The organism is Dietzia sp. PP-33 (assembly GCF_033790845.1).
In the GTDB taxonomy this organism is placed as follows: domain Bacteria; phylum Actinomycetota; class Actinomycetes; order Mycobacteriales; family Mycobacteriaceae; genus Dietzia.
The window spans coordinates 337,640-392,451 of sequence record NZ_JAMYEI010000002.1 but is presented as its reverse complement, the minus strand read 5'-3'; the positions used below and the strand labels follow the sequence as shown (position 1 = coordinate 392,451).

Annotated in this window: 55 protein-coding genes and 1 riboswitch (1 of these 56 cut by a window edge); of the genes, 29 read left to right on the top strand and 26 right to left on the bottom strand. The window is 71.3% G+C overall.

The window, feature by feature from the left end; all coding sequences use genetic code 11:
- The first annotated feature begins 26 nt into the window (after positions 1-26).
- Entirely contained in the window at positions 27-1,433 is a 1,407-nt protein-coding gene (locus tag NJE57_RS05975; RefSeq protein ID WP_319027486.1) for a condensation domain-containing protein, read from the top strand.
- A 75-nt stretch (positions 1,434-1,508) separates the two neighbouring features.
- On the opposite strand, the gene NJE57_RS05970 is transcribed toward NJE57_RS05975, so the two are convergent.
- Entirely contained in the window at positions 1,509-2,069 is a 561-nt protein-coding gene (locus NJE57_RS05970; protein WP_319027485.1) for a DUF2599 domain-containing protein, read from the bottom strand.
- 346 nt (positions 2,070-2,415) lie between these two features.
- A complete protein-coding gene (locus NJE57_RS05965) occupies positions 2,416-2,994 on the bottom strand; it encodes a DUF1697 domain-containing protein (RefSeq protein ID WP_319027484.1) in 579 nt (192 codons plus the stop codon).
- A gap of 48 nt (positions 2,995-3,042) precedes the next feature.
- Between NJE57_RS05965 and NJE57_RS05960 the strand changes: the two genes are divergently transcribed.
- Complete coding sequence (locus NJE57_RS05960; RefSeq protein WP_319027483.1) at positions 3,043-3,483, top strand: SRPBCC family protein; 441 nt, start codon at positions 3,043-3,045, stop codon at positions 3,481-3,483.
- Here NJE57_RS05960 and aroD read toward each other — a convergent pair.
- Positions 3,480-4,247 carry a type I 3-dehydroquinate dehydratase gene (gene aroD, locus NJE57_RS05955; protein ID WP_319027482.1) on the bottom strand — a complete coding sequence of 256 codons (768 nt, stop codon included), beginning with the start codon at positions 4,245-4,247 and terminating at the stop codon, positions 3,480-3,482. The genes NJE57_RS05960 and aroD overlap by 4 nt on opposite strands.
- Before the next feature lie 37 nt (positions 4,248-4,284).
- The gene (locus NJE57_RS05950) at positions 4,285-4,755 is read right to left on the bottom strand and encodes a DUF4262 domain-containing protein (RefSeq protein ID WP_319027481.1); all 471 of its coding nucleotides are present in this window, start codon (positions 4,753-4,755) and stop codon (positions 4,285-4,287) included.
- Positions 4,756-4,962: 207 nt separating this feature from the next.
- On the opposite strand from NJE57_RS05950, the gene NJE57_RS05945 reads away from it, so the two are divergent.
- Positions 4,963-6,126: a patatin-like phospholipase family protein gene (locus NJE57_RS05945; protein ID WP_319027480.1), complete on the top strand. Its 1,164-nt coding sequence runs from the start codon at positions 4,963-4,965 to the stop codon at positions 6,124-6,126.
- Between the two features lie 25 nt (positions 6,127-6,151).
- Here the strand turns inward: NJE57_RS05945 and NJE57_RS05940 are convergent, their stop codons facing one another.
- Entirely contained in the window at positions 6,152-6,709 is a 558-nt protein-coding gene (locus tag NJE57_RS05940; RefSeq protein WP_319027479.1) for a DUF732 domain-containing protein, read from the bottom strand.
- Positions 6,710-6,908: 199 nt separating this feature from the next.
- Between NJE57_RS05940 and NJE57_RS05935 the strand changes: the two genes are divergently transcribed.
- Both NJE57_RS05935 and NJE57_RS05930 read left to right on the top strand, forming a co-directional pair.
- The gene (locus tag NJE57_RS05935; RefSeq protein WP_319027478.1) at positions 6,909-8,399 is read left to right on the top strand and encodes an FAD-binding oxidoreductase; all 1,491 of its coding nucleotides are present in this window, start codon (positions 6,909-6,911) and stop codon (positions 8,397-8,399) included.
- On the top strand, positions 8,396-9,685 hold the full coding sequence (locus NJE57_RS05930; protein ID WP_319027477.1) for a class I SAM-dependent methyltransferase: 1,290 nt from the start codon (positions 8,396-8,398) through the stop codon (positions 9,683-9,685). Before NJE57_RS05935 ends, NJE57_RS05930 begins: the two co-directional genes overlap by 4 nt.
- Positions 9,686-9,729: 44 nt before the next feature.
- Here NJE57_RS05930 and NJE57_RS05925 read toward each other — a convergent pair whose 3' ends face one another.
- From NJE57_RS05925 to NJE57_RS05915, 3 genes are all read right to left on the bottom strand, one after another.
- Entirely contained in the window at positions 9,730-10,587 is an 858-nt protein-coding gene (locus NJE57_RS05925) for an anti-sigma factor (protein ID WP_319027476.1), read from the bottom strand.
- Positions 10,584-11,165, bottom strand: a complete 582-nt coding sequence (gene sigK, locus NJE57_RS05920; protein WP_319027475.1) for an ECF RNA polymerase sigma factor SigK — start codon at positions 11,163-11,165, stop codon at positions 10,584-10,586. The genes NJE57_RS05925 and sigK overlap by 4 nt, the downstream gene beginning before the upstream one ends.
- A 77-nt stretch (positions 11,166-11,242) precedes the next feature.
- A complete protein-coding gene (locus NJE57_RS05915; protein ID WP_319027474.1) occupies positions 11,243-12,829 on the bottom strand; it encodes a molybdopterin-dependent oxidoreductase in 1,587 nt (528 codons plus the stop codon).
- Positions 12,830-12,987: 158 nt separating this feature from the next.
- On the opposite strand from NJE57_RS05915, the gene NJE57_RS05910 reads away from it, so the two are divergent.
- From NJE57_RS05910 to NJE57_RS05900, 3 genes are all read left to right on the top strand, one after another.
- Positions 12,988-13,662 (top strand): fasciclin domain-containing protein, encoded by a 675-nt coding sequence (locus NJE57_RS05910; RefSeq protein ID WP_319027473.1) that lies wholly within the window; start codon positions 12,988-12,990, stop codon positions 13,660-13,662.
- A 163-nt stretch (positions 13,663-13,825) separates the two neighbouring features.
- Positions 13,826-14,203, top strand: a complete 378-nt coding sequence (locus tag NJE57_RS05905; RefSeq protein ID WP_319027472.1) for a metalloregulator ArsR/SmtB family transcription factor — start codon at positions 13,826-13,828, stop codon at positions 14,201-14,203.
- Positions 14,204-14,210: 7 nt separating this feature from the next.
- Positions 14,211-14,669 carry an SRPBCC domain-containing protein gene (locus NJE57_RS05900; protein WP_319027471.1) on the top strand — a complete coding sequence of 153 codons (459 nt, stop codon included), beginning with the start codon at positions 14,211-14,213 and terminating at the stop codon, positions 14,667-14,669.
- Between the two features lie 43 nt (positions 14,670-14,712).
- Here NJE57_RS05900 and NJE57_RS05895 read toward each other — a convergent pair whose 3' ends face one another.
- From NJE57_RS05895 to NJE57_RS05885, 3 genes are all read right to left on the bottom strand, one after another.
- Complete coding sequence (locus NJE57_RS05895) at positions 14,713-16,539, bottom strand: acyl-CoA dehydrogenase (protein WP_319027470.1); 1,827 nt, start codon at positions 16,537-16,539, stop codon at positions 14,713-14,715.
- A 164-nt stretch (positions 16,540-16,703) separates the two neighbouring features.
- Entirely contained in the window at positions 16,704-17,555 is an 852-nt protein-coding gene (locus tag NJE57_RS05890) for an SDR family NAD(P)-dependent oxidoreductase (RefSeq protein ID WP_319027469.1), read from the bottom strand.
- An 18-nt stretch (positions 17,556-17,573) separates the two neighbouring features.
- Complete coding sequence (locus NJE57_RS05885; RefSeq protein WP_319027468.1) at positions 17,574-19,454, bottom strand: penicillin-binding transpeptidase domain-containing protein; 1,881 nt, start codon at positions 19,452-19,454, stop codon at positions 17,574-17,576.
- Between the two features lie 184 nt (positions 19,455-19,638).
- Here NJE57_RS05885 and NJE57_RS05880 point away from each other — a divergent pair, with 184 nt between their 5' ends.
- Positions 19,639-20,181, top strand: coding sequence for a DUF4112 domain-containing protein (locus NJE57_RS05880; RefSeq protein WP_319027467.1), 543 nt, complete (start codon positions 19,639-19,641; stop codon positions 20,179-20,181).
- Between the two features lie 18 nt (positions 20,182-20,199).
- Here the strand turns inward: NJE57_RS05880 and NJE57_RS05875 are convergent, their stop codons facing one another.
- The 3 genes from NJE57_RS05875 to NJE57_RS05865 form a co-directional block, all read right to left on the bottom strand.
- Positions 20,200-21,303, bottom strand: a complete 1,104-nt coding sequence (locus NJE57_RS05875; RefSeq protein ID WP_319027466.1) for a hemolysin family protein — start codon at positions 21,301-21,303, stop codon at positions 20,200-20,202.
- Positions 21,300-22,658, bottom strand: a complete 1,359-nt coding sequence (locus NJE57_RS05870) for a hemolysin family protein (protein ID WP_319027465.1) — start codon at positions 22,656-22,658, stop codon at positions 21,300-21,302. Before NJE57_RS05870 ends, NJE57_RS05875 begins: the two co-directional genes overlap by 4 nt.
- Before the next feature lie 187 nt (positions 22,659-22,845).
- The gene (locus NJE57_RS05865) at positions 22,846-24,120 is read right to left on the bottom strand and encodes a L,D-transpeptidase (RefSeq protein WP_319027464.1); all 1,275 of its coding nucleotides are present in this window, start codon (positions 24,118-24,120) and stop codon (positions 22,846-22,848) included.
- 184 nt (positions 24,121-24,304) lie between these two features.
- On the opposite strand from NJE57_RS05865, the gene NJE57_RS05860 reads away from it, so the two are divergent.
- The 3 genes from NJE57_RS05860 to NJE57_RS05850 all read left to right on the top strand — a co-directional run bounded on the left by NJE57_RS05860 (position 24,305) and on the right by NJE57_RS05850 (position 26,530).
- Positions 24,305-24,967, top strand: a complete 663-nt coding sequence (locus NJE57_RS05860; RefSeq protein ID WP_319027463.1) for an NAD(P)H-binding protein — start codon at positions 24,305-24,307, stop codon at positions 24,965-24,967.
- A gap of 81 nt (positions 24,968-25,048) precedes the next feature.
- Positions 25,049-25,486, top strand: a complete 438-nt coding sequence (locus tag NJE57_RS05855) for a hypothetical protein (RefSeq protein WP_319027462.1) — start codon at positions 25,049-25,051, stop codon at positions 25,484-25,486.
- 78 nt (positions 25,487-25,564) lie between these two features.
- Positions 25,565-26,530, top strand: coding sequence for an NADPH:quinone oxidoreductase family protein (locus NJE57_RS05850; RefSeq protein WP_319027461.1), 966 nt, complete (start codon positions 25,565-25,567; stop codon positions 26,528-26,530).
- A gap of 180 nt (positions 26,531-26,710) precedes the next feature.
- On the opposite strand, the gene NJE57_RS05845 is transcribed toward NJE57_RS05850, so the two are convergent.
- Positions 26,711-28,537, bottom strand: a complete 1,827-nt coding sequence (locus tag NJE57_RS05845) for an acyl-CoA dehydrogenase (protein ID WP_319027460.1) — start codon at positions 28,535-28,537, stop codon at positions 26,711-26,713.
- 110 nt (positions 28,538-28,647) lie between these two features.
- Positions 28,648-29,808, bottom strand: a complete 1,161-nt coding sequence (locus tag NJE57_RS05840; RefSeq protein ID WP_319027459.1) for a pyridoxal phosphate-dependent aminotransferase — start codon at positions 29,806-29,808, stop codon at positions 28,648-28,650.
- Positions 29,809-29,853: 45 nt separating this feature from the next.
- On the opposite strand from NJE57_RS05840, the gene NJE57_RS05835 reads away from it, so the two are divergent.
- Positions 29,854-30,351: a Rieske (2Fe-2S) protein gene (locus tag NJE57_RS05835; protein WP_319027458.1), complete on the top strand. Its 498-nt coding sequence runs from the start codon at positions 29,854-29,856 to the stop codon at positions 30,349-30,351.
- Positions 30,352-30,447: 96 nt separating this feature from the next.
- Positions 30,448-30,603: riboswitch (FMN riboswitch) on the top strand.
- A 95-nt stretch (positions 30,604-30,698) separates the two neighbouring features.
- A complete protein-coding gene (locus NJE57_RS05830; RefSeq protein ID WP_319027457.1) occupies positions 30,699-31,433 on the top strand; it encodes a nicotinamide mononucleotide transporter family protein in 735 nt (244 codons plus the stop codon).
- A gap of 183 nt (positions 31,434-31,616) precedes the next feature.
- On the opposite strand, the gene NJE57_RS05825 is transcribed toward NJE57_RS05830, so the two are convergent.
- The 3 genes from NJE57_RS05825 to NJE57_RS05815 form a co-directional block, all read right to left on the bottom strand.
- A complete protein-coding gene (locus tag NJE57_RS05825) occupies positions 31,617-32,870 on the bottom strand; it encodes an MFS transporter (protein ID WP_319027532.1) in 1,254 nt (417 codons plus the stop codon).
- A 137-nt stretch (positions 32,871-33,007) separates the two neighbouring features.
- Positions 33,008-33,619, bottom strand: a complete 612-nt coding sequence (locus tag NJE57_RS05820; protein WP_319027456.1) for a class I SAM-dependent methyltransferase — start codon at positions 33,617-33,619, stop codon at positions 33,008-33,010.
- Positions 33,620-33,716: 97 nt separating this feature from the next.
- The gene (locus NJE57_RS05815) at positions 33,717-34,388 is read right to left on the bottom strand and encodes a PIG-L deacetylase family protein (protein WP_319027455.1); all 672 of its coding nucleotides are present in this window, start codon (positions 34,386-34,388) and stop codon (positions 33,717-33,719) included.
- A 77-nt stretch (positions 34,389-34,465) separates the two neighbouring features.
- On the opposite strand from NJE57_RS05815, the gene NJE57_RS05810 reads away from it, so the two are divergent.
- On the top strand, positions 34,466-35,098 hold the full coding sequence (locus NJE57_RS05810) for a class I SAM-dependent methyltransferase (protein ID WP_319027454.1): 633 nt from the start codon (positions 34,466-34,468) through the stop codon (positions 35,096-35,098).
- Here the strand turns inward: NJE57_RS05810 and NJE57_RS05805 are convergent.
- Positions 35,073-35,642, bottom strand: coding sequence for a hypothetical protein (locus NJE57_RS05805; protein ID WP_319027453.1), 570 nt, complete (start codon positions 35,640-35,642; stop codon positions 35,073-35,075). The two genes, NJE57_RS05810 and NJE57_RS05805, sit on opposite strands and share 26 nt — an antisense overlap.
- Positions 35,643-35,714: 72 nt before the next feature.
- Here NJE57_RS05805 and NJE57_RS05800 point away from each other — a divergent pair, with 72 nt between their 5' ends.
- From NJE57_RS05800 to NJE57_RS05785, 4 genes are all read left to right on the top strand, one after another.
- Positions 35,715-36,158 carry a BlaI/MecI/CopY family transcriptional regulator gene (locus NJE57_RS05800; protein WP_319027452.1) on the top strand — a complete coding sequence of 148 codons (444 nt, stop codon included), beginning with the start codon at positions 35,715-35,717 and terminating at the stop codon, positions 36,156-36,158.
- Positions 36,158-37,057 (top strand): M48 family metalloprotease, encoded by a 900-nt coding sequence (locus NJE57_RS05795; protein ID WP_319027451.1) that lies wholly within the window; start codon positions 36,158-36,160, stop codon positions 37,055-37,057. Before NJE57_RS05800 ends, NJE57_RS05795 begins: the two co-directional genes overlap by 1 nt.
- Before the next feature lie 96 nt (positions 37,058-37,153).
- Complete coding sequence (locus NJE57_RS05790; protein ID WP_319027450.1) at positions 37,154-37,894, top strand: DsbA family protein; 741 nt, start codon at positions 37,154-37,156, stop codon at positions 37,892-37,894.
- Positions 37,895-37,904: 10 nt separating this feature from the next.
- A complete protein-coding gene (locus NJE57_RS05785) occupies positions 37,905-38,804 on the top strand; it encodes a cytochrome c biogenesis CcdA family protein (RefSeq protein WP_319027449.1) in 900 nt (299 codons plus the stop codon).
- Here the strand turns inward: NJE57_RS05785 and NJE57_RS05780 are convergent.
- Entirely contained in the window at positions 38,783-39,784 is a 1,002-nt protein-coding gene (locus NJE57_RS05780; RefSeq protein ID WP_319027448.1) for a glucosyl-3-phosphoglycerate synthase, read from the bottom strand. The genes NJE57_RS05785 and NJE57_RS05780 overlap by 22 nt on opposite strands.
- An 81-nt stretch (positions 39,785-39,865) precedes the next feature.
- Here NJE57_RS05780 and NJE57_RS05775 point away from each other — a divergent pair, with 81 nt between their 5' ends.
- The 7 genes from NJE57_RS05775 (at position 39,866) to NJE57_RS05745 (ending at position 48,455) form a co-directional block, all read left to right on the top strand.
- Positions 39,866-41,161 (top strand): acyl-CoA dehydrogenase family protein, encoded by a 1,296-nt coding sequence (locus NJE57_RS05775; protein WP_319027447.1) that lies wholly within the window; start codon positions 39,866-39,868, stop codon positions 41,159-41,161.
- Positions 41,158-42,456 carry a phosphotransferase family protein gene (locus NJE57_RS05770; RefSeq protein WP_319027446.1) on the top strand — a complete coding sequence of 433 codons (1,299 nt, stop codon included), beginning with the start codon at positions 41,158-41,160 and terminating at the stop codon, positions 42,454-42,456. The genes NJE57_RS05775 and NJE57_RS05770 overlap by 4 nt, the downstream gene beginning before the upstream one ends.
- On the top strand, positions 42,456-43,166 hold the full coding sequence (locus NJE57_RS05765; protein ID WP_319027445.1) for a histidine phosphatase family protein: 711 nt from the start codon (positions 42,456-42,458) through the stop codon (positions 43,164-43,166). The genes NJE57_RS05770 and NJE57_RS05765 overlap by 1 nt, the downstream gene beginning before the upstream one ends.
- Positions 43,167-43,272: 106 nt before the next feature.
- The gene (locus NJE57_RS05760; protein ID WP_319027444.1) at positions 43,273-44,082 is read left to right on the top strand and encodes an alpha/beta fold hydrolase; all 810 of its coding nucleotides are present in this window, start codon (positions 43,273-43,275) and stop codon (positions 44,080-44,082) included.
- Between the two features lie 14 nt (positions 44,083-44,096).
- The gene (locus NJE57_RS05755; protein ID WP_319027443.1) at positions 44,097-46,355 is read left to right on the top strand and encodes an MMPL family transporter; all 2,259 of its coding nucleotides are present in this window, start codon (positions 44,097-44,099) and stop codon (positions 46,353-46,355) included.
- Positions 46,352-47,047: a lipocalin family protein gene (locus NJE57_RS05750; RefSeq protein WP_319027442.1), complete on the top strand. Its 696-nt coding sequence runs from the start codon at positions 46,352-46,354 to the stop codon at positions 47,045-47,047. The genes NJE57_RS05755 and NJE57_RS05750 overlap by 4 nt, the downstream gene beginning before the upstream one ends.
- 25 nt (positions 47,048-47,072) lie before the next feature.
- The gene (locus NJE57_RS05745) at positions 47,073-48,455 is read left to right on the top strand and encodes a TIGR01777 family oxidoreductase (RefSeq protein WP_319027441.1); all 1,383 of its coding nucleotides are present in this window, start codon (positions 47,073-47,075) and stop codon (positions 48,453-48,455) included.
- Between the two features lie 36 nt (positions 48,456-48,491).
- On the opposite strand, the gene NJE57_RS05740 is transcribed toward NJE57_RS05745, so the two are convergent.
- Genes NJE57_RS05740 through NJE57_RS05730 form a run of 3 tightly spaced genes read right to left on the bottom strand, consistent with a single transcriptional unit; the run spans position 48,492 to position 51,026 of the window.
- A complete protein-coding gene (locus tag NJE57_RS05740) occupies positions 48,492-49,136 on the bottom strand; it encodes a helix-turn-helix domain-containing protein (protein WP_319027440.1) in 645 nt (214 codons plus the stop codon).
- A gap of 54 nt (positions 49,137-49,190) precedes the next feature.
- Positions 49,191-50,531, bottom strand: coding sequence for an SPFH domain-containing protein (locus NJE57_RS05735; protein ID WP_319027439.1), 1,341 nt, complete (start codon positions 50,529-50,531; stop codon positions 49,191-49,193).
- Between the two features lie 60 nt (positions 50,532-50,591).
- Entirely contained in the window at positions 50,592-51,026 is a 435-nt protein-coding gene (locus tag NJE57_RS05730) for an NfeD family protein (RefSeq protein WP_319027438.1), read from the bottom strand.
- A 48-nt stretch (positions 51,027-51,074) separates the two neighbouring features.
- Between NJE57_RS05730 and NJE57_RS05725 the strand changes: the two genes are divergently transcribed.
- Complete coding sequence (locus tag NJE57_RS05725) at positions 51,075-51,989, top strand: cation diffusion facilitator family transporter (protein WP_319027437.1); 915 nt, start codon at positions 51,075-51,077, stop codon at positions 51,987-51,989.
- Between the two features lie 9 nt (positions 51,990-51,998).
- Here the strand turns inward: NJE57_RS05725 and NJE57_RS05720 are convergent, their stop codons facing one another.
- Positions 51,999-53,057 carry an FUSC family protein gene (locus tag NJE57_RS05720; protein ID WP_319027436.1) on the bottom strand — a complete coding sequence of 353 codons (1,059 nt, stop codon included), beginning with the start codon at positions 53,055-53,057 and terminating at the stop codon, positions 51,999-52,001.
- Between the two features lie 107 nt (positions 53,058-53,164).
- Between NJE57_RS05720 and NJE57_RS05715 the strand changes: the two genes are divergently transcribed.
- Entirely contained in the window at positions 53,165-53,635 is a 471-nt protein-coding gene (locus NJE57_RS05715; RefSeq protein ID WP_319027435.1) for a hypothetical protein, read from the top strand.
- Positions 53,636-53,670: 35 nt separating this feature from the next.
- Positions 53,671-53,976 carry a hypothetical protein gene (locus NJE57_RS05710; protein ID WP_319027434.1) on the top strand — a complete coding sequence of 102 codons (306 nt, stop codon included), beginning with the start codon at positions 53,671-53,673 and terminating at the stop codon, positions 53,974-53,976.
- A gap of 51 nt (positions 53,977-54,027) precedes the next feature.
- Here NJE57_RS05710 and NJE57_RS05705 read toward each other — a convergent pair whose 3' ends face one another.
- Positions 54,028-54,812 carry the 3' portion of an alpha/beta hydrolase gene (locus NJE57_RS05705; RefSeq protein ID WP_319027433.1) on the bottom strand. The gene runs 88 nt beyond the window's last position, so 785 of the gene's 873 nt are visible here — the last part of the coding sequence; the start codon falls outside the window, past its right edge — the gene reads right to left on this strand; its stop codon occupies positions 54,028-54,030.

The following is a 54,812-nucleotide window of genomic DNA, read 5'->3' as shown; positions in this document are numbered from 1 at the left end:
AACACGCCGCTCCTACCGTGCGGTCCATGAGGCTCACCACCGTAACGCGGATGTCGCTCCCGGCCGGCGTCGTGCACCGGTTTGCGACACACATCACCCCAGTTCAGGGCGAGGACACGCCGCCGTCCTTCGACCAGGCCCGCCACGCCTCCCTCGGCCCCCGCGCCGGTTCGTGGATGGCGGTGGCGTTCGCCCTGCCCTTCCCCGCCGACCGTGACCGGGTGGCGCGGGCGTGGCTCGCCGTCGTCGCCCGGCACGGGACCCTGCGGACGGTGCTCGAGGGGGGTGGGAAGGATGACGACGACGAGCTGAGGGTGCGCCCCGTCACCGTGCACCCGCTCGGCTGGCGGGAGGCGACAGCAGAACAGGGTGAGGACCCCCGCGCGGTGCTGCGACGGGTCTTCGACGAGGCCTGCTGCCCGTTCGCGACACCGTCCCACGCGCTCTGCCTGGTGGAGCCCGAGGACCGAGATGCACGACCGGTGGTGGTGATCGGACTGGACCACTCGCACGTGGACGCGTGGTCGTTGCTCGTCCTGCTGCGGGACTTCTGCTCGTGCCTGGACGATCTCGCCTGCGGCCTCGAACCGGGCACCTGCCTTACCCCGGTGGCGGCGTTCGCCGAACACACCCGGGAGTTGGCGCAGCGTCCACCCGCCCCGCGACGCGTGCACGACAGGTGGGCGTCGATCCTCGCGGGCGGCGGTATGCCGGTCTTCCCGCTCGACCTGGGCGACATCTCGACGCCGAGGGAGGAGGTGGTGGAGGTGCGCGAGGTGCTGGACCCGGACGGACTGGCCGCCCTCGAACGCGAGGCGGCGGCCGGCGGCGTGCGGATGATCGCGCTGGCGATGGCGGAGATGACGTCGGTGTTCCGTCGACGCGGCGGGGTGGGTCTGCGGGCGGTGCTCCCCGTGCACTCACGCCACCACGAGCGGTGGCACGACTCCGTGGGCTGGTTCATCACCAACTCCGTGATCGAGTGCACCGACCCGGACCCGATGGCCTGCGCGGTGGCGGTGCGCGACGCCGTCGAACTGGGCTCCCATTCCCTGGGCCCGATCCTCGAGCCGCACGGCGGGATGCCGCACACCCCCGGGATGTTCGCCATCTCCTGGCTCGACCACCGCCGACTGCCGATCGACGTGGACATGAGCCTGGACCCGCAGCACGTGTCCGCGGCGATCCGCACCGACGGGGTCATGGTGTGGTTCGTGGTCAACAGCTCCGGCCTGCACGTGCGCTGTCGCTACCCGGACACGGCCGGGGCCCGGCACTCGGTGGGTGGGTGGCTGGACGAGTTGTGCGCGGGCCTGGTCCGGCGGTCGGTCAACGGGACGGGGCCGCGGGAGCGGGGAGGAGGGGCGGGGCCGCGGGATCCGGACCGAGATCGGCCTGCGACCACGCCACGTCGGGCCATCGTCCGTGCGTGAACCCGATCCCGGTCGGTCGCCCCGCCCCGCCCCGCCCCGCCCCGCCTCACGGAACCGGCGCCGCGGTCCGTCCGGTCACACCTCCGGCCCTCCCGGATTACAGCCCTCGGCCAGCATCTGCTCGTCCGCCACCACCGGACGCCACGGTTCGAGGTTCCACGTGGGCTTGTCCGGTTCGAGGATCCGCGCCCACGTCCAGTGGCAGTCGAACTGCTCCCACATGCCGGGAGTGCCGGCGTCGGGGGCGAGTCGCAGCACCTCCTGCCACGCGGCGGCCGAGTCGAGGGCGCCCCCGGCCCCCCGTCCCGCCCGGGTGGGCGCGACCTTCAGCGTGACCCCGTAGTCCGAGTCCGCCCAGGTGGCCGAGGAGATGAGCGGGACCCGGGCGGCCGTGGGCGTGGGCGTGGGCGGTGGAGTGGCTGGAGTGGCTGGAGTGGAGGGTGGAGTGGCCGTCGGGCGTGCGGACGACGATGAGGCGGCAGGCGGGGGTGCCACGACGCGCGACGACGACGAGGCGGTCTCCCGCGCGGGAGTCCCCGCCGACGGATCGGGTCGCTCGTCGGAGCAGCCGGCCGCGACCGCTGCCGCGAGTAGTGCCGCGGCGGCGGCGAGCGATCGGGTGGGACCAGGGCGCATCGGTGGCAGTCTGCCACGATCACCGATCCCGGATCCGTTCCGGGACGCGCGGTGGGCGGGGTTGCGCGACCGGCGCCCCTGGCGCGATCCTGTTGTCCGGGGAATCACGGCGTTCGCGGAGAGCCCGCACGCCGCCCCCGCGCAAGGAGCCTGACTGATGCCCTTCTTCGACTTCACCCAGCTGCAGAACCTCTGGGACGGGATCTTCCCGGCGGTCTTCGCGCCCCTCGCGGCGTTCGTGGACACCCTCGGCGCCTCCGTCGAGGGTCCCTGACTCCCCACCTGCACCTGACGTGTCACCCGTGTAGGCGTCTGGCGACCACGGCCCCCGGCCGCATTCCACGCGTCACCCCGCGGCGAGGATCCTGGCCAGTGTCCTGAGGTTCCTGGTGGTGAGGTGGCGCTTGTTCTCCCGGGAGTCGAGTACCTTCGCCGCGTCGGAGGAGAGGGTCGAGCCCCTCGGGACCCGCCAGTACACACCGAGCGGACCTGTGGCCACCGCCTCCGTCCCGGCCACCGCCGTGTGCATCTCCCGTAGCACCCGGTCCGTCACCTCCGGGTCGTCGGAGAACACCACGTAGTCGTGGTGGTCCTCCAGCGTGTCGAACGGATAGGCGGTCACCGTCTCCGCCAGCGAGTCGAGGGTGACGACCTGGACCACCGCCCGGTAGTCGAAGCGCTGCGCGTACGCGGCCTCGAGAGCGGCGCGGAGATCGGTCACGGGTCTGGGGTCGGTGAGCAGGACGTTGCCGGTGGCCAGGACGGTCGTCACCGCCGTCCCGCCCGCGGCCTCGGTGCACGCCCTCAGGTCGTCCATGCTGATCCGTGGGCTCCTGCCCACGTTGATCCCGCGCAGCAGTGCGACCTTCCGGAGGCTCCCGGAGAGGGGGTCCGACGATGGGCGGCCCGACGATCCCGAACTCATGCCCTGATCCTCCTCCGGTAGCGACCTCGCGAGGGTAACTTTCCCGCCATGGCAGTCTCAGTGCAGTCGACCACCACGATCGAGGCCGGCGTCCCGGAGATCATGGAGGTGCTGGCCGACGTCGACTCCCTCGTCGACTGGTCGAGCGCTCACCGCGCGGTCGAGGTGAGGGAGGCCGACGCGGAGGGATGGCCGATCCTGGTGTGGGAGCAGGTGTCCCAGTACGGCGTCACCGACGAGATGGTGGTGCGGTACGAGTGGTACGACGGAGAGGTGAGCTGGAGCCTCGTCGAGAGCGGTTCGCAGAAGATCCAGAACGCCCGGTACGTGCTCACCGACAAGGGCGACGGCACCACCGAGGTCGTCTTCGACCTCGAGGTGGATCTGAAGATCAAACTGCCGGGCCCGGTGGTCAAGAAGGCCCAGAAGCACATCGCGGATGTGGCCACCTCGGGTCTGCGGGACGAGGTCCTGCGCAGATACGGCTAACCGTTCTTCCCACCGAGTAGGTCCAGGGCGCGCCGGACCCCCTCGGCGGGCAACTGGCCGGGTGCGGAGGCCGCGCCGACCGTGGCGAACGTGGCGGCGGAGCCGAAGACGCCACCGCCGAGCCGCGTGACGGCCCCCAGGCCGCCCATCGACATGGTGATCAACGGGATCGCGGCGACCCGGAAGCGCTGCTCGGTGGCGGTCAACAGTGTCACCACGTCGGCCGCGGACCGCGGTGTCACCGCGATCTTGGCCACGTCCGCCCCCGCGTCCTCCATGGCGGCCAGTCGCCCCGTCAGCTCCTCGGCCGACGGGGTCGAGTCGAAGTCGTGGTTGGACGCCACCACCGGGATACCGCGGCCGTGCACGGCCGCGATCGCGTCCCCGGCGAGCGGGTGCCGGTACTCCACGTCGATCGCCGCCGCCAGACCCGTCGACGCGAGCGCCTCGACCAGCGCGACGTAGGCCTCCGGCGGGATCTGCGCACCTCCGCCTTCGGCACGGGTACGGAACGTGGCCAGGATCGGCCGGCCGGGCAGCAGCTCCGATATCCTCTCGAGGGCCCCCACCGCCGGGGAGGGCTCGCCCCGGACCCCGGCGGTGAACGGCTCGAAGAGGTCGACACGCCATTCCACGACGTCGAACAGTTCGGCTGCGGCGTGCAGCGCGTCGATCTGCCCCTCGAGCTCGACGAGGTCGCGTCCCGTGAGCGGAACGATGATCGACGGCGAACTCGCATCAAGGGTGAGCCGAGGGCGGGTCATGGTTAGACCCTACGACGAGCCCGCCCGTGCAGGGTCCTCAGCAGCACGCGCCACACGGGCACGGCCGTCGTGCGGGGATCAACTCCAGGGCGGACAGGCCCCCGCTCCCGGACGTGCGGTAGTAGCGGGCCGCCCACCGCAGGGTCCTCGAGGGGCGACGGACTGCCACGAGCTCCCACGTGGGCCCGCCGGGACCCTCGCACAGCAGGTGGCCGGCCTCGAACTCCTGCCCGGCCAGGACGGAATCGCCCCAGCGGTTGAGCACCCCGGCCGTCTCCCGGGCTCCCAGGCCGCGGACCAGCAGCTCCGGGCGCCCCAGGTCGGTGAGCCCGATCGTGTACCCGAATCGCTGGTCCGGTGGCAGGGGGTCGGCCCGGCAGTCCTCGCAGCTGCAGCCCTCGCCCACGTGGACCAGGTGCAGACCGTGCCGCTCGATGGTGGTGGCGACACGCGCCATGTCGGGGTCCACGGCGGGGGTGGGACGGAACGGGATGACGGTGTGGGTCATGGGAACTCCTGGGTGGTCGCTGGTATCGAACAGGCGCTCGATACGCTCCCGAAGGTAGATCGCGACTACGACACCCGGACCGCGGTCCGGGGATGACGAGCACCGCGCGGGTGCGCCTCGGTGCACACTGGAGTCGAATTCGCTGCCGGGACGGCGCCGGTGCAGCCGCACCGGTGCGGTCACCGGACGAGGTGTGAGGAGGACCGGATGAGGGTCGCGTTGGCACTGGGCTCCGGTGGGGCGCGCGGGTACGCGCACATCGGGGTCATCCGTGAACTCGAGGCGCGCGGTCACGAGGTGGTCGGGGTGTCCGGGGCGTCGATGGGCGCGGTGGTCGGGTCGCTTCTCGCGGCCGGTCGGCTGGACGACTTCGAGAAATGGGTGCGGGGACTGGCCCAGCGGGACGTCCTGCGGTTGCTCGACGTGTCCTTCGCCGGCGGGGGAGCGATCCGCGCCAACAAGATCATGGGTGTCATCGGCGCGATGCTCGACGACGTGCGGATCGAGGATCTGGCGATCCCCTACACCGCGGTGGCGACCGATCTCCGGGCGCGCCGGGAGGTGTGGTTCACCGGGGGACCGGCGGACATCGCGGTGCGTGCGTCGTTCGCGATCCCCAGCATCGTCACGCCGGCCATCGTGGGCGGTCGACTGATGATCGACGGCGGGGTGACCAACCCGGTCCCGCTCGAACCGCTCGCCTCCGTGGACAGCGATCTGGTCCTGGCCGTGTCGCTCACGGGGCGGCGGGCGGGGATCCGCGGGTCGACGTTCCAGGAGAGCTCGGACCCGGAGGAGCCCTCGGCTGTGGCCGATCCGAAGATCTCGAAGAAGGGCGGCACGGTGACCGCGGCGACCGCGGCACGGCTCTCCGGCCGCATCCGGACCGCGGCGGCGGACGTCCGTGACGCCGATCTGGTCCGGCTCGTCGCGGCCCGTTTCGGGCAGGATTCCACCGGGGCGGACCCGGCCGGACCGGACCCGGACGACCTGGATCCGGGCCGACTCGACCCGGCCGGGAACGATCCGGCATCCGGCGACGCCTCGACCCCCACCGGGTCCCGGCAACCGTCGCCGGAGGTCGAGGAGGCGGTCGAGGAGGGCGAACGGGAGGTCCGGGCCGAGGGCCAGGGGGATGAGCGGAGCCTCGAGAGCCTCCCGGGCACCCTGCGCATCTTCGACGTGGTCTCCCAGTCGATCGAGGCGATGCAGAGCATCCTCACCGGTTACCGGATGGCCGGGAACCGCCCCGACGTGCTCGTGGAGGTGCCCTCCGACTCGTGCTCCGCGTTCGACTTCCACCGGGCCGAGGAGATGATCGAGCTCGGTCGCCGGCTCACCGCGGAGGCGCTGGACAGGGAGGGGTTGTGACACCCCGCCCCGCGCCCGGCCGGGCCTAGCCGCCCTGGTTCCCGCCCTCGTCCTGCCCGACCAGGGGGAGGTGCTGGGGGCAGAACGCCCTGACCGCGGCCGCCAGCACCACCGGTGCCTCCGTCACGGGAGCGTCGGAGTGGGCGTCGTTGTACTGGCCGATCACGTCTGTGTATCCCATGTCGCCGTCGAGCGAGGCGCACGCGTCGCGACCCCGGGTGAGGTAGTCCTGCTCGTCCGGCGCGTCCACTCCCACGGTCCTGATCTCGCTGAGGAACTGCTCGTCGGGGTTCCGGGCGTCGTCCCCGTTCCCACCCGACTCGTCGTCCTGGGCGGCCTCGTCGCCGACCGCGGAGGTGGCGTCGGCGGCCACGGACCCCACCGCGCTGGTGGCTTCGGTTGCTGCGGACCCCACCGCGCTGGTGGCGTCTCCGACGGCGTCCTCCGCCGTGCCCTCCTCGCCGCACGCCCCCAGGACCAGCGCGAGCGCGGCGAATCCGGATGCTGTGGCGACGGCGCGCCGGCGGCCGGGTCGGGTGACGTGGCCGGTGGCGCGGGTGGCTCGGTGTGGTCGTGCGGCCATGTCGGGCCCTCCTCGGGTCGGGTCTCTCGGGTCTGTGTCCGGGGTAGGCTACGTCACACGACGGCGCGGGCCGGGGCCGTTCGGCCGACCCGGCATGACGGAGTCGCAATCGAGACCCGATCGAGACCGCAATCACAGCCGGGGTGGGTCCCTCGGGGATCGACCCCGGCGGGTCCGGGGCGTCACTAGGGTGGGGCGCATGGGACAAGCCGCAAGCCGCAGCCAAGCCGCACACCGCAGCACTGCACTCGTCGTGGGTCCGGTACAGCACGCCGAGGGTGTGCGGCAGCTGGTCGAGAGCTTCCGGCGGGTCCCTGCCGGCGAGCCCGTCCGGTTGGCCAAGAAGACGTCCAACCTCTTCAGGCCGCGCGCCTCGTCGTCGTCGCCCGGTCTCGACACCACCGGCCTGACGCGCGTGGTCTCCGTGGATCCGGACGCCCGCACCGCCGACGTTCAGGGCATGTGCACGTACGAGGACCTGGTCGACGCCACCCTGCCGTACGGGCTGATGCCGTATGTGGTGCCGCAGCTCAAGACCATCACCCTCGGCGGCGCCGTCACGGGTCTCGGGATCGAGTCCAGCTCGTTCCGGCTGGGACTACCGCACGAGTCGGTGCTGGAGATGGACGTACTCACCGGTACGGGTGAGATCGTCACCGCCCGCCCGGACGGTACCGCGCGTGAGCTGGCCCTGTTTCGCGGCTTCCCCAACTCGTACGGCTCGCTGGGATATGCCGTGCGGGTGCGGATCGCCCTCGAGCCGGTGAAGCGCTACGTCGAGTTGCGGCACGTGCGGTTCGACTCGATCGCCGCGCTCACCGCGGCGCTGGAGCGGATCGGTGCGGAGGGGGGGTACGACGACGAGGAGGTCGACTTCCTGGACGGGGTCGTGTTCTCGGCGGGCGAGTCCTACCTCTGTCTGGGTCGGCGGACCGACGAGCCCGGACCCGTCTCGGACTACACCGGGGTGCGCGACAAACAGGCCGTCTTCTACCGCTCGATCCAGCACGGCCGTCCCGCTGGCTCGGTCAGGCGCGACCGGCTGACCATCCGCGACTACCTGTGGCGGTGGGACACCGACTGGTTCTGGTGTTCGCGGGCCTTCGGGGTGCAGAACCCCGGGATCCGGAAACTGTGGCCGCAACACCTGTTGAGATCGTCGGCATACTGGAAGATCATCGCCCTCGACCACCGCTACGATCTCGGCAACAAGATCGGTGCGCTCAAGGGCGAGGGGCCCCGCGAGCGGGTGGTGCAGGACGTCGAGGTGACAATCGACCACACCGCCGAGTTCCTGGAGTGGTTCCTGCGAGAGGTGCCGATCGAACCGTTGTGGGTGTGCCCGCTGCGGCTGCGGGAACGCACCCCGGCGCCGCCGCTGGGGGACGGGCCGGGTTCGGACCGGCCGTGGCCGCTGTACCCGCTGGCGCCGGACACCACCTACGTCAACATCGGGTTCTGGTCCTCCGCGCCGATCGAACCGGGCACTTCTGAGTGCGAGTGGAACCGTCGCATCGAGGAGGAGGTCTCACGACTCGGCGGGCACAAGTCGCTGTATTCGGAGGTGTTCTATTCCCGCGAGGAGTTCTCCCAGCTGTACGGAGGAGTTCACGCGGCCCTGCTCAAATCGGAGTTCGACCCCGACGGACGACTGGCGACCCTCTACGACAAGGCGGTGGGTGCACGATGACGACGCGGACCATGACGATCGGGGAGATCATCGAGGCCTTCGCGACGGGGGAACCTCCGCTGCGGATCGAGGCCTACGACGGGTCCTCCGTCGGCCCGGAGGACAGTCACCTGGTGCTACGGCTGAAGAGTGAGAAGGCGCTGCAGTACTTCGTCACCGCCCCTGGCGACCTCGGGCTGGCGAGGGCGTACCTCTCGGGCGAGCTCGAGGTCGAGGGCGTCCACCCCGGCGCCCCCCATGACGTGTTCGGTGCACTCGAGGTCTTCCGCAAGACCATGACGCGCACACCGGATGTACGGACGATGGCGCGCATCGCCCGCTCGATCGGACTGTCCAACTTCACGGTCCCTCCGGTCCCCGCGCAGGAGGTCCCCCCGCCGTGGCAGCGGGTGTTGCACGGGATGCGGAGGCACTCCAAGAAGCGCGACGCGGAGGTGGTGAGCTACCACTACGACGTGTCCAACCGCTTCTACGAGTGGATCCTCGGACCGTCCATGACCTACACCTGCGCCTGCTACCCCGAGGCACAGGTCTCCCTGGAGGAGGCGCAGGAGAACAAGTACCGGCTGGTGTTCGACAAGCTCGGGCTCAAGGCCGGTGACCGGTTGCTCGACGTGGGCTGCGGATGGGGCGGGATGGTGCGGTACGCGGCCGCCCGGGGGGTCCGGGCGATCGGTGTGACGCTGTCGCGCGAGCAGGTCGAGTGGGGACGGGCCGCGATCGAGGCCGAGGGGCTGGGTGACCTGGCCGAGGTCCGGCTGATGGACTACCGCGACGTCCCCGAGCGGGACTTCGACGCGGTCAGCTCGATAGGCATCACCGAGCACATCGGGCGCAGGAACTACCACGGCTACTTCTCGCGCCTGCACGGGTACCTCAGGCCGGGCGGGCGGCTGCTCAACCACTGCATCACCCGGCCCGACAACTCGCGGACCACCAAGGCGGGGTCGTTCATCGACCGGTACATCTTCCCGGACGGTGAGCTGGCCGGAGCCGGGACAGTGCACCTGGAGGCCGAGAACGCCGGGTTCGAGGTGGTCCACGAGGAGAACCTGCGCCAGCACTACGCGTTCACGCTCCGCGACTGGTGCGCCAACCTGGTCGAGCACTGGGACTGCGCCGTCGAGGAGGTCGGCGAGCCCATGGCCAAGTTGTGGGGGCTCTACATGGGCTCGTGCCAGTACGGCTTCGAGCACAACAAGATCCAGCTCCACCAGATCCTCGCCGTCCGCCTGGACGACGCCATGACCTGGGACGTGCCGCTACGGCAGTGGTGGACGGCCTGAGGCGGCGGCGCTGACATCGGACGGGCGCCGCCGTCCTCCCGGTCTCAGGCCAGGTCGATCGCCAGCATGACCTCGCCCGTCGGCGCGGGGGAGCCACCCGCGGGCTCCTCGGTGATGCCGATCTGGGCGGAGTCGCGGATGCCGTTGAGCTCGGCGGAGGGCGACGGGCCCACCTCGCCCGACTCCATCGTCCCCGCCGGGATCGGGTCGTGATCCGGGCCCATGAGCCACAGCTGGTAGGCCCGGCCCTCGGCGGGCTCCGGGATCCCCGACATGGTGATGACCGCCATGTCGGCCGACATGGACGCGAGCACCGTCGCACTACCGCTGTCGCCCACCTGACCGCGGGCCACCTCGAGATCTGGAGCCGTGAGCAGGGACGTGACCTCGTCCGGCATCGACGCCGAGGGCGGGGCCGCGACGGGCACGTTGTCCTCCGTCCCGGCGCCGTCAGTGAGTCTCCCGATGGTCACACCGGCGGCCACCAGCACCACGGCCGCCGCCGCGGTGGCGACGAACGTCCACCCCCGGGGCCGTCGGCGCTCACGCATCCGGTTCAGGTCGACCACGGCGGCGCCCCCGGAGTCACGGGAGTCGCCGGAGTCCGGGTCCGCGGACGTGCCGGCCCTGTTGTCCGCGGCCGCGTGATCGAGCACCCGGGCGCGGAGTTCGGGCGGAGGCGGGACGTCCAGATCGGCGTCCGCGACCAGGTCGGCCGCGATCTCCCGGGTGGACCTGATGTGCGCGAGCATCGATACCCGCTGCTCGGCGGGCGCGGCGACCAGCGCCTGCTCGACCGCGTCCGCCTCCTGTTCGGGCAGCGCGTCCAGCGCGTAGAGGTCGAGATCCCCGGGATGAACCGTGTCGGGGGACTCCCGATGATCATGGTGTCGAACGGTCATGCCAGCTCACCTCCCAGGCAGCTCTTGAGACGGCGCAGGCCGTCGCGGATCCGGGACTTGACCGTGGGCAGTGCGGCCTCCAGTCGGTCGGCGACCTCCCGGTAGGTCAGTCCCGAGAAGTACGCCATCTCGATGGACTCGCGCTGGTTGTCGGTCAGCTCCCCCAGACACCGCCGGACGTCGGCGGCGTTCTCGTCCCGGGAGATCTGGTCGGTCACCTGCTCGGCGACATCCCCTGTGTGCGCGATCCCGGCTGCCGCGTCCGCCTCGTCACGGCGGGCCGCGGAACTCTCTGACCGGACCCGGTCCACCGCACGCCGGTGGGCGATGGTCAGCACCCAGGAATGGACCGATCCGAGCTTCGGGCTGTACCCGGATGCCTGCTTCCAGACCTGGAGGAACACCTCCTGGACGGTCTCCTCCGCGTACCCGGGGTCGCGCAGGATCCGGAGCGCGAGACCGTGGACGCGGGGCGCCATGAGGTCGTAGAAACGGGCGAAGGCCTCGAGATCGCCGGCCGCGGAGAGCTCGAGCAGGCGCCCCGGATCGGCCAGCGACGGGGCGATGGGCTCGGACACGATGGACAGTCTAGTGCGGACCGGGTGGATGGCCGGGAACGGGCGGGCGGTGGGGCGGGGCGTGTCGACGACGGTCATCACTCCGACACCCGGAATGTGCGGTTGTGCCAGCCGGTGGCGCCGGTGGGGATCGGGGCCTGCCGCATCTCCGTCTGCACCTCACCCGTGGAATCGGTGGCCCGGACGGACAGCGTGTGCAGGCCGGGCTCGGCGTCCCAGGTCCAGGACCACATGCGCCAGGTGTCGATGGAGTACTCGGTGGCGAGCGTGGCGTCGTTCCACGGCCCGTCGTCGACCTGTACCTCCACGCGGTCGATGCCCCGCTGCTGGGCCCACGCCGTCCCCGCCACCACGACGGGTCCGGGCGCCAGCTGCGCGAGTGGCGCGGGCCTGTCGATGCGGCTCGCGGTCCGGATCGGCCCCTTCTCGCCCCAACCCCGGTCGGTCCAGTAGGCGCTGGCCTGGTCGAAGCGGGTGACCTCCCAGTCCACCACCCACTTGGTGGCGGAGACGTAGCCGTACAGGCCGGGCACGACCTGGCGGACCGGGTATCCGTGCTCGAGGGGCAGCGGTTCGCCGTTCATCCCCACCGCCAACAGTGCGTCGCGACCGTCCGTCAGGGCGTCGAGCGGGGTGCCCGCCGTCCATCCGTCGACGGAGGTCGACAGCAGCATGTCGGCCTCGGGCAGCGGGCCGGCTTCGGCGAGCAGCTCGGCGATCGGGAAGCCGGTCCAGGTCGCGTTTCCGGCCAGGTCGCCCCCGACCTCGTTGGACACGCAGGTCAGGGTCACGATGCGGTCCAGGAACTCCCTGCTCGTCAGCGACTCCCAGTCCAGCTCGATCTCCCTCTCCACCATCCCGTGGATCCGCAGTCGCCAGTCCGCCGTGGTCAGGGCGGGCACCCGCAGCGCGGTGTCGATGCGGTAGAAGTCCCGGTTGCTCGTGAGGAACGGCGTGACCCCGGGGACGTCGGGCACCACTCCGGCGGGCACCGGTGCGGCCGCGTTGCGGCTCAGGACACGCGGCAGCCGGAGCCCCGAACGTTCGGCGAGCGCGTCGGCCGCGCGGCGGGTGAGGGCGGCCCCTGTCGCGCCCGCCGCTGCGATCACGGCCACGGCTGAGCCGGCCAGGATCAGGAAGCGCCGACGATCGGGTTCCGTGTGCGCGGCGGGTGTCACCTCGTCCGGGCGATCACCGGCGTCGGAACCGGGAACGGCCTCGGCGTCACCACCTCCGGACCGCTGAGCGGGGTACAGCGCGCCGATCATCAGCCGGAGGGCCACCACGGCGAGCACCGTGCCCACGATCGTCGGCAGTGCCCACAGGGGCCCGGCGGTCGGACGGGTCACCGCCGCGAGCGTTCCCACGGCACCCAGGGCCGCGATGACGAGGGAACCCACGGGTCGGCGCGGACGCTCGACGAGACCGACGACCACCCCGAGGATCGCGAGGATCACGGCGAGACTGATCAGCAGCGCGGGTTTGTCCGCGGTGCCGAGCGCGTCGATGGTCGCCTCGCGCACGGCCGACGGAGCACGGTCGACCACCGAGTCGGCCACCGCGAGGAACGGCGAGGAGCCGGGGGCGATCAGTCCCGCGATCGCGTGACCGACCGCGAGGGCGACGCCGGTCGAGAGGAGCCCCGCGGAGATCCGGGCCGTCACGCGGGGTCTGGGCTGTGTTGTGTCCACATCAAGGATTCGGAGCGCAGGCCCTCTCGGACGGCGCGCAGGAAATCTCCGGTGCCCACCCATCCGGTCTGGCAGCAGTGCCGAAGAACCTGTGACCCAGCACGCAAGGCTCTGTTGAAAGGACCAACACAATGAGCACTACGATCTCCCGCCGTATGGCATCGATCGCGGCGGCTGCCGCGGTGAGCGGCCTCGTCCTCGCCGGCTGTGCGAACGACGACAGCACGTCCACCGAGGCCGAGGGCACCACGTCTGCTCCCATGACCTCGGAGATGATGACCTCCGAGACCACCGCCATGGACGAGGGCGCCGACACCATGTTGGTCGGTGCCGGTTGTGCGGACTACGCCGAGGCCAACCCGGAGGGGCCGGGCTCGGTCGACGGCATGGCCGAGGAGCCGGTCGCCACCGCAGCCTCCAACAACCCGCTGCTCACCACGCTCACGGCCGCCGTGTCGGGCGAGGTGAACCCGGACGTCGACCTGGTCGACACGCTCAACAACGGTGAGTACACGGTCTTCGCCCCGGTGGACGACGCGTTCGCCCAGGTCGATCAGGCCACGATGGACCAGCTCGGCACCGACGCCGATCTGCTGACCACCGTCCTGACCTACCACGTGGTCGAGGGCCAGATCTCGCCCGACGAGATCACCGGCATGCAGACGACCCTCCAGGGCGAGGACGTCGAGGTCACCGGCTCGGGCGACGAGCTGATGGTCAACGGCGCGAACGTCGTCTGTGGCGGCGTGCAGACCGCCAACGCCACCGTGTACCTGGTGGACGAGGTGCTGATGCCCCCGATGTGATCCCTGATCACGACGGAGCATGATCCGGGGCCCGGCCCGACGCGAGAGCGTCGGACCGGGCCCTCGGCATTTCCGGGCCCTCGTCATTTCCGCACCCGGAAGCGTTGACATGCCCGCTCCCGTGTGGTTGATTAAGCTATCGCCTAATTAAGGAAACAGTGAAGTGAAGCAGGCTGGTGATCCGCTGTCCCGGGTGTTCCAGGCGCTCGCCGATCCCACTCGTCGCGGGATCCTCGAGCGGCTCAGCACCGGGCCGGCCACAGTGGGCGAGGTGTCGGAACCCTTCGACATCAGTGCACCCGCCATCTCGCAACACCTCAGGATGTTGGAGGCCGCCGGTCTCGTCGAACGCAGCACACGCGCCCAGTGGCGCGTGTGCACGCTCCGACCGGAACCGCTGGACGCCGCCACGGACTGGGTCGAGCGCAACCGCGCGCTGTGGCAGCAGAACTTCGACCGACTCGACGACGTGCTCACCGACATCCGGCCCGGGCACGCCGACCCCACGGATAGAGGAAGCACACCTCGATCGAAGGAGTGACGACATCATGTCTGTCGCAGAATTCACCATCACCCGCACATTCGACGCCCCGCGCGAGACCCTCTGGCGCGCGTGGACGGATCCGACCCTGGCCGCCCGCTGGTGGCACCCGCACGAGGTCACGACCCCCGCGGACAGCGTCTCGATCGACCTCCGTGAGGGCGGGAGCTACGCCTACCTCATGATCGACCCGACCGGCGGCGAGTGGCCGACCGCGGGCGAGTACCTCGAGGTCCGCGAACCCGACCGGCTCCGGTTCACCTGGGGCAGCCCCGGCGACGAGCGCGGGGACGACGTCCCGGTCATCACGGTCGACCTCGCCGACGCCGGCGAGGGGCGCACCCTGATGACCTTCCACATGGCTCGTCACGCCGACGACCGGGGCTCCGAGCACAGCGTCCACGACGGCTGGACCGAGGCGTTCGAGGAGTTGGACGGCGTCCTCGCGGCGACTGCCGCCCGCTGACGCCGTTCCCGGCAGGCGGCCGGGTCGCCTGCCGGGAAGGCCGTCAGAACCAGTCGTCGCGCATGTCCAGGGTGGTGCGGTCGCCCGCGGCCAGCAGGTCGAACTTCGCGTCGACGACGGGGAGTTCACGCTGCAGGAAGTACGTCGCGGCCCGCAGCTTGCCGGCGGCGAACGCGTCCGAGTCGTCGTCGGCACGACCACCCAGCGCCAGAACCTGCTCCAGCCAGATCCAGGCGATCACGATGTGTCCGGCGGCCTCGAGATACTCGGTGGCGTCGGCGAGGAACGCCTCGGGGTCGGAGGCCCCGACCCCCGCGAGTGCGGTGGTTACCTCGATCAGGCGCGCCACCCGCGGTCGCAGCAGCGCCGCGAACGACTCGGCCGGGCCGCCGGCCGCCTCCGCCCGATCGCAGGTGGCGGCGACGGTCTCGCTGAGCGCGGCCAGCCCGGCACCGCCCCGGGCCAGGACCTTGCGGCCCAACAGGTCCTGGGCCTGGATCCCGTGGGTGCCCTCGTGGATCGGGTTGAGGCGGTTGTCGCGATAGTGCTGCTCGACGTCGTAGTCGATGGTGTAGCCGGCCCCGCCGAGCACCTGCACCGCCAGCTCGTTGGCCTTGAGGCACCACTGCGACGGCCACGACTTGGCGATGGGGGTGAGGACGTCCAGGAGCGTCGTGGCGGCGGCGGACTCCTCCGGGGAACCGGTTTTCTCGTCGTCGACGAGCCTCGCGCAGTACAGACCGAGCGCCAGCGCGCCCTCCACGTACGACTTCTGGGCCAGCAACATCCGCCGCACGTCCGCGTGCCCCGTCAGCATGACCTGGGGTGAGGACGGGTCGGTACCGACCGGCCGGCCCTGCGGCCGGTTACGCGCATAGTCCAGTGACTTGAGGTAACCGGTGTACCCGAGCGCCGTGGCGCCCAGTCCCACGCCCAGGCGCGCCTCGTTCATCATGGTGAACATCTTCTTGAGCCCGGTGTTCTCCTCGCCCACCAGGTAGCCGACGGCGCCGGGCCGCCCGCCCGGGGTGTGCATGCCCTGGCCGAGGGTGGGCATGGTGTTGACCGTCCCCCGGAACCCCATCTTGTGGTTGAGGCCGGTGATCACGATGTCGTTGCGCTCCCCGAGCTTGCCGTCCTCCTCGACGAGGAACTTGGGTACCACGAACAGGCTGATGCCCCGGGTGCCGGCGGGGGAGCCGGGCACCTTGGCCAGCACCAGGTGGACGATGTTCTCGGCCATCTGGTGCTCGCCGCCGGAGATCCACATCTTCTGACCGAACAGTCGGTGGGTGCCGTCCGGCTGCGGCTCGGCCCGGGTGGTGATATCGGCCAGGTTGGAGCCGGCCTGCGGCTCGGACAGGCACATGGTGCCGGTGAACCGGCCCTCGACCATCGGCTTGACGTACCGCTCGATCTGCTCGTCCGAGCCGTGCTCGATCAGCAGGTTGGCGTTGGCGGAGGTCAGGAGCGGGTAGGCGGCGGTGGAGACGTTGGCCGCGTAGAACCACGCCATGCAGGCCAGGTAGGCGGTGTAGGGCAACTGCATGCCGCCCACCCGCTCGTCCATCGCGGCGCCCACGAGGTCCGCGTCGGCGAAGCGGCGCAGCGCCTCACCGATCTCCGGGACGAGTTCGACCTCCTCGCCCACCAGCGTCGGCTCGTTGAGGTCCGCCTTGCGGTTGTGGGGCGCGAAGTACTTCTCGGCCAGCTCGGCGGACAGGTCCACGACGGCGTCGATCGTCTCGCGCGAGTGGTCCGCGTACCGCTCCCGTGAGCACAGCTCGGATACGGCGAGCCAGTCGTGGAGCAGGAAGTCGATGTCCGCGCGGGACAGCACGGTGGAGGGGAGCGGGCGCGAGGCAGTCATGCCCCGCAGGCTACTTGGCCGGGCCTGGTGTGGACTCGGGCCGTGCACGGCTGCCGGGCCCCGGCGAGTGGTCGATACTGCTCACATTCGTCGAGGACGCGACCCCAGATCCCCGCATCTGCGACCACTCGTCGATCTGCGGACACCGGCACCCCGCGGGACCGTCAGCTCCCGCCGGTGGCCCGGGCGAACTTCTGGCCCATGCCGAGCATGGTCCTGGCGTACACGGCGGGCATGAACCGCTTGCCGCGGTAGGACTTCCGCGCGTCGGGGTCGGGGAGGATGAGGAACTGCTTGGCGTCCAGCCCCGCCATCACCTCGGCGGCGATCTCGTCGGCGCCCCGCTCGGAACGGTCGATGAGTTTGCTCGCGAAACCGCTCGCGGCGGGGTCGGAGGAGTTGAGGCTCGAGGCCAGGTTGGTCCGGAAGAACGACGGGCACAGCACGGAGACGGTGATCCCGGACGGCTCCAGCTCCCACCGCAGGCTCTCGGAGATCGCCACCACCGCCGCCTTGACCGCCGTGTAGGACGCCATGGTCGGCGGGTGGACGAGCCCCGCGAGGGAGGCCGTGTTGACCAGGTGCCCGCGGCCCTGGGTCTTGAGCATCGGCACGAACGTCCGGCAACCCCGGGCCACGCCCAGCAGGTTGATGTCGGTGATGAGCCGCCAGTCCTCCTCGGTGAGGTACTCGATGCGGCCGCCCTGGGCGATGCCGGCGTTGTTGACCAGCACGTCGATGCCGCCCCAGATCTGCTCGACCTCGGCTCGTGCCGCCTGCCACTCGTCCTCGGAGCGCACGTCCAGACGCAGGTACCGGGCGTCCTCGGGGACCGACGCGGGCCGGTCGTCGGTCGGGGCGAGGTCGGTGACGAGCACGCGGTCGCCCCGTTCGAGGAACGCGGTGGCCAGGGCCAGGCCGAGGCCCGAGGCGCCGCCGGTGACCAGGACGCGCCGGTTGGTCTCGGCAGGGGAGGGGGAGGACACGAAGGGCAGGGTCACGCGGGGCAGACGCATGACGCGAAACCTACCGGTTCATCCCCGTGCCAGTGGGACGGGCTGCCCCGCGACGCCCAGGAAGTCCGCTGCCATCTCCACCGCGGGCCCCGACGAATCGGCACCCTCGATCAACACCGCCAACGCGACGTCCCCGGTGGAGCCGACGAACCACCCGTGGGACGGTCCGGTCGCCACCTCGGCCGTCCCCGTCTTGCCGCCCAGGCCCGGGATCGAGCTCGCGGCCGTCGCCGTTCCCGACCGCACCGTCTGCTCCATGTACCGCCGCAGGGTGTCCACGACGCTCTGTGGCAGGGGTTCGGGCGTCTGGTTGGGCACCGCGGGCATCCCGTCGATCACCTGCGGGACGATCATCCGGCCACCGTTCGCGAGCGACGCCGTCATGACCGCCATCCCGAACGGGCTGGCCAGCACCTCGCCCTGCCCGATCGCGGCCTCGACGCGGGCCGGGCCCTGTTCGGTGACGGGCACCTGTCCGGTGATCGTGGTCAGTCCCGGGGTGGAGAAGTCCACGCCCAGGCCCAGCCTGGCGGCGGTGTCGCGCATCGCCTCGGGCGCCAGCCGGTCGCTGATCACGGCCTGGCTGGTGTTGCACGAGCGGGCGAACGCGGTCTCCAGGGGCACCGGGCCCAGGGCGAAGTCGTCGTCGTTGGGGATCGTGCGCCCCGAGACGGTGATCGAGGCCGGGCACGGGACGATCTCCTCCGGACCCACCACGCCGGTGTCGAGTGCGGCGGCCGTGGTGACGACCTTGAACGTCGACCCCGGGGGGAACAGTCCCTCCAGGGAGACCGGGCCCTGGGCGTCCGCGGCCGAGTTCTGGGCGACGGCCAGTACCCCACCGGTCGAGGGCTGGATCGCGACGAGCGAGGCCGCCAGTCCGCTGCCGTCCACCGCGCGCTGGGCCTCGAGCTGCATCGACGGCTGGATGGTGCTGACCAGGTCGCTGACCTCCTCCATCGGCGCGCCGCCCAGCTCGAGCGGCTCGGCGTCGGGGTTGTCGATGGTCGCCGACCAGCCGCCGTTCTCGCGGAGTACGTCGATCCAGGCGCCCTCCAACCCGATCAGTGCCGGCGAGCGCAACGAGCGGTCGACCTGGAGGAGTCGTCCCGACTCGGGCAACGTCACCCCAGGGAGCGCGGCGAGCTGCTCGCGGATCGGGGCGACGTCCTCGGGGCGCAGGGAGACCACCGTGACCGGCTGGTCGCCGGCCTCGGACATGGCATCGCGGATGCTCTGTCCGGTGATTGTCGGGGCGGCCCCGCTCACCAGGGCCGCGACGGCGTCCGCGCTGCCGATCGCGTCCGGCGCCAGCGTCACGCCGGTCACCGGAGTCCACCGGAATAGCGGGGCTCCGGTCCGGTCCATGATGTCGGTGTCCCAGTCCAGGTTCTCGACGTAGTTCAGCTGTCCGCCGGGCTGGAGGCGGGTGTCGAGGACGGTCGGCGCCCAGTCGACCTTCCACTCCTCGCCCATCTTGACCGTGGCCGCCTCACCCGAGGTGGTGATGGTGCGCGGGGGGCTCTCCTCCGCCGGGGGCTGAGTGGCGGGCGGCAGGGTCCACGTGATCTCGAGCGGGACGGGGTCCTTGTCCGGCCGTCGGTCGCTCCCGGTGGTGCTCGCCGTGGAGATGCTCCCGCCGAGTGTGCCGCGGTTGGCGTCGATCAGCTCCTGCGCGGCGGCCGGATCGGTCGTCAGTGCCGCGGCACCCTCGATGTTGCCCCGCGCGATCTCGTCCACGAACTGCTGGAGTTCGTCCGCGCCGGTGTCGCCGGTGAGCGCCGCACAGCCCCCGCCCGCCAACGCCACGGCCAGGGTCGCCGCGACGAGGCCGGCAGCGGGCCGGTACCGGCGGTGGGTTCTGCTGGGATACCGGTGGTGGCGTGGCGTGGGCGTCATCTCTCCACGAAACCAGAAACGCGCTCCGTCCGCACCGGGGGTCGCCGGCGAGAACGCCCGGTTGACCTCTCGGATAGCCCTGCCCGCCGCGGTCTCGGGCGCCGCCCGGTCAGGGACGGATGCCACCCGGGGCGCCGCCGGCCGGCGGTGGCGCGGCGCCCCCGGCTGCGTAGGCTCGGCCCCCATGACCAGTAGTCGTTCCGGCCCGGTGCCGGACCCGGTGCCGGATCCCGTGACCGCGGGGCGGAGCGGGCCCGCAGTGATGCGGACCGGACCGTCCCCCGTCACCTCCGGCCTGGCGCGTGTGATGGACGATCTGGTCCGTGTGCCGGGCACCCGGTACCGCGTGGGCCTGGACCCGGTCATCGGGCTGGTGCCGATCGTGGGCGACGCGGTGGGGACGGTGGTGGCCGCCGCGGTCCTCGCCGAGGCCGTGCGGAACCGGGTGCCGGTGCACATCCTGTTCCTGATGGGGTGGAACTACCTGGTGGACGCGGTGTTGGGCGTGATCCCCTTCGTGGGTGATGTGGCCGACGTCGCGCACAAGGCCACGTCCAAGAACCTCCGGCTGGTGGACCGGACCATCGCCGAGGGGCGGCGCGTCGACACCGACGCCCGCGGCTACCTGCTGCGGGCGGTCGGCGCCGTGGGCCTGATGTTGTTGCTATTGCTCGGCATGGCGGGGTTGGCGTTGTGGGGGCTGCTCCGGGTGATCGGCCTGTTCTGACCCCGGCCCCTCGCCGCGCTAGACGGTGGTGACCGGCAGGAGGCGCCGGACCACGTCGTCCAGCGTCAGGACGCCCCTGACCTCCGAGACGTGGGTGCCCGGGTGTCCACCGGATTTCTCGACGACGACGAGGTGGGCCCGTGCCTCGCGCATCCTGCGGAACGCCTCGGCCACCGAGAGGTCGTGTTCGAGGGACAGGCTCGGCCGCATGAGTTCGCGTGCCGTGGCGGCCGACCGGACGTCGATCGAGTCCCGTGCGTGCACCACGCCCACCGCGGTGTCGCCCTCGATCACGAGCAGACGCAGGTGGCCGGTCCGGCGCGCCGTCTCGCGGATCTCCTCCGGCGAGGCGTCCACGCTGACCGCCGACATCTCGTCCGGGGCGGCGGGCGTGTCCACCCCGCGCTCGCCCAGCAGGTCGCCCACGGTGAGCTCCTGCAGCTCCAGTGCGTTGAGCAGCTGGCGGTGGTGGGTGTCGTCGAGGGTGCCGGCCTCGCCGGAGTGGCGCACGAGCTCACGCAGGGAGTCGGCGTCCTGGCCGGAGGCCACCTCGTCGCGGGTCTCCACACCGAGACGATGGAGGATCCGGTTGGCCATGGTGTTGAGCATCACCAGCAGCGGGCGGGTGAGCCAGAGGAAGGCCCGCATCGGGATGGCCAGCAGCGTGGCCGAGTACTCCGGGTGCGTGATGGACCACGACTTCGGTGCCATCTCGCCCACCACGAGATGCAGGAAGGTCACGATGAGCAGGGCGAGGATGAACGCGATGACGTCCGCGGTCCAGTAGGGCAGGCCCCACCCGGCGAACACCGGGGTGAGCCAGTGGTGAACGGCGGGTTTGGTGACGGAGCCCAGCGCCAGGGCGCACAGCGTGATCCCGAGCTGGGAACCCGCGAGCAGCAGCGTGAGTTCGGACGCGTTGCGCAGTGCGGCCCGGGCCGCGGCACTGGAGGCCGCGGCGTCCTCGAGACGGTGGCGCCGCGCGGAGATGAGGGAGAACTCGACGGCCACGAAGAACGCGGACGCCGCGATGAGCAGGATCGTGGCGACCACGACGACCAGCGGGTTGCTCATGAGGCCCGATCCGGCCTCGGCGGCGAGCAGGGATGTGGTGGGGTTCATCGTGTGGCCTCCTCGACCACGACGTGCAGTTCAGCCGGCACACGTCGTTCGATCCGGCGTACCTCGGTCCTGAGGACCCGGTCGGCGGATATCTCTTCGAGGACGTCCGTGTCGGGGAGGGGGATGTCGACGCAGTCGCCGACCTCGGGCAGGTCGCCGGTGGTCTCGATCACGAGGCCGCCGAGGGTCTCGGAGTCCACCTCGGGGAGGGTGATCTCGAGCAACCGCTCCACCTCGTCGAGGTGGGTGTCACCCGCGAGCAGCCAGCCCAGCCCCTCGCTGACAGGCGTTCCGGCGGCGAGTTGGGGGTCGTGCTCGTCCGCGATCTCGCCGACGATCTCCTCGGCCATGTCCTCCATGGTGACGACGCCGGCGAAGCCGCCGTACTCGTCGACCACCACCGCCATCTCGGACTCCTCGGCGCTCAGGCGGGCGGCCACGTCCGGAAGGGGAAGGGAGGCGGGCACGACTATCGGCGCCCGCATCAGGGTGGACACCGCCGTGAGATGGGCGTGCTCGTGGTCACTCACGGAGAGCAGGTCGTGCAGGTCCACGATGCCGATCACGTCGTCGGAGTCGTCGCCGACGACCGGGTAGCGGGTGTGGCCGGTGGCCATCTTCGTCAGGACCTCGTCCACCGTGTCCTCGGCGCGGACGACATCGGTGCGCGAGCGCGGGATCATGGCGTGTTCGGCGGGTTGACCGGGGAAGTCGAGCATGCGGTCCAGCAGGCGGCTCAGCTCCGGGGACAGCTCACCGGTCTCGCCGGACTCGGCCACGATGTGTTCGAGGTCGCGGGCGGTGGCGGAGTGCTCCTTGTCGTGCACCGGTTCGATGCCGACCGCCTTGAGGAGTGCCTCGGACGCCTTGTCGAACAAGCCGATCAGCCAGCCGAACAGTCCGAGGTAGATCGTGGTGGAGCGGGCCAGCCAGCGGGCCACCGGCTCGGGCTTGGCGATCGCGAGGTTCTTGGGCACCAGCTCGCCGAAGATCATCTGCACGACCGTCGAGAAGAGCAGCGCCAGGACCGTGCCGACGACCACACCCACCGCCTGCGGCACGGAGGCCATCCCGAGGAGTTCCCCGATCGAGCGGCCGATGAGGGGTTCGGCGACGTACCCGACGACCAGTGTCGTGACGGTGATCCCGAGCTGGGCGCCCGAGAGCATGAAGGATGTCCGCCTGGTCACGCCGAGTACCCGGGCCGCGGCCGGGTCGCCCTTCTCCGCCGCGGCCCCCATCCGGGAGCGGTCGACGGCCATGAACGCGAATTCCTGGGCCACGAAGTAGCCCGTGAGCGCGGTGATGGCCAGGACCACCACGACGCCGATCAGTAACGAGAGCGCGATGCTCATCCGGTGTTCCCCCTTCCGAGAAGGGGGCTGATAGATCGGGCCGGTGTATCGGCTCGGCTCACTGGAGGTGCTCCTGCGCTTTCGTCGGGGTGGGTCACGGGTCGGTGCCCGGGTTGACTGTCGATTGTCCCGCTCATCGGGGGAATTGTCGACTCCCCGTCCGCGGTCTGTGTGTGGTGGGCGGGTCCTACCCGGCGGAACCCTGCTGCCAGGTGCTCCACGGCACCGACCAGTCGCCGTTCTGCCAGACCTGGAGGTCCGGCCCCCCGGTATTGCGGACCTCCACGATGTCCCCGGCCACCGCCTGGTCGAAGTACCAGGATGCGTCCTCCGGGGACAGATTGAGACACCCGTGCGAGACGTTGGTGTTGCCCTGCGCCCACACGGAGGAGGCGAGGGCGTGGAAGTAGATCCCGTCGTTGGAGATCCGCACCGCGTCGTCGACGGTCAGCCGGTAGCCGGCGGACACCGGCAGCCCGTAGGTCGAGGAGTCCATGAGCACCGACCCCGCCTTGTCGAGGACCGTGTACGTGCCCGGTTGCGTCCAGAAGTGCATGCTCACGCCGTTGTAATTGGCCCAGCCGCCCTTGCCCATCGACGTGGGCATGGTCTTGACCAGCTCCTGGTTGTGGAACACCGAGACCGTCTTCGTCGCGTCGTCCGCGATGGCGACCCGGCGGTCCCCGATCGTGAAGTCGACCTCCGCGCCCTCTCCGCCCCACTGGCCGCCACCGAGGTTCCTGCCCTCGGTGTCCACCTCCACCTGCACCCGGGTGCCGGGCGCGTAGTAGTCGCGCGGCCGCCAGTGCGCGGTCGACTCGTCGACCCAGAACCAGTTGCCCTCGACCGCGGGCTCCGTCGTGACACTCATGTGCTCCTCGACGGCCTCGCGGTCCGCGACGGCCTGGTCGAATCTGGCGGCCACGATGATGCCGACGCCGTAGTCACGGTTCGATTCCAGTGCACCCCCGCCCGAGGAGACCAGGGTGGGACTGAGGATGGCCTGGGGTTCGGCCATGGTGAACGTGCGCGTGTCGGTCGTCGGACCATCGGCCCGGCCCTCGTAGGTGATGTCCAGGGTGTAGGTGCGCCCGTAGCCGAGGGTCACCGAGGGCTCCCAGGTGGAGGCGTCCCGCGACAGCTCGCCGTCGATCTCCTCGCCGGCGTCGTTGGTGAGCACCACGTCGGTGAGGGAGCCGTTCTCCACCACGGCCCGCACGCCGTCCACCACGGCCACCTCCGTCGCGCCGTGGGCAGGGGTGACCCGGAGCGCGGCGGGTGCCGGCGCCTCAGAGGTCTCGGACGGGGTGGTCTCTCCCGCCGAACCGGTCGGGACGGGGATGGTGCACGCGGTCGCGGTCAGGAGGAGGGCGAGCAGTCCGGCGAGAAGGGCGAGGGGGACCAGTGCCGCCGAGCGCGTAGTGGTTCCGGACGCGCTGGTTCCGGATTCGGACAGGGGCATGCGTGACTCCGAGGCAGAACTGAGGGTTACCGGTGAACACCGGCTTATGGGCTCATGATGCCCGGGGGGTCCGACACGACACGAACCCACACGGGCTCCGGGGGCGTGTCGTTGCGGAGTTGTGACCGTCAGGGTGCGGGTTCCCGCCCCACACGACTCGCACCTGACGGGTACAACGGAGGTCATGAGTATCGATCGTCCAGTGACCATCATCGGCGGCCACGGCAAGGTCGCTCTCCGCGCCGCCCGGATCCTGACGGAGGCGGGCGCCCAGGTGAACTCGGTCATCCGCAGGGAGGAACAGGCCGATGACATCCGTGAGACGGGCGCGAGTCCCATTGTCGCGGACGTCGAGGAACTCGACGTGGAGGGCCTGGGAGAGGTACTGCGCGGAAGTGGCTCGGTGGTCTGGGCCGCGGGCGCCGGCGGGGGTAGCGCGGAGCGCACCTACGCGGTCGACCGGGACGCGGCGATCCGGTCGATGGACGCGTCCTCGAAGGAGGGTGTCGAGCGGTTCGTGATGATCTCCTATGACGGAGCCGGACCGGACCACGGGGTGCCCGAGGACAGTTCGTTCTACCCGTACGCCGAGGCCAAGGCCGCTGCAGACGCGCACCTGCGGGACTCGGACCTGCAGTGGACCATCCTCGGACCGGGCATGCTCACCGATGAACCCGGCGGGGAGACGATCGGCGTGGGCGACGACAAGCGTGAGGACCGGGCCACGAGCCGGGACGTCGTGGCCGCCGTCGTGGCAGCGGTCCTGCGCAGGCCGGACACGGTCGGCCGGACCATCGAGTTCTCCGACGGGCAGACCCCGATCGGGGAGGCCCTGACCAGGGAGTGATCTACCCGTGACCCGCCACCGGTCGTCGACTCCGTGGTGGGCACGCCCCCTACCCGGGGATGGCACGGCTATCCTCGACGGGTGCGGATCCTGGTGGGCGGCTCGTGGATAACCGTGTCCTGCGCCCTTCTCACCGCCTTCTGGGCCGTCCCGCAGTTCCTGATCACGGGGACCGTCACCCTCAGCGCGCACCCGTTGTTCGCGATCCTGTTCCTCTTCCCAGCGCAGATCGGTGTCCCGGTGTGTCTGCTGGTGGCCCTCAACTCGGTACTGTTGCTCGCCCGCGGCCGCCTCGTCACCACCCCGCGCCGGTTGCTGGCCGGGGGCCAGATCCTCACGGTGGCGCTGCTCGTCATCTGCGCGGTCCTGCTGGTCCTGCCCACCACGTTCGGGCGGGAGTTCATCGTGATGGCGCTGGCGTTCCAGATCGGGCAGGTCGTGGTGGCGGTGGGGCTGGCCCTGCACCTCCTCGGGCGGCGGAGATTCCGGCGCCGAGCCGACATCGCCGGAGCGGCCTGAGACACGGCCCGGTCGGAGGTGCTGCGCGGCGGGCCCTGTCACGCCGCGTCGGGGCGGGTGGGCTGACACTATGGGGTCATGCGCGCTATCCACATCTCATCCCATGACGGTCCCGACGCCCTCGAGGTGGTCGACCTTCCGGAGCCGGAGCCGGGAGCGGTCCTCATCGACGTCCACGCCTCGGGGGTGACGTTCCCCGAGGTGCTCCAGACCCGGGGGAAGTACCAGATGTCGCCCCCGCTGCCCTTCGTTCCCGGCTCGGAGGTCGCCGGGGTGGTCCGCTCCGCCCCCGAGGGCTCGGGTTTCGCCGCCGGCGACCGGGTCTGCGCGTTTCCCGGCCTCGGCGGATTCGCCGAGGTGGTCTCCACCGACCCCGCCCAGGTGTTCCGGTTGCCCGACTCGATGACCTTCGCCCAGGGTGCGTCGATCCCGATGAACGTCCTCACCGTGCACTTCGCGCTGGCCCACCGCGGTCGACTGCAGCCCGGGGAGACGGTCCTCGTGCACGGTGCGGGCGGCGGCATCGGGATCGCCGCCACCCAGTTCGCCACCGCGCTGGGGGCTCGTGTCATCGCGGTCGCCTCCACCGACGAGAAGCGGGATCTGGCGCTGAAGGCCGGTGCGAGCGACGCCATCGCGCCCGAGAGCTTCAAGGACGCGGTGAAGGAGCTCACCGGTGGGAAGGGGGTCGACATCGTCGTCGACCCCGTGGGCGGTGACCGGTTCACCGACTCCATCCGCTGCCTCGGCCAGGAGGGGCGGATCCTCGTGATCGGCTTCACCGGCGGCGAGATCCCCACGGTCAAGGTCAACCGCCTGCTACTGGGCAACAAGAGCGCCGTGGGAGTGGGCTGGGGTGAGTACTGGATGAGCAACCCCGGTTACCTGCAGAAGCAGTGGGCCGAGGTCGAGCCGCTGCTGGCCGCCGGGAAGCTCGACCCGCTGGTGGGTGTCGAGCTCCCGCTGGAGAAGGCCGCCGAGGCGCTGAACCTCATGGACGGCCGCGGCGCGGTGGGCAAGATCGTCCTCACTCACGGCCGCTGACCCCGGCCGCCCGGCGTACATCCCAGCCGACCTGGCGGACACGCACCCCCGGTTGGCGGACATCTCGCAGGATTTCGCGGTGCGATCCGCCAGTTCTGCCCGCTGAACGCGGGGGCGGTGTCCGCCAACCGGCGGCGGGTGTCCGCCAACCGGGGTGGGGTGGGGCCGGTCGGCTCCGGTCTAGAAGGCGCCCTCGGGCATCTGCATGACGTCGAGATCCAGGGACTCGATGGTCGCCCGCGCGGCGCTGACCTGGGGCAGGTGTGCGCGGGCGAAGAAGTTCGCCACGGTGATCTTGCCGGTGTAGAAGTCGTGGTCGTCGCCGGTCGACTCCGGCAGCTTCTCCAGCGCGACGCCCGCCTCACGCAGCAGCATCCAGCCCACCATGAGGTCGCCGACGGCCATGAGCAGGGGGACCGCACCGAGCCCGATGAGGTACAGCTTCTCCGGGTCCTCCTGGGCGGACATCAGGTGCTCGGTGAGAGTGCCGACCATGGACTCGACGTCCCCCAGGGCGCCCGCCACCGCTGCGCGCGCGGTCTCGAGCTCGGCGGGCCCGGTCTCGTCGACGGTGCGGTGGATCTGCGCGGCCACGTGCCCGAGCGCGGTCCCGCCGTCCCGGATGATCTTGCGGAAGAAGAAGTCCTGGGCCTGGATCGCCGTGGTGCCCTCGTACAGGGAGTCGATCTTGGCGTCGCGGATGTACTGCTCGACGGGGTAGTCCTTGAGGTATCCGGACCCGCCGAAGCACTGCAGGGACTCCGCCAGGCACTGGTAGGCGCGCTCGGACCCGACGCCCTTGACGATCGGCAGCAGCAGGTCGTTGACCGTGTGCGCCAGCTCGGGCCCGGCCCCGGAGACCACCTCGGCGGCCACGATGTCCTGGTGCGCGGCGGCGTAGAGGTACACCGCCCGCAGTCCCTCCGCGTACGCCTTCTGTGTGAGCAGCGAACGGCGCACGTCGGGGTGGTGGATGACCGTGACCTTGGACGCGTCGGGCTTTCCGGCATCGGCCATGTCGTTGCCCTGCACCCGCTCGCGGGCGAACTCCAGCGCGTTCAGATACCCGGTGGACAGCGTGGAGATGGCCTTGGTCCCCACCATCATGCGCGCGGCCTCGATGGTCTTGAACATCTGCTTGATGCCCAGGTGGGAGTCGCCGGCGAGGAAGCCGACGGCGGGTCGGCCGTGCGCGCCGAACGCCACCTCACACGTGGCGGAGGCGGCCAGACCCATCTTCTTCTCGATGCCGGTCACGTACACGCCGTTGCGCTCACCCGGCGCGGCGGTCTCGGGGTCGGGCATGAACTTGGGCACCAGGAAGTAGCTCAGCCCCTTGGTGCCGGGGCCGGCGCCCTCCGGTCGCGCGAGCACCTGGTGCCAGATGTTCTCGAACATCTGGCCTGAGTCCGCGCCGGTGATGAACCGCTTGGTGCCCTCGATGTGCCACGTGCCGTCGGGCTGCTCGATCGCCTTGGCGCGCACGGCGCCCACGTCCGAGCCCACCTCGGCCTCGGTGAGCATCATCGACGAGCCGTGGTTGCGCTCGATGACCTGCTTGGCCCACTTCTGCTGCTGTTCATTGCCGATCGTGTGCATGATCTCGGCGAACAGCGGGCCGGACAGGTACATGAAGATCGACGGGTTGGCGCCCAGGAGGAACTCCGTGATCGCCCAGGTCACCACTCTGGGCGCGGCCACACCGCCGACAGCGGGGTCCACGCCGACCAGGCCCCAGCCGCCGTCCTGCCACGCCCGCACCGAGGCGACGTACTCCGGCGGGAGGGTGACCTCGTGCGTCTCGGGATCGAACACCGGCGGGTTGCGGTCGGCCACGGAGAACGACGCGGCGACCGGCCCCTCGGCGAGGGCGGCGGCCTCGGTCAGCATGGTACGGACCGTCTCGCCGTCGAGCTCGGTGTCGTCTCGTTCCAGGATCTCGTCCAGACCGAACAGATCGAACAGGACGAATTCCAGGTCACGCGGGTTGCTGCGGTAGTGGGACACTCGGAGGACTCCTCGTCGGTGGATCGGCGGGCCGACGGGCGCGCCAGGGACCAACGGTAGATCCTGGGACCCGCTCACGCGAACCAATTCGGAGTGCGCTCCGTTAACTGTCAGTCCGCGAGCCCCCCGAGTCTCCGCCCGGCCTCGGCGAGGACCTCTGGTCGCTTGCAGAACGCGAACCGCACCAGGTGCGACCACTCGTCCGAGTAGGTGTCGGTGAACGGCGCGAACGGCACCGCGGCCACCCCGATCTTCTCGGGCAGTTCCAGGCACCAGGAGGCGGCGTCGGTGACCCCGAGAGGGCGCGGATCCGCGGTGAGGAAGTAGGTCCCCTGTGTGACGGCGAGGTCCAGCCCGACGCCCGTGAGGATCTCCACGAGGTGGTCCCGCCGGTCCTGCATCTGCGCACTCAGGGCCCGGATCCACTCGCCCTCGTGTCGCAGGGCGTGCGCCACACCCAGTTGGAGTGGCGTGCCGCCGGTGAAACTCATGTACTGCTTGGCGGTCCGCACGCCTGCGACCAGGTCGGACGGCCCGGTCACCCACCCGACCTTCCAGCCCGTGCAGTTGAGCATCTTGCCCGCGCTGGAGATGCGCAGCGTCCGGTCGGCCATCCCGGGCAGGGTGGCGATCGAGACGTGTTCGTGCCCGTCGAACGTCAGGTGCTCGTACACCTCGTCCGAGATCGCGATGGCGTCGAACTCGTGGCAGAGCGCCGCCATCTCCTCGAGGTCCTCGCGCGGCAGCACCGCCCCGGTGGGGTTGTGCGGGGTGTTGACCAGCACGGCCCGGGTCCGCGGGGAGAAGGCCGCCCGCAGGGAGTCCACATCGAGGCGGAAGGTGTCGCCCGAGCGGACCATCCTCGCCGCGCGACGGGTGGCGCCGGCCATCGCGACGGTGGCGGCGTAGGAGTCGTAGTACGGCTCGATCACGACCACCTCGTCGTCGGGCTCCACCAGGCCCACCACCGCACCGGCGATCGCCTCCGTGGCGCCGACGGTGACCAACACCTCGGTGTCCGGGTCGTGGACCAGACCGGTGTGCTCGGTCTCGTGGGCGACGATCGCCCGACGCAGTTCGGGCACCCCCGTCCCGGGCGGGTACTGGTTGTGGCCCTCGCGCATGGCGCGCGCGGCGGCCTCGATCATGGACGCCGGACCGTCGGTGTCCGGGAAGCCCTGCCCCAGGTTGACGGCCTCGAACCGCACGGCGAGCTGGGAGACCTCGGAGAAGATCGTCGTGGCGTAGGGCGCGAGGCGGCGGACGGTCATGCAGGCAGCCTAGGTCGGCCGGTGGAGACCGATACGATGGACTCCATGACCGAGCCCCTCGCCGCCGCCTCGTCCACCACCGGGTCAGTCACCGCGGCCGGCCCGTCGCGCACCATCGGACCGTGCACCCAGCGCCGCACGATCCTGGCCGCCATCCCCGGGATCATCCTGCTGCCGGGGATCGCCTCGGCGTGCGGGATGACCGAGCCCGCGCAGCCGCCGTCCACCGTGCAGCAGACCACCGAGGTCCAGGCCACCACGCTCCCCGCCGCCGACGTGCCGGTCGGGACGGCCAAGCAGGTCAGGTCGGGGGACGCGACCGTGATCGTCGCGCAACCGACGGAAGGCGAGTTCGTCGCCTACTCGGCCCGCTGCACCCACCAGGGCGGGACCGTCCAGGTGGTCGAGGGCATGAGTCTGCGGTGTCCGCTCCACGGAGCCGAGTACGACGCCACCGACGGCAGGAACACCCTGGCCCCGGCCCCACGCCCGCTCGACGTGGTGCCGGTGACCGAGGCGAACGGCCGGCTGACGATCGGCTGACCCGCGCCTCGCCCGGCGACCCGCCCCTCTTCACGAGGGGCGGGAGTGACTTTCGGTGCGACTTGCGAAGGCGCGGCCGCCGGAGTAAAGATGAGAACACGTTCTCAGGGCGGGGTGAAACTCCCCACCGGCGGTGATGTCACCGGTCCCATGGCCGGCGGCGAGCCCGCGAGCGCCCCGCATCCGTGGGGGTCAGCAGACCCGGTGTGATCCCGGGGCCGACGGTCATAGTCCGGATGGAAGAGAACATCGCGTCTCCCGCGCGTTCCCGGCTCGGCCGTGCACTCCGTGGGTGGCGTGGCACAAGCCCTGGGCCGTCTGTGTTGAGCCCGTGAAAGGGGCACACGATGAGCCTTCTCGTGGAATTCCTCGACGCGCAGTTGATGATCGGCGGAGTCCCGATCCTGTGGCGCGAGATCGTCGGCAACGTCTTCGGCCTGGCCGCCGCGATCGGCGGCATGCGCCGCGTCGTGTGGGCCTGGCCGGTCGGGATCGTCGGCAACCTGACCCTGCTGACCGTCTTCCTCGGCGGCGTCTTCCACACCCCGCAGGACGTGGACCTGTACGGACAGGCCGGCCGGCAGGTCATGTTCCTGGCGGTCGGACTCTACGGGTGGTGGCGGTGGTCGCGGGACAAGCGGCTCAACGCGGCGCTGGTGGGGGAGATCGGGTCCGGGCAGGCGGGGATCGAGGCGGTCGCGGTCCGTCCGCACTGGGCCACCGGCCGGCAGCGGGCGGGACTCGTCGTCGGGATGCTCGTCGGCACCCTCGTCTTCGGTTGGATCTTCTCCCTGCTCGGCTCGTGGGGCCCGTGGGCGGACGCGTGGATCTTCACCGGATCGATCCTGGCCACCTACGGTATGGCCCGCGGGTGGACCGAATTCTGGCTCCTGTGGATCGGCGTCGACATCGTGGGCGTGCCGCTGCTGCTCAAGGCCGGGTACTACCCGTCGGCGGCGTTGTACCTGGTGTACGGGGCGTTCGTCATCTGGGGCTTCGTGGTGTGGCGGCGCGTGGACCTGGCCGCGCGGGCCGAGGCGTCGTCCAGCGGGCAGCGGTCGGAACACCTGGCTGTGGGCTAACCCCGGCGGCCGGTCCGGGTCTGAGCCGGGCGCTGCCCGCCGAGCGTTCCTCGCCGAGTGGCCGATCCCGTTCAGGTATCCCGAGGTCGCCGGCGGCGGACAGGCCCATTTGTGACCACTCGACGGGTGCGCGCGGAGGCGCTGCCGCGTCGGGCGCGCGCTGACCGCCCGCCGGAGCCGGCCCTACGCCGGGGTGCGCGCCCGACGCGGCCGTACCGCGGCCACGACGATCAGCGACAGTGCGGCGAGCGTGAAGCCGAGCCCGCGGAAGTCGATCCACGCGAACACCAGGCCAGAGAGCAGCCCGCCCGCGGCCCCGGAGAGCGCCACGGCCACGTCGGCCTGACCCTGGACGGTGGCGCGGACCGACGTCGGCACGGACGTAGTGAGCACGGTCGTGCCGGACACCAGCCCCAGGCTCCAGCCCAGCCCCAGCAGGATCAGCGCGGCCGAGACCAGCAGCGTCGACTCCGGCGGGGCGAGCGCGGCGAGCCCCCCGGCCAACAGCAGCACCAGTCCCGCGGAGACGGCGACGCGGCGTGTGCCGAACTTGTCCACCAGGAAGCCGGACAGCGGCGCGGGCAGGAACATGGCGGCCACGTGCAGCGAGATCACCAGCCCCACCACGGTGACGGCGTGGTCGTGGGCGCGCATGTGGACCGGCGTCATGGTCATGAGCCCGACCATGACGAACTGCGTCAGCGCCATCACCGCGACGCCGGTGAGCACCTCCCCCGTCCACACACGGGCGGGGGCGGGCGGCGTGGGGGCGGTCATTCCGGGGTCCGAGTGGGTGCCGTCGGCGGACAAGGCCGACGATGACGCCGACGACGACGAGGTGGCCGCCGCGCCCACGGCCGCACCCTCCCGGCGACGCGCCTCGAGCAGGGGATCGGGCCGCAGGAACAGGGAGATGACGAGCGCGGCCCCGCCGTAGGCCACCGCTGCGAGGAGGAACGGTCCGGCCAGCGGCGCCAGGCCCACGGACTCGGCGACCACGCCCGTCGGCCCCACGAGGTTGGGCCCGGCGACGGCCCCCGCCGTGGTGCCCAGGAGTACGTAGGACAGTGCCCGGCCGCGGCGCTCGGGCGTCGCGAGGTCGGCGCCCGCGTAGCGGGCCTGCAGATTGGTGGCCGTGCCGGAGCCGTAGACCACGAAGGCCGCGAACAGCAGCGGCAGCGACTCCAGGGCGGTGGCCGCCACGATCCCGACCGCGCCGAGTGCGCCGAAAGCGAAGCCCGCGGCCAGTCCCGGGCGCCGGCCCCGCGCCTGCGAGAGCCTGCCCACGGCGATCGCGGCCAGCGCGGAGCCGCCGGTGAACAGGGCGGACGGCAGGCCGGACAGTCCGGGACCGCCGAGCAGGTCCTCGGCGAGCAGCGCACCCACGGTCACGCCGGCGGCCAGCCCCGCACCGGCGAGCAACTGGCCCAGTACCAGGACGACGAGGACGCGCCGCTGGGCCCGATCGAGACCCTCGGCGACGGGTTCCGGAGGTGCGGTCGCGCCCGCGGTGCCGGAGGATCCGCCCGGCCCGGGGGTCGTGGGAACGGGTCGGGGTGCCCCGCGCTCCCGGTTCACCTGTCGACCCAGGATCTGGCGTGCAGCAGCACGTCGACCGCGGTCGCCTTTCCGGCCGGTCTCAGGTCGTGGCGCAGCGAGACCACCTCGAGTCCCTCCGCGCCGCGGGCCAGGTCGGTGATCCCGGGGAGCACGGTCGGGTCCTGCGGGCCGCCGACGCCGCGGCGCAGGTTCTCGGCGGCGTGTCCGAGGTAGACCAGGTGCCCACCGGGCCGCAGCCATCCGCCCGCGTTCCGCAGGACGCGGGTGAGGCTGTCCGGGTCGAGGTGGAGGAACCCGATGACGACGAGGTCCACGGAGTCGGTCGGTGACCAGGTGGTGGCGTCGCCGACCACCCAGTCGACGCTGCCGCTGCGACCGTCGTCGGAGTCCTTGGCCCGGGCCTGCTCGATGGCCACTTCCGAGAAGTCGACCGCCGAGACCTGCCACCCGTGCGCGGCCAGCCACCGGGCGTGCCGGCCGTCGCCGCAGGCCAGGTCGACGGCGGTGTCCACGGGCAGACCGGCGTCCTCGGCGCCCGTGACCTCGGCGACGATCCGCGCGGCCGGGGTGGTGCCCCACGCATCGGGCTGGGCGAGGTAGCGGGCGTTCCAGTCGGAGGCGTCCACGGGCGGTGGTCCTTTCGGTGCTGGCGATGTGCTGGTGGTGTCGGGGTCGGCTCCGGGGTCGGGTTCGGACGTGCCGGACCGGGGTGGCCGCGGCAGCCTAGGGCCGGCGGAGCCACCGGAGGTGTTCAGTATGGCCCTGCAGCTCCAGTCTCCTCCACAGCACGCTGCCCGGGACGGCCTGGCTGGGGTGGCACTCCACGGCGACCCGCTGCGCGGTGCGGTCGACGGTGAGTGCCAGGTCGATCTCCTCGTCGGGTCGGCCGAGGAACCCGGCGTGGCCCTCGCCGGACAGGGTGCCGCAGATGTCGTCGGAGAGGGTCCACGCCAGGACGGGCACCTCGTGGCGCTCGGCCACGCGGACGGCGGCCGCGGTCGCGGCCACGTGATCGGGGTGGCCGCTGATGCCGGTGGAGTCGAAGACGACGAGCCCGTCGGGCCGGGTCTGCTCCATCGCGTGCTCGACCTCGTCGTCGAGCACGGCCGGGTCGAGACCTGCCAGGCCGCCGTCGGGGAGGTCCCGCAGGGTGACCCACCGGGCGCCCAGCGCGTCTGCGGCCGCCCGCAGTTCGAGTTCGCGGAGCCGGGACAGCTCGCCCTCGACGCCGTGCAGGGTGGAGGCCTCGCCGCGGGTCAGGCAGAGGACGTCGACGTCCGCGCCGGCGGCGGTGAAACCCGAGAGCACGGCTCCCAGGCCGAACGATTCGTCGTCGGGGTGCGCGACCACGGCCAGCACCCGGTCCCACCTCGGCAGGCTGTTCGTCTCGATCATCGTCGGCGCCTCTCCCTCGCGGTCCATCGGTGCGTTCGCGTCCCGGGTCGGATGAATACCCGGTACCGTATCTTCTCATGGATATGCGACGCGATCGGACGGATGTCTCTCTCTTCGCCCGCGCCTGGGTGGTCGCCGGTCCCGTGCTCGATCGCCTCGGTCTCGAGAAATCGCGACGACGACTGGTCGGAGGCCTGTCGGGCACCGTGGTGGAGGTGGGCGCGGGCAGCGGCATCACCTTCGAGCACTATCCGCCCGGGGTGACCAGGGTCGTGGCGGTCGAGCCGGACCCCCACCTGCGCGCGCACGCGCACCGGTACGCGGAACACGCGAGGGTCCACGTCGATGTCGTGGACGCCGTGGCGGAATCCCTCCCGCTCGCCGACGGCGAGGCCGACGCCGTGGTGTTCGGACTCGTCCTGTGCACCGTCCCCGACGTCCCGGCGGCCCTGGCCGAGGCCCGCCGTGTCCTGGCACCGGACGGGGAGCTGCGTCTGCTGGAGCACGTCCGGGCCGTGGGGCTGCTGGGCCGCGTGGCCGACCGGATCGCCCCCGTGTGGAGCCGGGTGGGCGGAGGGTGTCAGCCGAACCGGGAGACCGGCGCGAGCCTGGCGGAGGCGGGGTTCGACGTCTCCGGCCTCAGACGTCGGCCGTTCCCGCCGGTGCTGCCGCTGACGCCGATGCTCAGCGGGTCGGCGCGCCGACGATAGCGGGACGGCCGCCCACCGCACACGCACCGTCCCCGCAGGGGCGGGCCCGCCAGCGGTAGACCACGGCCCCGGTGAGCAGCGCCAGTGAGAGTGCGGCGAGCCACGGCTGGAGCGGGGCCCACACCCCGAGCGCGCCGGTTGTCCCCAGCAGGAGCAACACGATCTTGTTGCACACGGGGCACGCCACCGCGAACCATGCAGTGAAGACGCCGACCGTGACGAGTGCGGGGCGTTCGGGCCGGTCGCTGCCGACACGGGACGCGGTGCCCGCCTCGCGCGCGGACCTGATGCCGAACCACGCCGCCGTGAGCAGCACGGTCGCGGCGAGCACCGGGTACTCCCACCAGCGCACCGGTATCTCCCGGCCGAACAGCGGGTTGGGCAGGATGTCCGTGGGGATGCCGATCAGCAGTAAGGTCCCCACGGCGGCGACCGCTGAGCGGACCGGCGCGAACACAGCGGGGTCGGTGGTCTCCGAGGGATCGCTCGGTGTGGGGCCGGTCGAATCGGGGTCGGTCGGTGCGGCGGGTGGAGGGGCGCTCATGCCACCATGGTCACCATACCGGCGGGGTATCCGCCACCCGCCCTGGACAATCGACACGGAGGGGGCCGTCCGATGGCTCGTACGCTGCCCGGGCTCGGCGAGCTCGAGACCGCGGTCCTCGAGTTGCTGTGGGACGAGTGTGCGGCAGGCGCGGGCGATGCGGTCGACGCGGGTGCTGTGGACCGCTCGGACGACCTGTCCGTCCGGCAGGTGACCGACCTGCTATCGCGGACCCGGCCACTGGCCTACACGACGGTGATGACGGTCCTGGCGCATCTCTACGACAAGGGTGCGGTGTCCCGCGAGAAGGTGGGGCGGGGATACCGCTACCGGCCGGCGCGCAGTCGCGAGGACTTCGGTGCCGACGCCCTCGGCGAGTTGCTCCGGGGGAGCGGGGACGCCGAGAAGCTCCTGCTGCACTTCGCCACCCGCGAGGGGGGCGGGCTCGACCCGGAGGAGGCGAGCGTGCTGCGCAGGATCACCGCCCGACTGCGGCGCGGCGGGGCCGGCGCCTGATGGGGGTCGGGTTGCTGGTGGCCGCACTGGTGGTGGGGGCCGGCGGGCCGGCCTACCTGCGCCGTGCGGTGGACGCGGCTGCGAGGCCGGCCGTTGCACTGGGCGCCTGGATCGGCACCGGCGTCGTCTTTCTCGCGATGCTGGTCGCCGCCCCGGTCGTGATGCACGTGCAACCGCTCAGGGGGTTCGCCCCCACCGCCGCCGCGGTCACCGCGTGCGCGGCGGTGTTCGACCCGGCGGTCGGCGGGGGCTGGCCGGCCGCCACGCGCGGCGTCGCCGTGGCCCTGGCACTGGCCGGGGTGTTCTCGGCGGTGGCGGTGGTCGGGGCGGCGTTGTCCCGGGCCCGGCGCTCGGCCCGGGAGCACGCCGGCGTGCTGAGTTCGCTCGTCGAGGCCACCGACCACGTGGAGGGGGTCCGGGTGTGGTGGATCGCCGACGATGAACCCGTGGCGTACGCGCTGCCCGGGGTCTGGTCGACGGGAACGGTCGTCGCCTCCACCGCGCTGTGGGACATGGCAGAGGAACGCCGCCGGGCGGTCCTCTCGCACGAGATCGCCCACCTCAGAGGGCGGCACCATGTCGCGGTCGCCGCTGCGGCTGCTCTGCGCGCCGCGTTCTCGTCCGTGCCCCTGCTCCGTCGGGCCGCGGCCGAGGTGTCCGTACTCGTCGAACTGGTCGCGGACCGCCGCGCGGGGCGCGTCATGGGTGGGCCTGCGGCCGTGCGAGGCGCTCTCACGGAGCTGGGCGCCCCGGCCGGTCGTGTGGCCGCGCTGGCGGCGGGCCCTGCGAGGGCCAGGGATTCCGCGGTCGCACTGGTGCACGCGGTCTCGCCGGCGGCGGTCGTCGCGGCGGCCGCGACGACCGCCGTCCTCACGTGGTGTCCGACCCTGGCCGGTTGACTGCGCGGCCCCGAGCCTTTCTACTATGTAACGTAGTAGAAAGTCGCCCGGTCGCGGGCAGGTCCAGGTCCTCGATCAGCCCGTAGGAGTTCACCCTTGTCCCGTCGTCCGAGCCTTCCGGTCATCGCGTTGTCCGTCGTGGTGACTCTGCTCATCGTCCTGGTCGCCATCCTCCTCGCCCGGGGTGTGACCGGCGGCGATCAACCCGCGGCCGGGTCCGCCACCGGCTCCGCGGCGGTGTCCGACGAGCGTCAGACCAGTCCCGAGCAGGCCCCCGGACCTGAGTCCATGGAAGGCATCGCGCGATTCGAGGAGGGGGACCCGATGGCGATGGGCCCGGTGGACGCTCCGGTCGTGATGATCATGTACTCGGACTTCCGCTGCCCGTTCTGCGCGAAGTTCTCCCGGGAGGTGGAACCGGCGCTGATCGAGAAGTATGTCGACGGCGGCGATCTGCGGATCGAGTGGGTTGACCTGCCGATCTTCGGGAAAGAGTCGATGATGGCCGCCCGGGCCGGGCGCGCCGCCGCGGACCAGGGCAGGTTCTGGGAGTTCACCGAGGTCGTGTTCGCCGACGCCCCCGACCGTGGTCATCCGGATCTCGGCGAGGAGGAACTTGTGGGTTACGCGGCCGAGGCCGGGATCGTCGACCTCGACCGTTTCCGCGCGGACATGACCAGCGACAAGTACGACGAGGCCATCCGAGCGGACTACCAGGCGGCCACCGCGCTGGGCGCGACCTCCACCCCGACATTCCTCATCAACGGGACGGGGATCGTCGGCGCCCGCTCCGTCGAGACGTTCCGCACTGTCATCGACAACTCGCTGGACGGGTGAGTGGGCGCGGATGACAGAACAGATCGGGCTCGTCGGGGGCTTTCTCGGCGGCGTGCTGAGTATTCTCAGCCCCTGCTCGGCGCTGCTGCTGCCGGCCTTCTTCGCCTACGCCTTCGGCACCCGCCGGATGATCGTCGCCCGCACCGGGTTGTTCCTGCTCGGGCTCGCGGTGGTCCTGGTCCCGCTCGGGGCGGGGATGGGGGCGATCGGCTCGCTGTTCACCGTCCATCGCGGGACCGTTACGCTGATCGGCGGCCTCGTCGTCGTCGTCCTGGGTGTCTACACCGCCCTCGGGGGCGGCTACTGGCTCCCCGGCCTGTCGGACGCCTCCTCCCGTGTCACCGGCAGCGGCCCGCTGTCGGTGCTGGTGCTGGGCGCGCTCTACGGCTTCGCAGGGTTCTGTTCCGGCCCGCTGCTCGGAGGGGTGCTGACCTTGGCGATGGCCGGGGGGTCGCCCGCCTACGGCGCCGCGGTCATGGGCGCCTACGCGATCGGGGTGGTGGTCCCGCTCGCGATTCTCGCCCTGGCATGGGACTCGCTGGGCGTGTCGCGCCGCCGGGTGCTCCGGGGTCGCGAGCTCACCCTGGGGCCGATCCGCACCCACACCACCTCGGTCATCGCCGGGTCGTTGTTCGTCGCGGTGGGGCTGCTGTTCGTACTCACCGACGGCACCGCGGCGCTCGGCTCGCTGATGGGGGTCGACGAGCAGTTCGAAATTCAACTCGCCGTCGAACGCTGGGTCGCCGGGGTGGACGATCTGTGGTTCCTCGTGGCGGCGCTGGCCCTGGCCGCCCTGGTCCTCGCCGGGTGGGTGCTGCGCGATCGGCGCCGCGCTCCTGGCAGTCGGGCGCGGGAGGGTCAGACGCGGGACCAGAGCCGCCCGGCGGGTCAGGAACCGGCCCGGAGCTGAGCCCGCACCTCGCACATCGGGGGCCGCTCGCCGGGGGAGACCTCGACGGTCTCGGCGCGGAACCCGCCGTCCGGACCCCGCCGGTGCAGGGTGAGGGTGTCGCCCGGTGGGTGGGTGTCCGGGGCCCTGCCGTGACGTCGCAGCCGCTCGAGTACCGCGAGATGCTGGTGCATCGCCATCACGGCCAGCGCGGAGTCGGGGGAGTGGCGATGGGTGCGCCTGCCCAGGTCCACCTGGGCGAGTGCGTCGAGGCCGTGGGATTCGAACAGGTCCACCAGGATCCCGATGTCCACCCCGTAGGCCCCGGCGAAGGGGATCGACTCCAGCGCCTGACGCGTCCCCGCGTACTCGCCGGCGAGCGGTTGCACGAACCCGGCCAGCGCGGGCCAGTAGGTGGCCAGCAGCGGCCGTGCGACGAGCTCGGTCACCCGGCCCCCGCCGGCCGGCAGGACGGTGCGCCCGTCGTCGAGCGGGCGTTCGTAGGCACCCTTGCAGAACACCACTCCGGGCTCGGTGAGCAGCGGCCCCAGCAGGCCGGTCGCGAACGCCGGGTCGAAGTCGCGCAGGTCGGAGTCCAGAAAGGCCACCACGTCGCCGTCCGTCGCGGCGAGCGACTTCCACAGGGCCTCGCCCTTGCCCGGGACGTCGCCCAGTGCGGGCAGCACGTCCCCCTGTGCCACGACGCGGGCGCCGGCCGCACGGGCCCGCCCCGCCGTGTCGTCGGTGCTGTGGGAGTCGATCACCACGAGTTCGTCGATCAACGGCACCCGCTCCACGAGCTCGGCCCGCAGGGCCGAGACGATCACGCCGACCGTGGACTCCTCGTTCCGGGCGGGCAGCACCACCGACACCCGGCGGCCGTTCTTGGCGGCGACCAGGTCCTCGGCGCGGAAATCCCCGGCGACGTAGGTGCGTCGCGCTGACCAGTCCCGGATCGGGTCGACCCGGTCCACCAGCGGGGTACGCGCGTTCTCGGTCACGCCCGCGATCCTGCCAGAGGTGCGCGTATGGGCGTCGCCGTGGGACGAACCCGTTCACCCTGGTGTGCCACGATGCACACTATGGATTTCTCCCCCTCCCCCCGCGCCGCCGAACTCACCGCGGCGGTCCGTGAGTTCATCGACACTCACATCGTCCCCGTCGAGCCCGGGATCCACGCCGACATCGCCCGTCGGCGCCTGGCCGGCGAGGACCCGTGGGCCGTCGACCCGCGGGTAGGTGAGTTGCAGGCTCGCGCCCGCGAGCAGGGGCTGTGGAACCTCTTCCTGCCCGCCGGGCACGAGGGCCCCTACGCCGAGCGCTACGGGACCCACGGCGGGACCGGGCTGAGCAACAGCGACTACGCGCCGGTGGCGGAGGAGATGGGCCGCTCCTTCCTCGCCCCGCTGGTGTTCAACTGCAACGCCCCGGACACCGGGAACATGGAGGTCCTGCTTAAGTACGGCTCGCAGGAGCAGAAGGACCGCTGGCTGGACCCGCTGCTCGACGGGAGGATCCGCAGCGCCTTTCTCATGACCGAGCCGGAGGTGGCCTCCTCCGACGCCTCCACCATGGCCGCCACCGCCCGGGTCGAGGGCGACGAGGTGGTGCTCGACGGCCGCAAGTGGTGGTCCACGGGCGTCGGTCACCCGGACTGCAAGGTCGGCATCTTCATGGGTGTGTCCGATCCGGACGCACACCGTTACCTGCGGCACTCGATGGTGCTGGTGCCGATGGACGCCCCCGGGGTCCGCGTCGAGCGCATGCTCACCGCCCAGGGGGTCTACGACGAGCCGCTCGGTCACGGTGAGGTGACCCTGGAAGGCGTGCGGCTGCCGGTGTCCGCCATCATCTCCGGTCCGGGCAAGGCCGCCGAGATCGCCCAGGGTCGGCTCGGACCGGGACGCGTCCACCACTGCATGCGCCTGATCGGACTGTCCGAGATGGCGCTGGACCTGGCCTGCCGTCGCGCCTCGGGTCGCGTGGCCTTCGGTAAACCCATCGTCAACCTGGGCGGCAACCGGGAGCGGCTCGCGGAGGCCCGGATCGCGATCGATCAGGCCCGACTGCTGGTGCTCCACGCCGCGTGGAAGCTCGACACGGAGGGCCAGGCCGCGGTCGAGGTGAGCGCCATCAAGGCCGCGGTGCCCCGGATGGCCCAGCAGGTGATCGACATGTCCCTGCAACTGCACGGTGGCGGTGGGATGAGTGACGATTTCCCGCTCGCCGGCGCCTACGCCACCGCGCGCTCGCTGCGCCTGGCCGACGGTCCCGACGAGGTGCACCTGGGGGTGGTCGCCCGCGCGATGCTCGCGCCGTACCGCGACGCGGCGGCCGCCGGCTCCTCCGCCGGTGCCACCACTGGTGGTGCGCGATGACCAGGCCCGACGGGGCCTCACCGCTGAGCCGTCGTATCCCCGGCGCGGGTGCGGTGCGCGCGGAGGACGCCTTCGACGTCGGAGCAGTGGCCGCCTGGCTGCGGTCGGTCGCCCCCGACGACCCCACCGTCCTGGCGGGGGTGGATCTGGGCAGCGACGACGAGCCGGTCATCCCGGAGGTCAGCCAGTTCTCCGGGGGCGCGTCCAACCTCACCTACGTGCTGCGCTATCCGGGTGTGGACCTGGTGCTGCGACGCCCACCGGCAGGCACCAAGGCCCGCGGTGCCCACGACATGAAGCGCGAGTACCGCGTCCAGTCGGCGTTGCGCCCGGTCTACCCGCTGGTGCCCCGCATGGTCGGGTTCTGTGACGACCAGTCGGTGATCGGTTCCGATTTCTACGTGATGGAAAGGCTCGAGGGGACGATCCTGCGCAAGGAGCTCCCCCGGGAACTGCGCGCGGACGTGGTCACCACCCGCCGACTGTCCGAGCGGGCGGTCGACGCGCTGGTGGAGCTGCACGCCGTGGACGTCGAGGCCGCCGGACTGGGCGACCTCGACCGCGGTGAGGGATACGTACGTCGACAGGTCGAGGGGTGGTCCGCCCGCTACCGCCGCGCCCGGACCCCCGACGTGCCCGACTTCGCCCCGGTGATGAAGTGGCTGGCCGCAAACCAGCCGGAGGACGTGGGCCACTGCCTGATCCACAACGACTTCCGGTTCGACAACCTCGTGCTGGATCCCCGCGACATCACGTCGGTGATCGGCGTCCTGGACTGGGAGATGGCCACGGTCGGCGACCCGCTCATGGATCTGGGGGGCGCACTGGCCTACTGGGTCGAGGACGACGACGGCCCGGTGTTCAGGGCGTTTCGCCGTCAGCCCACGCACGCGCCCGGGATGCTCACCCGACGTCAGGTGGTCGAGCGGTACTCGCAGCGGTCGGGGTTGGAGATCGACCAGGACGGTTGGCGCTTCTACGAGGTCTTCGGGTTGTTCCGCCTCGCGGTGATCGCCCAGCAGATCAACCACCGCTACTTCCACGGCCAGACCACCAACCCCGCGTTCCGTGCGTTCCGGCCGGCCGTGGGGTTCCTCGAGCAACGCTGTCTGCGCATCATCCGCACCGGTGACGGCCGGTTGACGCCGACGCGGATGGCCCCGCGCGACGTGGTTCCGGAACTGCTCGCGGTGCCCAGGGTCGTCCTCCCACTGCTGGCCGGTGGGGTGCACGACGTCCGGGGTCGCGTCGGTGAGGTCCTGGGTGGCCTGCCCCGACCGGGCCGGAAGAACTGATGGGCGCGATCCACCTCGTGCGCCACGGCCAGGCGTCGTTCGGCTCCGGCGACTACGACCGGCTCTCCGAGACCGGCCACCTGCAGGCCCGGCTCACCGGTCAGGACATGGCGGCCCGCGGACTCCGGCCCGACGTGGTGGTCCACGGCGGTCTCCGGCGCCAGCGGGAGACCGCGGAGGGCCTGCTCGAGGGCCTGCGGGACGGGGCCGGCTGGGACTGCCCCGTCGAGTGTGACGATCGCTGGGCCGAGTACGACGCCGACGAGGTGCTCACCGCCGCGCGGGTGGCCGGTGTGACCGCCGATCACGGCACCCTCGACTCGGCCGGCTCCTCCGACGAGGCCAAACAGGAGTTCCAACGTCAGCTCGATGCCGCGCTCGGCCACTGGGCGGGACTCGAGGCGTTCCAGGACTATGTGACGACGACGAACTCGGCGATCGCGGACGCCGCGGCCCGGTCCGGGTCGGGCCGGACGACGGTCGTGGTGAGCTCGGCGGGGACCATCTCGTTGGCGGTCGCGGAGTTGCTCGCCGACCCGGAGGGCGTGGTGGGGCTGTGGAGCCGCCTCCAGCGCGTCACGGTGAACACCGGGGTGGCGCGTGTCGTGGTGGGCCGCGGCGGAATGACCTGCATCGCCGTCAACGAGCACCAACACCTGGAGAGGGCCGCCGGGCCGGAGGACCCGCGCGCGCTGATCACCCTGAGATGACGCGGGGTCCGATCGCCTCGAGGTGGCATCGGGGGTCGGCCGACGGCCGTATCGTACGACTGTAGTGGCCGGACCCGCGGCCGAGAGACGTCCCAGGAGAGCTCCCATGCCCACCTTCCAACGCGGTCACACGACGATCGCCTACACCGACACGGGTGCACCGGCCGGCCGTGAAGACGCGCCGGTGGTGTTCTTCGCCCACGGTCTGCTCTTCTCCGGCTGGATGTTCCGTCATCAGATCGCGCATCTGCGGGGGAGGTACCGGTGCGTGACCATCGATTTCCGGGGGCAGGGCGAGTCGCCCCGGGCCATCGGCGGGTACGACATGGACACGCTGACGGTGGACGTGTCCGAACTCCTGCGGCACCTGCAGATCCCGGTGGTCAACTTCGTGGGGCTGTCGATGGGCGGATTCGTGGGGATGCGCCTGGCCGCACGCAACCCCGAGGTCGTGCACTCGCTCACCCTGCTCGACACCGCCGCGACCGCCGAGGAGCCGGCCAACCGGAGCAGGTACAAGACGCTCGCGAAGGTCTACCGACTGGCGGGCATCAAGCCACTGCGATCCCGCGTCGCGCCGATCATGCTCGCCGGCCGCAACCAGTCCGCCCCGTGGGTCGACGACTGGATGACGATGCTCGACCGCACCGACCGCGTCGGTCTGGTCACGGCCATCGAATCGGTCGCCGACCGGGACCCCTGCGAGGACGAGGCCATCCGGATCATCGCGCCCACCCTGGTCATGGTGGGCGCGGAGGACGCGGCCACGCCGCCGGAGAAATCGCGCAGGATCGTCGACCTGATCGCCGACACGAGCTTCCACGAGATCCCCGGCGCAGGACATTCGCCGACCATGGAACAACCTGACGAGGTGAACACCATCCTCGAGGCGTTCCTCTCCGAATACAACGCGTGAGGACCAGGCGGACCATGAGAGCCGGGAGCCCGGAGGCGGATCGACGTACCTCGGCCGGGGGGTGGTTGGGTGTCCTGACGGGCAAGCTCACCGCCTGGCTGATCCTCGCGGTGGTGCTGCTGGCGTCGGGGGCGGTGTTCGCGCTGGCGTCCTCCGAGGGGTCGTCCGAGGCCCCGCAGACCCTGCCGGACGATTCCGAGGCCGCACTCGTGTCCGAGATCCAGCAGGAGTTCCCCGACGCCGGGTCGGTGCCGGCTGTCCTGGTGGTAACCAGGCAGGACGGTGGCGAGCTGGGCCCGCAGGGCATTGCCGCGGCCGCTGGAGCGGGCGAGAGGATGGCCGAGGTCGTGGGCGCTCCGCCCCAGGGACCGATCCCGTCCGACGACGGTGCCGCCGCCCTGGTGCTGGTTCCCGTCGAGTCCGAGGTCCTGTCCAACGAACAGGGCCGCGATCTCGTCGCGGAGATGCGTGAGGCGATCGCGGACGGGCTCGACCCCGGGGTGGACGCCCAGCTCACCGGCGGTCCCGCCTTCGCGGCGGACACCGCGGCGGCATTCGAGGGCGCGGACTTCCGGCTCCTCGCCGCCACCGCGACCGTCGTCGCGATCCTGCTCATCATCACCTACCGCTCGCCGGTGCTGTGGCTCGTCCCACTCGTCGTGATCGCCGTCGCCGACCGCGTAGCGGCCCTGCTGGTCTCCGCGGTCGGAGAGGCCGCCGGCGTGACCGTCGACGCCTCCACCTCCGGCATCGTCTCGGTCCTGGTCTTCGGCGCCGGCACCAACTACGCGCTGCTGCTGGTCTCCAGGTATCGGGAGGAACTGCGCCGGACCCGGAACCGCCGACAGGCACTGCGGGACGCCTACCGGGGCGCGGTCCCCGCCATCGTCGCCAGCAACATCACCGTGGTGCTGGCGCTGCTCACGCTGCTGCTCGCCACCCTGCCCAACTACCGCTCCCTCGGGATCTCCGCGGCGGTCGGACTGCTCGTAGCCCTGGTCTACGCACTGGTGGCGCTGCCGGCGGCGCTCGCCGTCTGCGGTCGCGGGCTGTTCTGGCCGTTCGTCCCCCGACCGGGAGGCCCCCAGGGTGGGAACCGGGGCGCCGGCTCCCGACTGGCGCTGCCCACGACCCCGGGGGATTTCCGGGAAGACGTCCCGCCCGGCGTCTGGGGCCGCATCGCCGCCGGGGTCGTCAGACGCCCCGCGCGTGTGCTGGTCTCGTGCGTGATGCTCCTGGTGATCCTGGCCTTCGGTCTACTGGGAACCCGCATCGGCCTGAGCCAGACCGAGCAGTTCCGCACGCCGTCCGAGGCCGCGGCCGGACTGGAGACCGCCGCCGAGCACTTCCCCGCGGGCGTCACCGACCCGGTCACCGTGCTCGCCCGGACCGGAACCGAGGCGGCTGTCCTCGAGGCGGTAGGGGGAGTGGAGGGCGTCGTGTCCGCCAGGCCCGCGGGAGAGTCGGGGACCGGGTGGAGCCGCGTCTCCGTCACCCTGGACGCCGCGCCCGCCACGGACCGCTCGGAGGACAGCGTGGTGGCGCTGCGCGAGGCCGTCGACTCCGTTGCCGGCTCCGAGGCGCTGGTCGGTGGATCGGTGGCCGCGGGCGTCGACACCTCCCAGGGCAACCTGCGGGACCTCACGCTGATCGCCCCGCTCATCCTCCTGGTGGTGTTCGTCGTCCTGGTGCTGGCGTTGCGATCGCTGATCGCCCCGCTCCTCCTGCTGGGTGCGACCGTGCTGTCGTCACTCGCGGCGCTCGGGCTGGGCACCTTCGTCACCACCCAGATCCTCGGGTTCCCCGGACTGGACGTGTCGGTCCCGCTGTACAGCTTCCTGTTCCTCGTCGCGCTGGGCGTGGACTACTCGGTGTTCCTGATCATCCGGACGCGGGAGGAGGCGGCCACGCATTCGACCCGTGAGTCCATGGTGCGCGCCGTCGCGCTGACCGGCGGCGTGATCACCTCCGCGGGGATCGTGCTCGCCTCGGTGTTCGTGGTCCTCGGTGTGCTGCCGCTGATCGTGCTCACCCAGGTCGGCGTGATCGTGGCGCTCGGGGTCCTGCTGGACACCTTCGTCGTGCGGACGCTGGTCGTGCCGGCGCTGTTCACCCTCGTCGGGGACAGGGTCTGGTGGCCCGGAGATCCCCGCCGCGGCGCCGCCGCAATGGACCCGGACCCCACCGAACCCACCCGCGCCGGACACGCCGGCACCGACGACGCCGGCACCGACGACACCGGCACCGATGACACCAAGGAGCTCCACACATGATCACCACGACCCGTCCCCGGTTCCGCTCGGTCGTCACCACGCTCGCGCTCGCGCCGCTGCTGGCGGCCGGTCTCGGGGCCGCTCCCGTCGCGGGCGCACAGGACCTGACCGACGGGGGCCGCCTCGGCGGCGGATCCTCGCAGTTGTTGCCCGACGGGGTCGCAGTGGGCTCGCTCGGTGGCCCCGAGCTGGAGCAGGTCGGATTCGTCGACCCCGACCGCTACGCCGGGAAGTGGTACCAGGTCGCGGCGATCCCGCAGCCGTACACGATCCAGTGCACCAACGACACCACCGCCGAGTACGCGCGTACGGGCCCCGACACGATCTCGGTACGCAATACGTGTGGATCGGCGATCAGCTCGGACTCGGTGATCGAGGGGGAGGCGACGATCCGCGACGCCGGTACCAACGCCTCGCTGCGCGTGAACTTCCCCCAGGTGCCGTTCCAGGACCCGAACGGGCCGGTAAACTACCGGATCACCTACCTGGCGGACGACTACTCGCTGGCCGTCGTCGGTGACCCGAGCAGGTCCTCCGGATTCGTGCTGAGCCGCGAGCCCCGGCTCGACGCGGGGGAGTGGGACACGGTCCGTGATGTCGTCGAGGCGCGCGGGTGGTGGCCGTGCGCGTTCCTGACCGTGCCGATGGCGGGCGGACGCGGCGACGTCACCCCGCTGTGTCTCCTGCCGTGAACCCCGCGACCGTGAGGTGTGACCGATGAGCATCGACCTGAGCTGTTCGATCCCGGCCGGGGCGGAGGAGGCGTGGGGGTACCTCGCCTCGCCGGGTGCCTTCGTCCGGATCTCCCCACCGTTCATGCCCCTGCGCCCCGCCCGCCAGGCCGACTCGCTTCGGGACGGCGTGGCCGTGCTCGAACCGAGGTCCGCGCTCCCCGGACCGTTGGGGGCGAGATTCGGCCCGCGCTGGATCGCACAGCACGACCCCGCCGGGTACGTCGAGGGCGAGCGCTTCGTGGACCGCTGCGTCTCCCAGCCCTACGCCGGCCTGACCGGGTGGGTCCACGAACACACCGTCGCCCCGGGGCCCGGCGGGACCGCGGTTCTGGGCGACCGGGTCAGCGCCCGCGTCCCGGGGCGGCTCCTCGCCCCGGTCTTCGCCTATCGCTACCGGCAGATGGCGGCGGACCTCGACCGGATCCGGCGGTTCCCCGGCCCGGGCGGGCGCCCCCTGACCGTCGCGGTGACCGGATCCTCCGGGCTGGTGGGCACCGCCCTGTGCGCCCTCCTCGGTGTCGCCGGGCACCGCGTCATCAGGCTGGTCCGCGGGAAACCCCGCGGGGCTGACGAGCGGCGCTGGGACACCGTGGATCCGGACCCCGCGCTTCTCGACGGCGTCGACGTCCTGGTCCACCTCGCCGGCGCCCCCATCGCGGGCCGGTTCACCGACCGGCACCTCGCCGGGGTCCGCGACAGCCGGGTCGGACCGACCAGGCGGCTCGCCGAACTGGTGGCGGCACGTGAGGGCGCCACCGCCATGGTGTCCTCCTCCGCGATCGGCCTCTACGGCGCGGACCGCGGGGACCAGACTCTGGCCGAGGATTCCGACCCGGGGTCGGGACCGGTGGCGGACATCGTGGTGGACTGGGAGTCGGACTGCGAGCCCGCTCTCAGCGCCGGAGCCCGGGTGGTCATCGTCCGCACCGGCCTCGCCCTGTCCGGGGCGGGGGGGTTGCTCGCGCCGCTGGCCGCCATCGTCCGGACGGGGCTCGGCGGCCGGCTGGGTTCGGGACGGCAGTGGATGTCCTGGATCGCCCTCGACGACCTCACCGACATCTACCTCCGCGCCATCGTCGACCCCGCCGTGTCGGGCGCGGTGAACGCGGTGGCTCCGGAACCGGTGACCAACGACGAGTTCACCCGTGTCCTGGGCGCCGTGCTCCGCCGTCCGACAGTGGTCCCGGTCCCCGGGTTCGCGCCCGCTCTGGTACTGGGAAAGCGTGGAGCGGACGAGTTGGCGCTGTCGAGTCTGCGGGTCGAGTCGGAGTCGCTCCGCGCGCTCGACCACCCGTTCCGGTACCCCGGACTGCGAGCCGCACTGGATCATGAGCTGGGAGCGGAGCAGGTGCCCGCCTCGCTCTGACCGGGGCCCTACGGGGTGTGGTCGATCAGCCGGATGTCAGCGCTGGAGGATCATCGGGACCAGCACCCGTCTGGCGAGCGTCCGGATCTCGTCCTCGGTCTCCACGAGGGGCGGGCCGTCCGGCATGACGGCGATGGAGTGCAGGAAGCGGCCGACGACGCTGCCGACCTCCCGGGACAACGTCTCGAACTCGTCCGCGTCCATCGGCCGGGTGTGGACGTCGGCGTTCCAGGTACTTCGGACGAACTCGGCCACGATCTCGGTGATGGCACCCAGGACCGAGTCGGACTGTCCGGCGAGCATCGCCATCGCCTCGAGCTTGTCCACCTCGACGATCCGCTGCAGGAGCTCGCTCCGCCGGATATCGAACACGGTCCCGACCAGCAGGTCCTCGACGTGCCTGACGGGATCCCACTCGAGGGACTCGAACGGGGTGAACCGAGCGTTGACCGACATCATCAGACGCTGCGCCTCATGGGCGTACAGAGCGCGCAGGATCTGCTCCCGCGGGCCGAGCCGACGATAGAGCGTCACCCGGGTCACCCCGGCCGATCTGGCGATGTCGTCGGTGCTGGCGCCCTTGATGCCACGCTCCGCGAAGACGGAGGCAGCCGCCTCGAGGAGGCGGATGTCCTCGGCGTCAGGTGCCTGGGCGCCACCGCGACCACTGTTACGAGTCACACGGACATGTTACTTCCCGAGGTCGTGGTGCCGCCCGGAACCGGACCGGATCGATCAGCTCCCGGGGCGGTCCCGGTCCCCCTCGTCGACCGGGTAAGCACCCTGCTGCAGACCCTGCTCCCGACCCGCGGCGGGGTCGACGCCCGCGGGCTGGCCGGGCTGCGCGCCCTGCGGGCCGCCGATCGCGGGGGCGTCGAGGGCCGGTGAGTCGCCGGCGGAGTCGTCGGGAGCGACACCGCCCTCGGAGGTGGGGACCATGTCGAAGACGCCGGGCTTGGGAGCCGACCGGCGGGGGGCGTCCTGGGCCGACGAGGACGACGCACCCCGCGCCGCGGCCTCGGCCGCGGCGACCGAGCGGGCTATCGCCGGATCTGTCGAGGTGTCGAACCAATGGTCCGGGGCCGACTGTGGTTCGACATCGGTGTCCTCGTCGGTCGGTTCGTACCGGAAGACCCCCTCGTCGTCCTTGTGGGCCATGGACTTGGCGAAGCTCTCGAGCGAGTCCCCGAACTGCGACGGGATCATCCACATGGTGGCGGCCTCGCCCTTGGCCATCTCGGGAAGATTCTGGACGTACTGGTAGGCGAGCATCTCCGGGGTCGGCTTGGAGGACTTGACCGCCGCGTTGACGCGCGCGATCGCCGCAGCCTGCCCCTCGGCCACGAGGTAGCGCGCGGCCCGCTCACCCTGTGCCCGCAGCATCCGGGACTGCCGCTCGGCCTCGGCCGAGAGGATCGCGGCCTGCTTGTTGCCCTCGGCATCGAGGATGGAGGCCTGCTTGGCGCCCTGGGCGGTCGTGATCGCGGCCTCGCGCTGACCCTCGGCGGTGAGGATCGTCGCGCGCTTCTCGCGGTCGGCCTTCATCTGCTTCTCCATGGACTCCTGGATCGACAGCGGCGGATCGATGGACCGCAACTCGACGCGGGCCACCCGCAGACCCCACCGGCCGGTCTCCGAGTCGAGCACTCCACGCAGTTGCTTGTTGATCATGTCGCGGCTGGTGAGGGTCTGTTCGAGGGTGAGTCCACCGACGACGTTGCGCAGCGTGGTGGTGGCCAGCTGCTCGACGGCCACGATGTAGTTGTTGATCTCGTAGACGGCCGCCTTGGGGTCGGTGACCTGGAAGAAGACGACGGTGTCGATGCTCAGGGTGAGGTTGTCCTCGGTGATCATCGACTGCGGCGGGAAGGTCACGACCCGCTCACGCAGATCGACCTTCGCGCGGACGCGGTCGATGAACGGGATGATGAGGGTGAGCTGACCGCTCACCGTGCGCTGATAGCGGCCGAGTCGCTCGATGACCGCGGCCTCCGCCTGCGGGATGAGCTTCACGGAGCTCACCACGACCGCGGCGATCAAGACGACGATGACGGCGAGGAAGATCAAGCCTTCCATGGTTTCCTCCTGTTGTGTCCTGCTGTCGGCAATGCGTCGGACTCTCTAGATGCCACGGACCTAGATGCCACGGACGACGATCGCGGTCGCGCCGTCGATCTCGTGCACCAGCACCTTGTCCCCGGCCTCGAAGGTCTCACCCTCGATGAGCGGTCGTGCTGTCCAGGTGTCACCCGCGATCTGCACCAGGCCGCCGCTGCCGCCCACGGCCTCGACCACGGTTCCGTTCCGGCCGGTCAGGGCGGCCGTGTTGGTGTCGTGCTCGGGCAGAGCGGACAGGAGGCGGCGCCGCACGAGGGGGCGGACCCCTGCGACGAGGATGATCGAGACGAGAGCGAACGCCAGGGCCTGGCCCCAGAGCGGTGCGCCGAGCAGCGCGGCGGCGGACCCGCCGAGTGCACCACCGGCGAGCATGATGAGGAACAACTCGCCGCCCGCGGCCTCACCGGCGGCCAACAACACCGCCGCTGCGAGCCAGGCAAGTCCTACATGCATGTCCCCGACCCTACCGATATCCGGGGACGGGCAGGGGGAAGTCCTCCCATGGGCGGACTACGCTTCCACGACGTGTCGACTCTCAAGAAGTTCGCGTGGCTGTCCGTGGCCACGTCGATCGTCACCATCGCACTCAAACTGGTGGCCTGGTGGGTGACGGGATCGGTCGGGCTGCTCGCCGACGCGGCCGAGTCCGTCGTGAACCTGGTGGCCGCGGTGATCGCGCTCATCGCGATCACCGTCGCGGAGCGCCCCGCCGACGACGACCACCAGTACGGCCACTCCAAGGCCGAGTACTTCTCCGCGGGGGTCGAGGGCGCGATGATCTTCGTGGCCGCGGCGTTCATCCTCTACACGGGTGTGGAACGACTGATCAACCCCGAGCCCATCGACTCGCTCGGGGTGGGCCTGGCGATCTCCATCGTGGCCGCCGTGGTCAACGGGGTGGTGGGCACGCTGTTGCTCCGCGCCGGGGTCAGGCACCGGTCACCGACCCTCAAGGCTGACGGGAAACACCTGATCACGGACGTCGTCACCTCGGTCGGCGTCGTGATCGGGGTGGCCCTGGTGTGGGTCACGGGCTGGGAGTTCCTCGACCCGGTCGTCGCCATCGCCGTGGGCCTGAACATCCTGTTCATCGGCTACAGACTGGTCCACGAATCCGGGATGGGGCTCATGGACGCCACGCTGCCCGAGGCGGACAACCAGGCGATCGAGGAAGTGCTGGACAGGCACCGGCAACCGGGCCGCGTCGACTTCCACGAGCTACGGACCAGGGAGTCCGGCAAGTGGCGGTTCGTCGAGTTCCACGCGCTCGTGCCCGGTGACTGGAGCGTGGACCGCGGGCACGACCTGGTGGAGAAGGTCGAGCAGGAGATCCACGCCGCGCTGCCGCACTCGCACATCACGACCCATCTGGAGCCGATCGAGGACGAGCGCGCGTACAACGACGTCCACCTGTGATCGGCCCGGCTATCGCACGCTCCGCGCCGAGGCGACGTCGTCGATGAGAACGGCGATGTGGAACATGCTGGTCAGCAGCGATCCGTAGACCGGCCAGGAGTCCCGGGGCAGCCGGCCGTCCTCGGCCATTGCGCGGGTCAGCTCGACCAACCGATCGTGGATCGGTTCCATGTCGGCGTCGGGATCGGCTATCGCGTGGCCGGCGTCGCGCGTGATCTCGGCCCACCGGCTGCGGAAACGTTCGTCCCACGGTCCCTCTGAATAGGTGGCATCGTGCAGGGTTCTGATCAGGTGTCTCATATGCGAAACCGCCTCGTCGACCCGGGACAGAACCTCCTCGTAGTCGACCCCGCGTCCCGTCACCGTCTGGTGCCGGTCCGACGGCCGGGGGGTGCGGGTGAGGCGGGCGCGCACCAGCCGGGGATTCGAGCGGCGGCTCTCTCGGGCGAAGTGCACGGTCTGCCAGGCGGTGTCCACCTCCTCGGCGACAGATTCGATCTCGCTCCGCCACGCGTCGGCCGCGTCGGTCTCCCACGATGAGGAGAACTCGTCGGCCATTTTCACCAGGATGCCGCCGATCCGACGATCGATGTTGTCCACGTGGCTCGCCGCCTGCTGGTCCCGCATCGGAGGGAAGAGCAGCAGGTTCACCGCCACGCCGATCCCCACACCGACGGCCACCTCGATGATGCGGTCCATCAGGATCGGCTGCTGCTGCGAGAAGCCGCTTCCCAGGACGAAGACCGCGGTGGTGGCGATCGACACGCCCTCGTCCCGGATCCAGGTGACTCGGGCGCCGGCCAACCCGACGAACATGGCCAGCGCGAAGGTCCACACGTTCACGCCCAGGTAGAACCCGATGAGGAAGGACAGGCCGACGCCGATCGCCGAGGCCACCGTCGTCTGGACTCCGCGGGACAGCGACCGATGGACAGTGGCGTGCACTGTGAGCAGCGCTGTCCACGGCGCCAGGAACGGCAGGGGCGAATCGAGGACGTGGACCGAGAGCCACCACGCCGCCGTGGCGGCGATCACGCTCTTGAGGATCTGCAGCAGGTCCGTCCTCACGTCGGGTCGTCCCGCGAATTCTCGAAGTCGTCGCATACGCTGCATTCTCATAGGAGGCCCGCGGATGCAAAAGTCGACCGCCGCCCGACGCCGATCGAAGAGGATCCATGGACCCGTTCACCACCACCGTCGCCCTCGGGTCCGTGACCTTCGTCCCAGGCCTCGACACCCGGCTCACGCTGCTCGCCGCCGGCCTGATCTTCCTCCTGGCCCTGGGGTTGGGCGTGTGGAAGTACAGGCAGATGGCCACCAGCGCGACCCACCTGGCACACCCCTACGTGGACATCGCGCACCGTGCCTCGCTCCTCTACTCCTTCGCCACCCTCCTCATCGCCGTGTTCGTGGAGCTGAGCAGGTGGCCGACCTGGGTCAACCTCACGGCGTCGGGGGTCCTCGTGTTCTTCTTCGTGGGCGCGATCGTCAGCTACATCGTCCACGGTGCGCGGCGGGACACCACCAACCAGTTCGAGCACCCCTCGGCCATGCTGCACGTCGGAATGGTGGCGCTCATCGTCGGTGAGATCGGTGGGTTCGCGGTCCTGCTCGCCGGATTCGTCGTGGGGCAGTTCGGGAGCTGAGGTGCTTTCCGGAAGGGCGCGGTTAGGCTGACCCCATGCCGCTGCGCCCCCGCTCCGACGCCGCCTCCCCGCGCAAGCGCTCGTCCGAGGGCATGGATCTGGGCACCCGGGCGCTGGTGCTGGGAGTGGGTGCCCTGGCATTGTCCTGGGTCCCGCTGCTCAACATCGTGGCGTTCCTCGCCGCGCTGATGGCCGTGGCCTTCGGACTGCTCGCCCGCTGGCCCACCGGGTGGCTGGCGGGGCAGGAGACCGACACCCGCCGGGCCCTGTGGGGCATCGCCCTCGGCGGCGTCGCCCTGGTGGTGTTCGTGGTGACGGCGGTGCGGTACTCGGCTCTCTAGGTCGCGGCACCCCGGGGGCGACGAGTGGTGCGGTGATCGCGGCCCGCCCGCTCAGTGGGAGTTGGAGACCACCCAGCCGATGGCCGTGCGCATGCGTCGCGCGAACGTCCCCGGGTGGGTCGCGCACGCGGCGTGGCCCGCGGTGATCGGGAAGACCGCGCTGTGCGGCAGCAGATCCGCCATCTCGTCCTGGATCCAGCGGGGGAACGCGATGTCCCGCATGGTCTTGACGATCGCGACCGGCAGGTCCAACTCGTGGAGCCAGGGCGTGGAGTTGAACCGGGCCACCTCGCCGATCACGGTCCGGTGGGTGGCCAGCGAGACCGAGGACAACTCGCGCAGGACCCAGGTGTGGGGACTGAGCACCTCCTCGTCGATCTCCCTGGCCACCTCGACCGGGACCGCGTTGAGTAGCGGGGCGCTCCTGGTGAGCCCGCCGACGGTGATCTTCTCCAGCGCGTTGCGCTCGGCGCCGGTGCCGGTGGCGGCCAGGACCAGTCCGCCGAGCCGGGAGGGGTCGCGCCGCGCGGCGAGCTGGGCGACGATCCCCCCCATCGAGTACCCGCCGACCACAGGCTCGTCCAGTTCGAGGTGGTCCACGACCCGCAACACGTCCTCGCTCAGGTTCGCGAAGTCGAACCGGCCGCCGTCACCCATCCCGTGGCGGCGCTGGTCGTACGAGATGAGCCGGTACTCGCCCTGCAGACGCTGGAAGGTCTGGTACCAGTTGAGCATCCCGGTGGCGGCCATGCCGTGCAGTAGGACGACCGGGGTGAGGTGCTCCTCACCGGTGTCGTAGAGCCGGGTCGTGACGTCGTCGGTGAGGTGGACGATCC

What these genes read in the sequence shown, in the direction of transcription:
- NJE57_RS05935 (WP_319027478.1), top strand. Translation starts at nt 6,909, where the DNA reads ATGGGACAAGCCGCAAGCCGCAGCCAAGCCGCACACCGCAGCACTGCA.
- NJE57_RS05835 (WP_319027458.1), top strand. Translation starts at nt 29,854, where the DNA reads ATGACCGAGCCCCTCGCCGCCGCCTCGTCCACCACCGGGTCAGTCACC.
- NJE57_RS05970 (WP_319027485.1), bottom strand. Translation starts at nt 2,069, where the DNA reads ATGCGCCCTGGTCCCACCCGATCGCTCGCCGCCGCCGCGGCACTACTC.
- NJE57_RS05765 (WP_319027445.1), top strand. Translation starts at nt 42,456, where the DNA reads ATGGGCGCGATCCACCTCGTGCGCCACGGCCAGGCGTCGTTCGGCTCC.
- NJE57_RS05875 (WP_319027466.1), bottom strand. Translation starts at nt 21,303, where the DNA reads ATGAACCCCACCACATCCCTGCTCGCCGCCGAGGCCGGATCGGGCCTC.
- NJE57_RS05785 (WP_319027449.1), top strand. Translation starts at nt 37,905, where the DNA reads ATGACAGAACAGATCGGGCTCGTCGGGGGCTTTCTCGGCGGCGTGCTG.
- NJE57_RS05795 (WP_319027451.1), top strand. Translation starts at nt 36,158, where the DNA reads ATGGGGGTCGGGTTGCTGGTGGCCGCACTGGTGGTGGGGGCCGGCGGG.
- NJE57_RS05885 (WP_319027468.1), bottom strand. Translation starts at nt 19,454, where the DNA reads ATGACGCCCACGCCACGCCACCACCGGTATCCCAGCAGAACCCACCGC.
- NJE57_RS05930 (WP_319027477.1), top strand. Translation starts at nt 8,396, where the DNA reads ATGACGACGCGGACCATGACGATCGGGGAGATCATCGAGGCCTTCGCG.
- NJE57_RS05950 (WP_319027481.1), bottom strand. Translation starts at nt 4,755, where the DNA reads ATGACCCACACCGTCATCCCGTTCCGTCCCACCCCCGCCGTGGACCCC.
- NJE57_RS05805 (WP_319027453.1), bottom strand. Translation starts at nt 35,642, where the DNA reads ATGAGCGCCCCTCCACCCGCCGCACCGACCGACCCCGATTCGACCGGC.
- NJE57_RS05945 (WP_319027480.1), top strand. Translation starts at nt 4,963, where the DNA reads ATGAGGGTCGCGTTGGCACTGGGCTCCGGTGGGGCGCGCGGGTACGCG.
- NJE57_RS05745 (WP_319027441.1), top strand. Translation starts at nt 47,073, where the DNA reads ATGAGCATCGACCTGAGCTGTTCGATCCCGGCCGGGGCGGAGGAGGCG.
- NJE57_RS05725 (WP_319027437.1), top strand. Translation starts at nt 51,075, where the DNA reads ATGGGCGGACTACGCTTCCACGACGTGTCGACTCTCAAGAAGTTCGCG.
- NJE57_RS05730 (WP_319027438.1), bottom strand. Translation starts at nt 51,026, where the DNA reads ATGCATGTAGGACTTGCCTGGCTCGCAGCGGCGGTGTTGTTGGCCGCC.
- NJE57_RS05770 (WP_319027446.1), top strand. Translation starts at nt 41,158, where the DNA reads ATGACCAGGCCCGACGGGGCCTCACCGCTGAGCCGTCGTATCCCCGGC.
- aroD (WP_319027482.1), bottom strand. Translation starts at nt 4,247, where the DNA reads ATGACCCGCCCTCGGCTCACCCTTGATGCGAGTTCGCCGTCGATCATC.
- NJE57_RS05775 (WP_319027447.1), top strand. Translation starts at nt 39,866, where the DNA reads ATGGATTTCTCCCCCTCCCCCCGCGCCGCCGAACTCACCGCGGCGGTC.
- NJE57_RS05880 (WP_319027467.1), top strand. Translation starts at nt 19,639, where the DNA reads ATGACCAGTAGTCGTTCCGGCCCGGTGCCGGACCCGGTGCCGGATCCC.
- NJE57_RS05810 (WP_319027454.1), top strand. Translation starts at nt 34,466, where the DNA reads ATGGATATGCGACGCGATCGGACGGATGTCTCTCTCTTCGCCCGCGCC.
- NJE57_RS05830 (WP_319027457.1), top strand. Translation starts at nt 30,699, where the DNA reads ATGAGCCTTCTCGTGGAATTCCTCGACGCGCAGTTGATGATCGGCGGA.
- NJE57_RS05715 (WP_319027435.1), top strand. Translation starts at nt 53,165, where the DNA reads ATGGACCCGTTCACCACCACCGTCGCCCTCGGGTCCGTGACCTTCGTC.
- NJE57_RS05735 (WP_319027439.1), bottom strand. Translation starts at nt 50,531, where the DNA reads ATGGAAGGCTTGATCTTCCTCGCCGTCATCGTCGTCTTGATCGCCGCG.
- NJE57_RS05865 (WP_319027464.1), bottom strand. Translation starts at nt 24,120, where the DNA reads ATGCCCCTGTCCGAATCCGGAACCAGCGCGTCCGGAACCACTACGCGC.
- NJE57_RS05910 (WP_319027473.1), top strand. Translation starts at nt 12,988, where the DNA reads ATGAGCACTACGATCTCCCGCCGTATGGCATCGATCGCGGCGGCTGCC.
- NJE57_RS05860 (WP_319027463.1), top strand. Translation starts at nt 24,305, where the DNA reads ATGAGTATCGATCGTCCAGTGACCATCATCGGCGGCCACGGCAAGGTC.
- NJE57_RS05840 (WP_319027459.1), bottom strand. Translation starts at nt 29,808, where the DNA reads ATGACCGTCCGCCGCCTCGCGCCCTACGCCACGACGATCTTCTCCGAG.
- NJE57_RS05755 (WP_319027443.1), top strand. Translation starts at nt 44,097, where the DNA reads ATGAGAGCCGGGAGCCCGGAGGCGGATCGACGTACCTCGGCCGGGGGG.
- NJE57_RS05870 (WP_319027465.1), bottom strand. Translation starts at nt 22,658, where the DNA reads ATGAGCATCGCGCTCTCGTTACTGATCGGCGTCGTGGTGGTCCTGGCC.
- NJE57_RS05900 (WP_319027471.1), top strand. Translation starts at nt 14,211, where the DNA reads ATGTCTGTCGCAGAATTCACCATCACCCGCACATTCGACGCCCCGCGC.
- NJE57_RS05760 (WP_319027444.1), top strand. Translation starts at nt 43,273, where the DNA reads ATGCCCACCTTCCAACGCGGTCACACGACGATCGCCTACACCGACACG.
- NJE57_RS05895 (WP_319027470.1), bottom strand. Translation starts at nt 16,539, where the DNA reads ATGACTGCCTCGCGCCCGCTCCCCTCCACCGTGCTGTCCCGCGCGGAC.
- NJE57_RS05890 (WP_319027469.1), bottom strand. Translation starts at nt 17,555, where the DNA reads ATGCGTCTGCCCCGCGTGACCCTGCCCTTCGTGTCCTCCCCCTCCCCT.
- NJE57_RS05800 (WP_319027452.1), top strand. Translation starts at nt 35,715, where the DNA reads ATGGCTCGTACGCTGCCCGGGCTCGGCGAGCTCGAGACCGCGGTCCTC.
- NJE57_RS05850 (WP_319027461.1), top strand. Translation starts at nt 25,565, where the DNA reads ATGCGCGCTATCCACATCTCATCCCATGACGGTCCCGACGCCCTCGAG.
- NJE57_RS05925 (WP_319027476.1), bottom strand. Translation starts at nt 10,587, where the DNA reads ATGACCGTTCGACACCATGATCATCGGGAGTCCCCCGACACGGTTCAT.
- NJE57_RS05975 (WP_319027486.1), top strand. Translation starts at nt 27, where the DNA reads ATGAGGCTCACCACCGTAACGCGGATGTCGCTCCCGGCCGGCGTCGTG.
- NJE57_RS05960 (WP_319027483.1), top strand. Translation starts at nt 3,043, where the DNA reads ATGGCAGTCTCAGTGCAGTCGACCACCACGATCGAGGCCGGCGTCCCG.
- NJE57_RS05750 (WP_319027442.1), top strand. Translation starts at nt 46,352, where the DNA reads ATGATCACCACGACCCGTCCCCGGTTCCGCTCGGTCGTCACCACGCTC.
- NJE57_RS05965 (WP_319027484.1), bottom strand. Translation starts at nt 2,994, where the DNA reads ATGAGTTCGGGATCGTCGGGCCGCCCATCGTCGGACCCCCTCTCCGGG.
- NJE57_RS05940 (WP_319027479.1), bottom strand. Translation starts at nt 6,709, where the DNA reads ATGGCCGCACGACCACACCGAGCCACCCGCGCCACCGGCCACGTCACC.
- NJE57_RS05815 (WP_319027455.1), bottom strand. Translation starts at nt 34,388, where the DNA reads ATGATCGAGACGAACAGCCTGCCGAGGTGGGACCGGGTGCTGGCCGTG.
- NJE57_RS05710 (WP_319027434.1), top strand. Translation starts at nt 53,671, where the DNA reads ATGCCGCTGCGCCCCCGCTCCGACGCCGCCTCCCCGCGCAAGCGCTCG.